General features: G+C 40.6%; 52 protein-coding genes and 8 tRNA genes (1 of these 60 cut by a window edge). 20 read left to right on the top strand and 40 right to left on the bottom strand.

Translation table 11 applies throughout. The features are described 5' to 3' along the window. A protein-coding gene (locus ACNS8M_RS04075) for a dioxygenase (protein WP_419225180.1) crosses the window boundary here: on the top strand, positions 1-144 show its 3' end. It extends 633 nt beyond the left edge of the window; the window shows 144 of its 777 coding nt (coding positions 634-777); its start codon lies beyond the left edge, outside the window; its stop codon occupies positions 142-144. Positions 145-304: 160 nt separating this feature from the next. Here ACNS8M_RS04075 and gdhA read toward each other — a convergent pair whose 3' ends face one another. Continuing rightward, positions 305-1648: an NADP-specific glutamate dehydrogenase gene (gdhA, locus tag ACNS8M_RS04070; protein ID WP_168417822.1), complete on the bottom strand. Its 1344-nt coding sequence runs from the start codon at positions 1646-1648 to the stop codon at positions 305-307. A gap of 356 nt (positions 1649-2004) precedes the next feature. Between gdhA and ACNS8M_RS04065 the strand changes: the two genes are divergently transcribed. Together ACNS8M_RS04065 and nth are read left to right on the top strand one after the other, a co-directional pair. Continuing rightward, positions 2005-2799 carry an RnfABCDGE type electron transport complex subunit B gene (locus tag ACNS8M_RS04065; protein WP_168525442.1) on the top strand — a complete coding sequence of 265 codons (795 nt, stop codon included), beginning with the start codon at positions 2005-2007 and terminating at the stop codon, positions 2797-2799. A 92-nt stretch (positions 2800-2891) separates the two neighbouring features. Beyond that, on the top strand, positions 2892-3560 hold the full coding sequence (nth, locus tag ACNS8M_RS04060; protein WP_168525458.1) for an endonuclease III: 669 nt from the start codon (positions 2892-2894) through the stop codon (positions 3558-3560). A gap of 104 nt (positions 3561-3664) precedes the next feature. Here the strand turns inward: nth and ACNS8M_RS04055 are convergent, their stop codons facing one another. From ACNS8M_RS04055 to ACNS8M_RS04040, 4 genes are all read right to left on the bottom strand, one after another. Beyond that, the gene (locus ACNS8M_RS04055; protein WP_168525456.1) at positions 3665-3871 is read right to left on the bottom strand and encodes a hypothetical protein; all 207 of its coding nucleotides are present in this window, start codon (positions 3869-3871) and stop codon (positions 3665-3667) included. Between the two features lie 114 nt (positions 3872-3985). Beyond that, positions 3986-4645 carry an adenylate kinase gene (gene adk / locus ACNS8M_RS04050; RefSeq protein WP_168525440.1) on the bottom strand — a complete coding sequence of 220 codons (660 nt, stop codon included), beginning with the start codon at positions 4643-4645 and terminating at the stop codon, positions 3986-3988. An 80-nt stretch (positions 4646-4725) separates the two neighbouring features. Beyond that, positions 4726-6042, bottom strand: a complete 1317-nt coding sequence (locus ACNS8M_RS04045; RefSeq protein WP_419225179.1) for a hypothetical protein — start codon at positions 6040-6042, stop codon at positions 4726-4728. 63 nt (positions 6043-6105) lie between these two features. Further along, entirely contained in the window at positions 6106-6624 is a 519-nt protein-coding gene (locus tag ACNS8M_RS04040; protein WP_004970721.1) for a hypothetical protein, read from the bottom strand. Between the two features lie 254 nt (positions 6625-6878). Between ACNS8M_RS04040 and mrdA the strand changes: the two genes are divergently transcribed. The 4 genes from mrdA (at position 6879) to ykgO (ending at position 10584) form a co-directional block, all read left to right on the top strand. After that, a complete protein-coding gene (gene mrdA, locus ACNS8M_RS04035) occupies positions 6879-8969 on the top strand; it encodes a penicillin-binding protein 2 (RefSeq protein ID WP_419225177.1) in 2091 nt (696 codons plus the stop codon). 3 nt (positions 8970-8972) lie between these two features. Further along, positions 8973-9530, top strand: coding sequence for a 16S rRNA (guanine(966)-N(2))-methyltransferase RsmD (gene rsmD, locus ACNS8M_RS04030; RefSeq protein ID WP_419225175.1), 558 nt, complete (start codon positions 8973-8975; stop codon positions 9528-9530). Between the two features lie 110 nt (positions 9531-9640). After that, the gene (locus tag ACNS8M_RS04025; protein ID WP_168417827.1) at positions 9641-10369 is read left to right on the top strand and encodes a sulfite exporter TauE/SafE family protein; all 729 of its coding nucleotides are present in this window, start codon (positions 9641-9643) and stop codon (positions 10367-10369) included. Between the two features lie 92 nt (positions 10370-10461). Next, positions 10462-10584 carry a type B 50S ribosomal protein L36 gene (ykgO, locus tag ACNS8M_RS04020; RefSeq protein ID WP_194557640.1) on the top strand — a complete coding sequence of 41 codons (123 nt, stop codon included), beginning with the start codon at positions 10462-10464 and terminating at the stop codon, positions 10582-10584. 50 nt (positions 10585-10634) lie between these two features. Here ykgO and ACNS8M_RS04015 read toward each other — a convergent pair whose 3' ends face one another. Continuing rightward, a complete protein-coding gene (locus ACNS8M_RS04015) occupies positions 10635-11219 on the bottom strand; it encodes a 1-acyl-sn-glycerol-3-phosphate acyltransferase (RefSeq protein ID WP_419225174.1) in 585 nt (194 codons plus the stop codon). Positions 11220-11603: 384 nt separating this feature from the next. Between ACNS8M_RS04015 and ACNS8M_RS04010 the strand changes: the two genes are divergently transcribed. Then, a complete protein-coding gene (locus ACNS8M_RS04010; RefSeq protein WP_419225173.1) occupies positions 11604-12434 on the top strand; it encodes a hypothetical protein in 831 nt (276 codons plus the stop codon). A gap of 107 nt (positions 12435-12541) precedes the next feature. Here ACNS8M_RS04010 and ACNS8M_RS04005 read toward each other — a convergent pair whose 3' ends face one another. Then, positions 12542-14143, bottom strand: coding sequence for an isocitrate lyase (locus ACNS8M_RS04005; protein ID WP_168417830.1), 1602 nt, complete (start codon positions 14141-14143; stop codon positions 12542-12544). A gap of 648 nt (positions 14144-14791) precedes the next feature. Here ACNS8M_RS04005 and ACNS8M_RS04000 point away from each other — a divergent pair. Continuing rightward, the gene (locus ACNS8M_RS04000) at positions 14792-15781 is read left to right on the top strand and encodes a LysR family transcriptional regulator (RefSeq protein ID WP_168417831.1); all 990 of its coding nucleotides are present in this window, start codon (positions 14792-14794) and stop codon (positions 15779-15781) included. Positions 15782-15909: 128 nt separating this feature from the next. Continuing rightward, positions 15910-17238: a hemolysin family protein gene (locus tag ACNS8M_RS03995; RefSeq protein ID WP_168460606.1), complete on the top strand. Its 1329-nt coding sequence runs from the start codon at positions 15910-15912 to the stop codon at positions 17236-17238. A 78-nt stretch (positions 17239-17316) separates the two neighbouring features. On the opposite strand, the gene ACNS8M_RS03990 is transcribed toward ACNS8M_RS03995, so the two are convergent. From ACNS8M_RS03990 to ACNS8M_RS03975, 4 genes are all read right to left on the bottom strand, one after another. Then, positions 17317-17823: a hypothetical protein gene (locus ACNS8M_RS03990; protein WP_168417833.1), complete on the bottom strand. Its 507-nt coding sequence runs from the start codon at positions 17821-17823 to the stop codon at positions 17317-17319. Positions 17824-17994: 171 nt separating this feature from the next. After that, positions 17995-18891 (bottom strand): helix-turn-helix transcriptional regulator, encoded by an 897-nt coding sequence (locus tag ACNS8M_RS03985; RefSeq protein WP_419225172.1) that lies wholly within the window; start codon positions 18889-18891, stop codon positions 17995-17997. A 166-nt stretch (positions 18892-19057) separates the two neighbouring features. After that, positions 19058-19240, bottom strand: coding sequence for a hypothetical protein (locus ACNS8M_RS03980; RefSeq protein WP_168417835.1), 183 nt, complete (start codon positions 19238-19240; stop codon positions 19058-19060). 258 nt (positions 19241-19498) lie between these two features. Further along, on the bottom strand, positions 19499-20491 hold the full coding sequence (locus tag ACNS8M_RS03975; protein ID WP_419225171.1) for an NAD(P)H-quinone oxidoreductase: 993 nt from the start codon (positions 20489-20491) through the stop codon (positions 19499-19501). Positions 20492-20626: 135 nt separating this feature from the next. Here ACNS8M_RS03975 and ACNS8M_RS03970 point away from each other — a divergent pair, with 135 nt between their 5' ends. Next, positions 20627-20953, top strand: coding sequence for a thioredoxin family protein (locus ACNS8M_RS03970; protein WP_419225322.1), 327 nt, complete (start codon positions 20627-20629; stop codon positions 20951-20953). A gap of 42 nt (positions 20954-20995) precedes the next feature. Here the strand turns inward: ACNS8M_RS03970 and ACNS8M_RS03965 are convergent, their stop codons facing one another. The 4 genes from ACNS8M_RS03965 to ACNS8M_RS03950 form a co-directional block, all read right to left on the bottom strand. Beyond that, entirely contained in the window at positions 20996-22837 is a 1842-nt protein-coding gene (locus tag ACNS8M_RS03965) for a GGDEF domain-containing protein (protein WP_168417879.1), read from the bottom strand. A gap of 161 nt (positions 22838-22998) precedes the next feature. Beyond that, a complete protein-coding gene (locus tag ACNS8M_RS03960) occupies positions 22999-23340 on the bottom strand; it encodes an FKBP-type peptidyl-prolyl cis-trans isomerase (RefSeq protein WP_168417837.1) in 342 nt (113 codons plus the stop codon). A 114-nt stretch (positions 23341-23454) separates the two neighbouring features. Further along, on the bottom strand, positions 23455-23985 hold the full coding sequence (locus ACNS8M_RS03955; RefSeq protein WP_168417838.1) for a YaeQ family protein: 531 nt from the start codon (positions 23983-23985) through the stop codon (positions 23455-23457). A gap of 94 nt (positions 23986-24079) precedes the next feature. Further along, positions 24080-25102: a CobW family GTP-binding protein gene (locus ACNS8M_RS03950; protein ID WP_168417839.1), complete on the bottom strand. Its 1023-nt coding sequence runs from the start codon at positions 25100-25102 to the stop codon at positions 24080-24082. A 490-nt stretch (positions 25103-25592) separates the two neighbouring features. Between ACNS8M_RS03950 and ACNS8M_RS03945 the strand changes: the two genes are divergently transcribed. After that, positions 25593-25805: a hypothetical protein gene (locus tag ACNS8M_RS03945; RefSeq protein ID WP_168417840.1), complete on the top strand. Its 213-nt coding sequence runs from the start codon at positions 25593-25595 to the stop codon at positions 25803-25805. A gap of 225 nt (positions 25806-26030) precedes the next feature. Here ACNS8M_RS03945 and ACNS8M_RS03940 read toward each other — a convergent pair whose 3' ends face one another. The 5 genes from ACNS8M_RS03940 to ACNS8M_RS03920 form a co-directional block, all read right to left on the bottom strand. Then, positions 26031-27266, bottom strand: a complete 1236-nt coding sequence (locus tag ACNS8M_RS03940) for an MFS transporter (RefSeq protein ID WP_168417841.1) — start codon at positions 27264-27266, stop codon at positions 26031-26033. A gap of 11 nt (positions 27267-27277) precedes the next feature. Beyond that, positions 27278-27856 carry a TetR/AcrR family transcriptional regulator gene (locus tag ACNS8M_RS03935; protein WP_168417842.1) on the bottom strand — a complete coding sequence of 193 codons (579 nt, stop codon included), beginning with the start codon at positions 27854-27856 and terminating at the stop codon, positions 27278-27280. Between the two features lie 237 nt (positions 27857-28093). Then, positions 28094-28615, bottom strand: coding sequence for an acyl-CoA thioesterase (locus ACNS8M_RS03930; protein ID WP_168417843.1), 522 nt, complete (start codon positions 28613-28615; stop codon positions 28094-28096). Between the two features lie 353 nt (positions 28616-28968). Beyond that, complete coding sequence (locus ACNS8M_RS03925; protein WP_419225170.1) at positions 28969-29145, bottom strand: hypothetical protein; 177 nt, start codon at positions 29143-29145, stop codon at positions 28969-28971. A gap of 366 nt (positions 29146-29511) precedes the next feature. Continuing rightward, a complete protein-coding gene (locus tag ACNS8M_RS03920) occupies positions 29512-30519 on the bottom strand; it encodes a patatin-like phospholipase family protein (RefSeq protein ID WP_419225169.1) in 1008 nt (335 codons plus the stop codon). 248 nt (positions 30520-30767) lie between these two features. On the opposite strand from ACNS8M_RS03920, the gene chrA reads away from it, so the two are divergent. Next, the gene (gene chrA / locus ACNS8M_RS03915; RefSeq protein WP_419225168.1) at positions 30768-31982 is read left to right on the top strand and encodes a chromate efflux transporter; all 1215 of its coding nucleotides are present in this window, start codon (positions 30768-30770) and stop codon (positions 31980-31982) included. 144 nt (positions 31983-32126) lie between these two features. Here the strand turns inward: chrA and gltS are convergent, their stop codons facing one another. From gltS to ACNS8M_RS03900, 3 genes are all read right to left on the bottom strand, one after another. Beyond that, entirely contained in the window at positions 32127-33368 is a 1242-nt protein-coding gene (gltS, locus tag ACNS8M_RS03910; RefSeq protein ID WP_419225167.1) for a sodium/glutamate symporter, read from the bottom strand. A 614-nt stretch (positions 33369-33982) separates the two neighbouring features. Then, entirely contained in the window at positions 33983-35293 is a 1311-nt protein-coding gene (locus ACNS8M_RS03905; protein WP_419225166.1) for a DcaP family trimeric outer membrane transporter, read from the bottom strand. Positions 35294-35706: 413 nt separating this feature from the next. Next, positions 35707-36939 (bottom strand): multidrug effflux MFS transporter, encoded by a 1233-nt coding sequence (locus ACNS8M_RS03900; protein WP_419225165.1) that lies wholly within the window; start codon positions 36937-36939, stop codon positions 35707-35709. Between the two features lie 144 nt (positions 36940-37083). On the opposite strand from ACNS8M_RS03900, the gene yccS reads away from it, so the two are divergent. The 4 genes from yccS to ACNS8M_RS03880 all read left to right on the top strand — a co-directional run bounded on the left by yccS (position 37084) and on the right by ACNS8M_RS03880 (position 43680). Next, a complete protein-coding gene (gene yccS, locus ACNS8M_RS03895) occupies positions 37084-39258 on the top strand; it encodes a YccS family putative transporter (protein ID WP_419225164.1) in 2175 nt (724 codons plus the stop codon). A 146-nt stretch (positions 39259-39404) separates the two neighbouring features. Continuing rightward, positions 39405-39965: a YcxB family protein gene (locus ACNS8M_RS03890; RefSeq protein WP_168417851.1), complete on the top strand. Its 561-nt coding sequence runs from the start codon at positions 39405-39407 to the stop codon at positions 39963-39965. Between the two features lie 157 nt (positions 39966-40122). Beyond that, positions 40123-42732 (top strand): PepSY domain-containing protein, encoded by a 2610-nt coding sequence (locus ACNS8M_RS03885; protein ID WP_419225163.1) that lies wholly within the window; start codon positions 40123-40125, stop codon positions 42730-42732. A gap of 129 nt (positions 42733-42861) precedes the next feature. After that, positions 42862-43680: a YdcF family protein gene (locus tag ACNS8M_RS03880; protein WP_419225162.1), complete on the top strand. Its 819-nt coding sequence runs from the start codon at positions 42862-42864 to the stop codon at positions 43678-43680. 21 nt (positions 43681-43701) lie between these two features. Here ACNS8M_RS03880 and ACNS8M_RS03875 read toward each other — a convergent pair whose 3' ends face one another. The 11 genes from ACNS8M_RS03875 to ACNS8M_RS03825 all read right to left on the bottom strand — a co-directional run bounded on the left by ACNS8M_RS03875 (position 43702) and on the right by ACNS8M_RS03825 (position 46417). Then, positions 43702-44163 carry a DUF2750 domain-containing protein gene (locus tag ACNS8M_RS03875; protein WP_168417854.1) on the bottom strand — a complete coding sequence of 154 codons (462 nt, stop codon included), beginning with the start codon at positions 44161-44163 and terminating at the stop codon, positions 43702-43704. 94 nt (positions 44164-44257) lie between these two features. Continuing rightward, positions 44258-44333: transfer RNA gene (locus ACNS8M_RS03870), tRNA-Val, on the bottom strand. Between the two features lie 98 nt (positions 44334-44431). Beyond that, positions 44432-44508, bottom strand: a tRNA-Asp gene (locus ACNS8M_RS03865). A 65-nt stretch (positions 44509-44573) separates the two neighbouring features. Next, positions 44574-44649 (bottom strand) — tRNA-Val (locus ACNS8M_RS03860). A 102-nt stretch (positions 44650-44751) separates the two neighbouring features. Beyond that, positions 44752-44828, bottom strand: a tRNA-Asp gene (locus ACNS8M_RS03855). A gap of 14 nt (positions 44829-44842) precedes the next feature. Next, positions 44843-44918: transfer RNA gene (locus ACNS8M_RS03850), tRNA-Val, on the bottom strand. A 20-nt stretch (positions 44919-44938) separates the two neighbouring features. Continuing rightward, positions 44939-45015 (bottom strand) — tRNA-Asp (locus tag ACNS8M_RS03845). A gap of 50 nt (positions 45016-45065) precedes the next feature. Beyond that, a tRNA-Asp gene (locus ACNS8M_RS03840) sits at positions 45066-45142 on the bottom strand. A 26-nt stretch (positions 45143-45168) separates the two neighbouring features. Further along, positions 45169-45244, bottom strand: a tRNA-Val gene (locus tag ACNS8M_RS03835). 273 nt (positions 45245-45517) lie between these two features. Then, positions 45518-46027: a cell wall-recycling L,D-carboxypeptidase ElsL gene (gene elsL / locus ACNS8M_RS03830; RefSeq protein ID WP_168417855.1), complete on the bottom strand. Its 510-nt coding sequence runs from the start codon at positions 46025-46027 to the stop codon at positions 45518-45520. A gap of 15 nt (positions 46028-46042) precedes the next feature. Beyond that, the gene (locus ACNS8M_RS03825; protein ID WP_168417856.1) at positions 46043-46417 is read right to left on the bottom strand and encodes a YbaN family protein; all 375 of its coding nucleotides are present in this window, start codon (positions 46415-46417) and stop codon (positions 46043-46045) included. 87 nt (positions 46418-46504) lie between these two features. Here ACNS8M_RS03825 and ACNS8M_RS03820 point away from each other — a divergent pair, with 87 nt between their 5' ends. The 3 genes from ACNS8M_RS03820 (at position 46505) to dapE (ending at position 48939) form a co-directional block, all read left to right on the top strand. Beyond that, positions 46505-47389 (top strand): DUF1853 family protein, encoded by an 885-nt coding sequence (locus tag ACNS8M_RS03820; protein WP_419225161.1) that lies wholly within the window; start codon positions 46505-46507, stop codon positions 47387-47389. 118 nt (positions 47390-47507) lie between these two features. Then, positions 47508-47654, top strand: a complete 147-nt coding sequence (locus ACNS8M_RS03815; protein ID WP_168417858.1) for an entericidin A/B family lipoprotein — start codon at positions 47508-47510, stop codon at positions 47652-47654. A 151-nt stretch (positions 47655-47805) separates the two neighbouring features. Next, positions 47806-48939 (top strand): succinyl-diaminopimelate desuccinylase, encoded by a 1134-nt coding sequence (gene dapE / locus ACNS8M_RS03810; RefSeq protein WP_194557669.1) that lies wholly within the window; start codon positions 47806-47808, stop codon positions 48937-48939. A 71-nt stretch (positions 48940-49010) separates the two neighbouring features. On the opposite strand, the gene ACNS8M_RS03805 is transcribed toward dapE, so the two are convergent. The 6 genes from ACNS8M_RS03805 to pilG all read right to left on the bottom strand — a co-directional run bounded on the left by ACNS8M_RS03805 (position 49011) and on the right by pilG (position 57660). Continuing rightward, entirely contained in the window at positions 49011-49469 is a 459-nt protein-coding gene (locus ACNS8M_RS03805; RefSeq protein ID WP_194557671.1) for a hypothetical protein, read from the bottom strand. A gap of 3 nt (positions 49470-49472) precedes the next feature. Continuing rightward, positions 49473-54044 (bottom strand): Hpt domain-containing protein, encoded by a 4572-nt coding sequence (locus ACNS8M_RS03800; RefSeq protein WP_419225160.1) that lies wholly within the window; start codon positions 54042-54044, stop codon positions 49473-49475. Between the two features lie 169 nt (positions 54045-54213). Beyond that, positions 54214-56289 carry a methyl-accepting chemotaxis protein gene (locus tag ACNS8M_RS03795; protein ID WP_168417862.1) on the bottom strand — a complete coding sequence of 692 codons (2076 nt, stop codon included), beginning with the start codon at positions 56287-56289 and terminating at the stop codon, positions 54214-54216. 46 nt (positions 56290-56335) lie between these two features. After that, positions 56336-56872, bottom strand: coding sequence for a chemotaxis protein CheW (locus tag ACNS8M_RS03790; RefSeq protein WP_104852339.1), 537 nt, complete (start codon positions 56870-56872; stop codon positions 56336-56338). Positions 56873-56875: 3 nt separating this feature from the next. Continuing rightward, on the bottom strand, positions 56876-57244 hold the full coding sequence (locus tag ACNS8M_RS03785) for a response regulator (RefSeq protein ID WP_004975526.1): 369 nt from the start codon (positions 57242-57244) through the stop codon (positions 56876-56878). Positions 57245-57276: 32 nt separating this feature from the next. Then, a complete protein-coding gene (gene pilG / locus ACNS8M_RS03780) occupies positions 57277-57660 on the bottom strand; it encodes a twitching motility response regulator PilG (RefSeq protein WP_004975524.1) in 384 nt (127 codons plus the stop codon). Positions 57661-57671: the final 11 nt, after the last annotated feature.

The raw sequence follows: 57671 nt of genomic DNA, 5'->3' as shown, positions 1-57671 counted from the left end.
TTACCTTATGTTGCGCGTAATCACCCAACCCTTGAGCATTTTGCCCCTTTATTTTTTGCGATGGGTACGGGAGATCGTTTTAGTATTGTGCACAGCAGTTTTAGTATGGGCTCACTTGGCATGGACATTTACCGTTTTGATTAAGCCCTAACCTAAACAGGTGAAAAAGTATTATTTTAAATGAGCTATGTTTTGGATTTTGACGACAACTTATAGCGAGTTTTAGCAATTTGAAAATCTGAGTCCCATAAAAAACCGATGCAATCTTGCATCGGTTTTTTGAAAGTCTATTTAAGCGAATAGCTTAGAATACACCTTGAGACAGCATTGCATCGGCAACTTTTACGAAACCAGCAATGTTCGCACCGTCTACATAGTTAATAGTACCATCTTCTTGAGTACCGTATTTCACGCAGTTACGGTGAATTTCTTTCATGATTGCATGTAAGCGCTCATCAACTTCTTCAAACGTCCAACCTAAACGGATTGCGTTTTGAGACATTTCAAGACCAGAAGTTGCCACACCACCCGCATTCGATGCTTTACCTGGTGCGTATAAGATTTTCGCTTCTACGAATTTCTCAACAGCTTCTAAAGTTGAAGGCATGTTCGCACCTTCAGCCACACAGATTGTGCCATTCGCAAGTAAAGTTGCTGCATCATCACCATTCAACTCATTTTGAGTTGCACATGGTAATGCGATGTCACACTTGATCCCCCAAGGACGTTGACCTTCAAGATATTCAAAACCGTGTTTAGACGCAAATTCAGAAATACGACCACGTTTTACGTTTTTAAGTTCCATTACTTCACAAAGTAATTCTGGTGTGAAACCTTCTTTTACGTACACAGTACCGTTTGAGTCAGAAAGTGAAACGACTTTCGCGCCCAAGTACATCGCTTTGTCTGCAGCGAATTGTGCTACGTTGCCTGAACCTGAAATTGCAACGACTTTATCTTTGAAGCTATCGCCACGTGTTTTGAGCATTTCCTCAGCGAAATACACAGTACCGTAACCCGTTGCTTCTGGACGCGCCAAAGAACCACCGAAAGACAAACCTTTACCTGTGAATACACATGAAGTGTCATTGCTGAGCTTCTTCATCATACCCGCCATGTAACCTACTTCACGGCCACCCACACCAATATCACCCGCAGGGATATCTGTGTTAGAACCTAAATGACGGTATAACTCGATCATCAACGCTTGGCAGAAACGCATGATTTCGCCTTCAGACTTACCTTTAGGGTCAAAGTCTGAACCGCCTTTACCACCGCCCATTGGCAATGTAGTCAAAGCGTTTTTAAAGGTTTGTTCAAAACCTAAGAATTTTAAAATAGATAAGTTCACTGAAGGGTGGAAACGCATTCCCCCTTTAAATGGACCAATTGCTGAGTTGTACTGTACACGGAATGCACGGTTTACATGAGTTTGACCTTGGTCATCTACCCATGAAACGCGGAATTGAATCGCACGCTCAGGCTCAACCAAACGCTCAAGCAAACCATGTGCTGCATATTGAGGGTTCTTTTCAATGAATGGCCAAAGGCTAGTCATTACTTCTTCTACAGCTTGTAGAAACTCTGGTTGATGTGCATCACGTGTTTTAACGTAATCTAGGAATTCGTTAAGGCTGTTGTATTTCAACGCTTAATCCTCAGCAGAAAATGGATCAAAATTGGTCAAAATTTCAATCAATGATATATTTTGGCGCAAAATATTAAATATCTTTTGTTAACAATCTACAATAGTTTTTTTCAAAAAACTTTAAAACATTTGTATTTTCATAAATTTAACTTATTTTTTAGCGTGTTAAGCCTATAAGTTAATGTAACAAATTAATTCATAGTTTTGAGCATTTTCGCCCAAAAAGCTAGCAGCAATTGTACTGAATTTGCGCACAAGCCTAAAAGCAGAAATCGTGCTAAAATCATCGACCTAGAATTTTGACCTCGTTTTATCTTCCGTTTTTCTACTGCTGTTTAGGCGGTATTGGTTTGTCCATGAATTCGCAAATTGCCCTGATCCAAAATATTGATGCGCTGCTTCCACAAACCCAATGCGGTTTATGCGGGCATCGTGATGGTTGTTTACCTTATGCCAAAGCGATCGCTGAAGGTGAAGCGGCCAATAAATGCGTACCTGGTGGACAACCTGTTGCGGATGCCTTGGCAGCTTTATTACAACGGCCTGTATTGACCGCAGAAGCCAGTGTTTGGCCTGTGCAGGCAGATGGACGTCCACAACGTATGAAAGCGCTTATACGTGAAGATGAATGCATTGGTTGCACCAAATGTATTAATGCCTGTCCTGTAGATGCAATTTTAGGTTCAGGCAAACTTATGCATAGTATTTTGACCGACTTATGTACAGGTTGTGAACTCTGTATTCCACCTTGTCCAGTCGATTGCATCGATTTAGTTGAAGATACTCAACCCTTGCTGTCCGAAAGCGCACGTGTGGCAGAACAGCATGATTTACGTCAACGCTATTACGCACACATTCAACGTGAAGAACAACGTCGTTTGCACCGTAAAGGCCCTGTGGTACGTGCAGAAATTGATACAGAACTGTTTGCTCAATTTACAGCACAGGCAAATGTGGCTGTACCTGTGATTGAATTACCTGTGCAAAAAACAGAGCAAATTTCCACAAACGATGCGCAAACCACCATTGAACTTGCAAAATTACGCACTCAAATTAAAAAGTTAGAAAAACAACTGAGCGTGCGTGAAGATGAGAAAAAACGTGTCATGCTTGCCAATTTACAACAACAATTACGTGAATTAGGAGCATAAATATGTCCTTAAAAAGCACGACCTTAAAAACCAAGCCCGTTAAAGAAGCGTCAAAAAAAGCGGTTACGGTCAAAGAAAAATCTTCAAAAAACATGACCAAAAAACAGATTCAGACTTTTTTTGAACGCTTGCGTGAGCAGCGCCCTAACCCAACCACTGAGCTGAATTTTTCCAATCCTTTTGAATTATTGATTGCCGTGACTTTATCGGCTCAAGCTACGGACGTCAGTGTCAATAAAGCCACTGACAAATTGTTTCCCGTTGCCAACACGCCTGAGGAAATTTATGCCTTAGGTGTAGATGGCCTAAAGGAATATATTAAAACCATTGGACTCTATAACTCCAAAGCAGAAAATGTCATTAAAACCTGTAAAATTCTGATCGAAAAACATGGCAGTATCGTGCCGAATAATCGAGCCGATTTAGAAGCCTTGCCCGGCGTGGGTCGTAAAACAGCCAATGTGGTGCTAAATACCGCTTTTGGACAACCGACTATGGCCGTAGATACGCATATTTTCCGCTTAGGTAACCGTACAGGTTTGGCTGTGGGTAAAAATGTTTTAGAAGTTGAACACCGTCTGATTAAAGTTATTCCTAAAGAATTTTTAATTGACTCGCATCATTGGCTGATTTTGCATGGCCGTTATTGTTGTATCGCCCGCAAACCTAAATGTGGGGAATGTGTGGTGTCTGATGTTTGTAATTGGCCTGATCGTTTTGCATTTGGTGCACATCGCAGTATTACAATGCACGAAATCTAGCTTGAGCAATCTCTAACTAAGCGTTTCAATAAACAGACTGTGCCAAACAACGAAGACAATGTGGATAACTGTGCAATCTATACACAATCACAGCATGAATAAATCTATTTATCTTCAGGGTCTGATGTATGAGATGACTGCTCGCTTTGTTGTTGCTTCAATTTCGGATGCAGTTGATAGTGATTGCCAGTTTTCTTCTCTGCTAAATCTTGCGCTTGCGTATTGCGCAACAATTTATAGCTCACAAAAATAAGAAAGCCTAAAACAGCAATACTTGCCAATAGCATGATAATTACAGCAGCATGTTGCAAAGCACTCTCCAAAGTAAACACAAATAAAAAGAGCCCTAATATGAATCAGGACTCTTTTAAAGTCAAAATAAGCTCGGTGTTTTCACACGATTTTATTTGAAGGCCAAATAAAGCTTATTTTGATTGATCTAAAATTGCAAACAAATCTGCTTGAACTTCTTCAATTGGACGAAGACCATTCAATTTGTTGTAGCTTGGTGCATTTTCGCCAGAAGCAGCACGACCTTGATAGAAGCCAACCAATTGCTCAGTTTCTGAGTGATAGGCTTTTAAACGCTTACGAATGGTTTCTTCTTGGTCATCAGGACGTTGTACTAAGTCTTCACCTGTTTCATCGTCTTTACCTTCCACTTTTGGTGGATTGTAAACAAGGTGATAGATACGACCAGATGCAGGGTGCTGACGACGGCCAGACAAGCGCTGTACGATTTCTTCGTCTGCAACATCAATTTCAATCACGTGATCGATATTAATGCCTTCGCTTTCCAATGCTTCAGCTTGTGGAATGGTACGTGGGAAACCATCAAAGATACAACCGTTCACACAGTCAGGCTGCGCAATACGTTCTTTGACTAGACCAATGATCAGCTCATCTGAAACCAAACCGCCACCATCCATGACGCTTTTAGCTTGTAGACCTAATTCAGTACCTTCACGAATTGCAGCACGGAGCATATCACCGGTTGAAATTTGTGGGATATTGTAGCGCTTACAGATCAACTGAGCTTGTGTACCTTTACCTGCTCCAGGTGGTCCGAGTAAGATAATGCGCATAAAAAAACATCCTCATTTTAACAATGTATTTGACACTCGTTGCATGTCAGAACAGTCGCTCTTCACGCAGCCAGCATCTATTATAAGAAAGCGACAAACAAATGTATTAAACCAGCAAAAAAGCCAGTTACACCACCCAAAACAATTAGAATCCACTCATCTTCCTGAAAGGCAGGTCGTAATAGATTCTGGAATTCTTTTGGTGTCAGTTCACGAATACGATCTCTGAACATTTGATAGATTTTCTGTGCACGGCTCGCATTAAAGGCAGGGTCGCATACAGGCACCATCGTAATTTCAATCGAACGATCAATCAAGTCAGTCTTGAGTTTGGCATACTCTTTTGGCCCCAAAGACAACTGTAAAGAGGTACGAACCAATGGTGTTTCCATAATTTCGTTGATGTGGCGTTTGACAATACGGCGGGTTTTGTCTTTTTTACTGCCATACATCATTTCAGTCATAATCGATTTTAACGTAATCAGATCTTCTGTGACTACCGTTGCAAACACATCCGAGACTTCTTCTTGGCGTTTCATGAACGCACCCTGAATATTATAAGTCCCAATGCGTGGAATCACTGGCTTAATCCATGGAAATTGACGATTTTCAGTCAATTTAAAGAACTGCGGATATTTCACGTAATGTGGTTCGACTGGGTTAAATACCATCCAAATCGCAATCCAGTTGGTCAAGAAGCCCCAAATAGCCGCCCAGAACGGTACAGTCCAGTGCCACGGCACAATAAACCATACAATCATCTGGAAAATACCAAACACCATGCCAATTAATGCGCTGATATGCCAAATAAAGTTAATTTCTTTTTGACCAACTTTCAGGAACATGCGCACCATTAAACGGCGGTCACCTTCCATTTGACTAACCACCATTTCACGCATATCTACCAAGGATTCTACATTTAGGGTCAGTTCAGTAACCAACTCTCTGAGCACACCCGGTAATTGCTTATGCGCCTGTGCATAAATACGGCGTTTAATCGAATACGGTAGGTTTTCCCAAAGCACAGCATTGCGGTCTAACATGACCTCATCAATTAAGTGCTCAAGTTCAAAACCCACTTGCTCACCAATAATACGCGCCATATCTTCAGGGTCCATAGCATTGAGAAACTCACGCAATGAACCTAATTTTGACAATGTGTTATCGGTAATGATGCCTGAAATACGCCCTGCTTTACGCGGTACAATCCCCTGCCATCCCACAGGAATAGGCCCAAGGTGAAAGCCCCAAAAGCTAATTGGATAGAACACCATTTTTAGTGCCATCCACACGTGCGCCCAAGTCACAAAAGCAGTCACAGGAATAATACTGAGCACGGCCCAAAAATCTGGACGATTCAAAAAGGTTTGCCACAACTGATTGACGTACTCAAGCATGCATTTTTTCCATATTTAGTTCTAATTACAAGATTCTAAAGTAGTTAAAAGTCACTATTCTGACTACAAACCCATACTGAGCGTATAGGAAAATTGTAGTCTAGGCTCAGTTTCCGCAATCACTCGCCCTTGTCGATCTTCCAATTTTTCACCTGCGCCAATGCCAACACTAAAGCTACTGATGCGTTCAGGGCTCAGTAATACATAAGCCAGATCAATGCCTGCACCTAAACGCGCTTTTTCTTCACCATCCACCCATTTAGATTCTAGGTGTCCTGCGTAAGCGCCAATATAATAACCATTTTTGTCTTTACCTGTGAGGTGATATGGGTAACGAAAACCTGTTTGCCCACCGACTTCATGGTCACCATTTAAAAAAGCCCCCGCTTTTAGATAGGCAATGCCATAAGGATTGACCCATTCACCATTCAAATGCAGTAATTTTTGGGTAATACCCGCCCCTACATTCCAGGTTTTTGCGCTATCTGCGCTAATTTTTGCTTCAGGTAAAAAAGTAGTGTTCCCAGCAAAGCTAAAACTTGAAAAGGCAAGTAATGCCACGAAAGAATAGACTTTTGTCATTATTGTCACCAGTGTCCATTTGTTTTAATTTTAAAAACAGTCCTGTTTTCGTGTTTTGACTCTAGCAGAATTGTCAGGATTCTTATATACAGCAAATTACAATTTTGATGTCGCTAAAGTCAAAAATTAAGATTGCGCCCATCTTCTAGGTTAAATCGGGCAATTCAGTCAAACATGGTTACTCAAAATTGCCAATAGATGCGTTAGAATAGTCCAAATTCGTTCTCCCTCATTTTTGTTAAGCCAATTTTTGTATGAAACAACACTATCCGTTAAAAAATGCTCAGCAAGAGAAGCGTATTTTTCGCAATCGCATCTTTTTTTCGGTGGGTGTTGTGGTTTTTTTCTTGCTGCTGTTGGTGGCTCGTTATGCCTTTTTACAAATTAGCGGCTACGATGAATTTGCGACTGCATCAGATAAAAACCGAATTCGGCTACAACCACTCGCACCTGCACGTGGTTATATTTATGACCGCAATGGTGTGTTATTGGCAGATAACTACCCTGTGTTCTCAGCCACTTTAAGCCGTGCAGATGTTGAAGATATTGACGATACCATTGCGCGACTGACACCTGTTTTACAACTGACAGAAGAAGATATAGATCGCTTTAAAAGTCGGATTAAAACTTCACGTAAAACTGAACGTGTATCGATCAAGCTGAATTTAAATGAATCCGATATTGCCCGCTTTAGTGAAGTGAAGTTTCAATTCCCAGGGGTCAATATTGAAACTCAAATGACGCGTTACTACCCACATGGCGAGCTATTTGCGCATGTGATTGGTTATGTCGGGCGTATTAATGATAAAGAACTGAAAGAAATTGATAAGGATGCTTATGCAGGCACCAACCTGATTGGCAAAATTGGGGTGGAAAAATCTTATGAGCATTTGCTGCACGGAGTTCCAGGCAATGAATCTGTAGAAGCCGATGCACACGGGAATGTACTGCGCAATTTAGGACGCAAAGACCCTGTACGTGGCAATGATTTGTTTTTGTCATTGGATTATGGCTTGCAAGTGGTCGCCTCTGAACAACTGGCAGAACGCCGTGGTGCAATTGTGGCACTTGACCCACGTACAGGTGAAATTTTAGCTTTAGTCTCTAGCCCAAGTTTTAACCCCAATTTATTTGTCACAGGCATCAGTCATACTGACTACTCTGCCCTGCGTGATAATTTAGATCAGCCACTGTATAACCGTGCAGTACAAGGGGTTTATCCACCTGGTTCGACCATTAAGCCCATGTTTGGCCTTGGTGGTATTCACTATGGTTATGTCGACTGGAAAACTGCCATTCAAGATTATGGCTATTTTACTTTACCGGGTGACAGCCACCGTTTCCGTGACCATAAAAAATCTGGACATGGCATTGTCGATATGCATAAAGCCCAAGTCGTGTCCTGCGATACATATTTCTATGTACTGTCCTATCGTATGGGCATTGAAAAAATGAACGATTGGATGCGTCAGTTTGGCTTTAGTGAAAAAACTGGAGTAGACCTACCAAGTGAAAGCACAGGCTTGTATCCAAACCCTGATTGGAAAATGCGTACTCGTAAAGCCAAGTGGATGAAAGGTGAAACCATTTCCGTCAGCATTGGACAAGGCGCCTTCACTTCTACCCCTTTACAATTGGCGATGGCCACCGCCATCACCGCCAACAAAGGCTTTAAAGTTACACCACACGTACTACGTGAAAGCCGTGGTGCAAAACCTTTTAAAGTTCACAATGGCACCAACGGTAAAATTGACTTTAATGGTACTGAAGAAGACTGGATTAAAATGCGTGAAGCTATGGTTGATGTGATTCAATCAGGCACAGGTAAAGGAATCAAAAGTGGTTTGCAATATTCTGTTGCAGGCAAAACAGGAACAGCACAGGTTAAAAGTATTGCACAGGGCAAACGCTATAATGAAGCATTGCTGACAGATCGTCAGCTTGACCATGGTTTGTTTGTCGGCTTTGCCCCTGCGGAAAACCCTGAGATTGCTATTGCAATTATTCTTGAAAATGGCCGTGGTGGTTCTGCAGCAACAGCCTTGGCGCGCCCAATTTTAGATTACTGGTTACTCAATAAAGATAAAAAGCCTATTCGCCCTTCTGCTGCACAAGTCAGCGGTGGTTTAATGACCGCAGGTTTAAAACCGAGTGAATTGCCAAGTGGTGAAGTGACATCAACAGTTGTGCCATCTGCAAACACAGCCAATACAGCAACAGCACCTGCTGCAACAACTCACTCATCTACAAATCCGAGTTCAACTATAGTTCAGCCTCAGCCAGTGGTGCCAAATCCAGCAGCTACAACTTCAACATCTCCAGCAACCCCCGTAGAGAGTGATTAAATTATGAAAAATCAACTGCGTATCATTGGTGGAGAATGGAAACGTCGCCAATTGGCATTTGCCTCGATTGAAGGACTACGCCCGACCCCTGACCGTGTGCGAGAAACCTTATTTAACTGGCTGATGTGGGATGTGCAAAATAGTAAAGTTTTAGACCTTTGCGCAGGTTCAGGTGCTTTAGCCTTTGAAGCACTTTCACGTGGTGCAGCACAAGTAGTGATGATTGAGCCAAATCGTACGCAGGCTGAATTTCTACAACAGAATTTAGAGTTGTTACGTGTGACTAAAGCTCAAGCTCAACTCAAAGTCAGTACAGCACAACAAGCCTTAAACTCACTTAAAGGTCAGTTTGATTTGGTCTTTTTAGACCCTCCGTATAGTCTAGATTTATGGGAGGAGTTGTCGCATTTAAGTGATCCGCTCACTGCAGAAAATGCTTTGATTTATGTTGAAGCAGATTGTGATTTAAACACATTAAAACTGCCAAATAGCTGGCAAAAAATAAAAGATACCAAAGCAGGTACAGTTCGTGCAGGCTTATATAGAAAGACTACGGCTTAAATTGGCGCTAAATTTATCGTTTATACGTTTCTTTCACCATATACATTCAATAGTATTTTTAAGCGTATGCGTACCACTAACGAGCCTTTAACACTTAGATGAGTATCCTTATGACTTGGTTACTGTTTATCTTAGGCGCAATCATTGCTGGTTTTATTCAAGGCTTGACTGGCTTTGCATTTGCCTTGGTGGCAATGTCATTTTGGGTTTGGGTACTCGCACCACAATTGGCTGCGCCCTTGGTGGTGTTTGCCTCCGTGTGGAGCCATTTAATTTCACTGTATAATGAACAACCACATCAACTCAGCAAACAGCTGATTTTGCCTTATCTCATTGCAGGTTTTATTGGTGTCCCTTTGGGGACTTATTTGCTGAATGTACTCAATGCCGAAACCTTTAAAATAATTTTAGGCTTATTTTTAGTATTGTGGTGCCCGATTATGCTGCTTAACCCTCAAATTCCAGCCATTCAACGCTCAGGAAAAATTGCCGATAGCACTATTGGTTTTATTGGCGGTATTTTAGGCGGTTTAGGTGGATTTTGCGGTTCGGTACCTTCTGCATGGGTCATGCTAAAAAATCTTAGCAAAGAACAACAACGCTATATTCTGCGGCACTTTAACTTTGCCATTCAGCTTTTTACACTGTTGGCTTATGCCATACAGGGTCACTTAGACACAACACAATTGCCCTACATGGCAGTAATTATCATCAGTGTGAGCCTGCCAGCAATTTTAGGTGCAAAATTATTTTATAAAATTTCTGAGAAGCAATTTAAACAAATTGTGCTGAGCTTGTTATTTGCTTCAGGCTGTTTTCTTTTACTCACCACTGTATAGATACAAATACCACAATCGCAACAATTTCTGCTTTTCAAATCCGCTTAAATATGTAATATTATAACATTGCAATAAGGGGTGTTTTAAAACGTATGAAAGTTCGTTCTTCATTAAAAAGTGCAAAGTCACGCGGTGATTGCCAAATTGTAAAACGTCGTGGCAAATTATTTGTGATCTGCAAATCCAACCCACGCTTTAAAGCAAGACAGGGCTAATGCCCTGTCTTTTCAATTGAGACATTCAATTTGAATGTTGATACCATCGCTTACTCTGAATAGTAACGTGTATCCACACTAAAGTTCTCAGGAAATTTAGCTTCAATTTGTGCATAAAATGCCATAATTTCAGCCATATCCTTTTCATAATCACCCGTAGGAAAAACAATTTTACCTATACCTGTTTTCTTTTTTGCATAGTCCATATATGCCAAGGCAATAGGTACACCTGCATTTACAGCCACGTGATAAAACCCTGTTTTCCATTGTTCCTGACGCGCACGCGTTGCCTCTGGCGTGACCAACATGACCAATTTCGGATGGGTCTTAAATAAATCCGTCATTAACTGCACCATACTTGGACGTGCTTCACCAGGTGCTTTAGGACGACGATCTATACCAATTCCACCCATGGCACGAACAAAAGGGCCAAATGGTAATTTCATATAGCTGTCTTTAATGGTAAGACGAACATTAACACCTAAAGCCTTAAGCCCCAAACGTGCATAGAGGGCATCCCAATTACTGGTATGCGGTGCGGCAATCATGACATATTGGTCTAATTCCAACGGACAATGATTATCAATTTCCCAACCCATTAAATTTAGGCTTCGCTCAGCTAATTTTTCAAACACAACCACATACCCCAAATAAAGTGGACGAATTTTAGCAACTGCTGACCAAGATAAAAGTAGCAATTGAATAATAAATAGACAATTACTATATAAATGTACAAAAAAATGATGCATTTGAGATGAACGACCAGTTCTTCGCAAAGTTATTCAATTTATTGACTTGTTCCCTGCAAAATTAAACTTCAGGTCACAATATGCAGTATGATCATCAGCACCATAAAACCTAGACATTTTGAGGGATATAACAAGGTGTATAAAGTCACTGCGGCATCTAACTTGTTATAAGTTGCAACAAATCTGCTGAAAAAATGTCGTGAATCGGCTTTTCAGACTAGACATGAACGTTTAAGGTGACAACAAGACAGCTCTGAATCTCTAGCTTGTATGCTAAATCGTTATCATCTCACATTGACCACCCTCACCCTGCTGCTATCTGCCTGTGGTCAAACAGAAAAACATCAGGAAAATCAGGCAGCATTTTCACCTGAAAACCAAATTTTACCTAAAGCTCAAGTCCTAACTAAAACTGAAACTGCTGCATCTAGCACTGAAACGATTGGGCAATGGGCGGGTGATTTTAAAGCCCTGCTACCTTGTGAACGCTGCGAGCAACATGTGATTCATTTACGCTTGAATGAAGATCAAAGCTTTCAACTCAATGAAGTACAACGTTTTAAGCAGCGCAGTCGTGAAAACAATGTGACAGGACACATTCAGGCCGTCACACCCAAAATAACATCATCAAATCAAGAACCATCCGCTAGTACCGCAGATCAATGGTTACTACAAACGCAGAATGGTCGCACGTATGCGACTATACAATTGACTGCTTATGGCTTGGAGCTGCACTTACAGCAGCAACAATCACAACACGCTGCAAAAAAAGTTCTTCTACACCCTGTAGAAAATATGCAAGTTAGCAATGCCCTGAAGCATGTAGATATTCAAGCTGAGCAGGTGCAAAGCGTTGCCATTAAAGAATTGAATGATCCTGTGATTACACATGATTATTTTCTAACAATTCACAACCAATCCGATCAGACGCTTAAGCTCAATGCCAGTGATTTGATTTTAGTAGATCAACAGTACCATGAATACGCAGCAGTGATTGAACCTGAATTTTTATTGCCTATTCCTGCACAACAAAAACAGTGGATTAAAGTATCTTTTCATTACCCTGCTTCTGTACAGGCAGATGTGATCAAAATTAAATAAGCAAAACTTTGATTCATTAAAATTTTATTCAAAAATAGCTTCATCACTTTTTAACAGCCATAAAAAAACCCTGCTTACGCAGGGTTTTCTTTTAAACCATTCAGCGATTACGCGTTGAATTGGTTCATAGTGTTTTTAGCTTCGTCCGCAGCTTTAAGTGCGTTGTCACCAGAGAAGATTTCTTTGTGATCGTCACCGATGTCAGAACCAGCCATTGCTTGGTGTTTAACGCAAGAGATACCACCACGGATTTCTTTACGTTGTACGCCAGCAACATAAGCCAACATACCTTCAGAACCGAAGTAACCTTCTGCAAGCTCATGAGTAGAAAGCGCAGCAGTGTGGTAAGTCGGAAGTGTGATCAAGTGGTGGAACACACCTGCTTCACGAGAAGCATCTGCTTGGAATGTACGAACTTTTTCATCAGCATCAGCTGCTAATTCAGTGTTGTCGTACTCAGCGCTCATTAATTTAGCACGGTCGTAAGCAGAAACGTCTTTACCTTCAGCAACCCAACGGTCGTAAGCTTGTTGACGGAAGTTTAAAGTCCAGTTGAACGATGGAGAGTTGTTATAAACAAGCTTCGCATTTGGAACAACTTCTTTCACACGGTTAACCATGTGTGCAATTTCTTCTACGTTTGGAGTCGCAGTTTCGATCCAAAGAAGGTCAGCACCGTTTTGTAAGCTAGTTACACAGTCAAGTACAACGCGGTCAATTTGAGTGCCTTCACGGAATTGATACAAGCCAGAAGCTAAACGCTTAGGACGGTGTAATTTACCATCACGCTTGATCAGAATTTCGTCTTCTTTCGCTTCAGAGATGTCAATTTCTTGAGTGTCTAAGTAGCTGATGTATTGAGAAGCGATGTCGCCTGGCTCTTTAACCACTGGGATTTTTTGAGTCAAGTCAGCGCCTTCAGAGTCAGTACGTGCAACGATAATACCGTCGTCAAGACCCATTTCTAAGAACGCATAACGTAAAGCGTGGATTTTAGCGATGAAGTCTTCGTGTGGAACAGTTACTTTACCAGCTTGGTGACCACATTGTTTAGCGTCAGAAACTTGGTTTTCGATTTGTAGAGCACAAGCACCCGCTTCGATCATTTTCTTAGCAAGTAAGTAAGTTGCTTCTTCGTTACCGAAACCAGCGTCGATGTCCGCAATGATTGGCACAACGTGAGTTTCAAAGTTGTCAATTTGTGCTGTGATTTCAGCAGCTTTAGCAGTGTCACCAGCGTCTTGTGCTTTTTTAAGTGCACGGAACAAATCGTTTAATTCTTTTGCGTCAGCTTGACGTAAGAAAGTGTAGATTTCTTCGATCAATGCAGGAACAGAAGTTTTTTCGTGCATAGATTGGTCAGGAAGAGGACCGAATTCTGAACGAAGTGCAGCAACCATCCAACCAGAAAGGTAGATATAACGGCGCTCAGTAGTACCGAAGTATTTTTTGTTCGCAATCATTTTTTGTTGCGCAACAAAACCGTGCCAGCAACCTAAAGATTGAGTGTATTTGCTTGAATCAGCATCATAAGCAGCCATATCACGACGCATAATCGCAGCTGTATATTTAGCAATGTCTAAACCAGTTTTGAAACGGTTTTGCATTTGCATACGCGCAGCATCTTCAGGACTGATGTCTGCCCAAGTGTTGCCGAATTTTGCTTTTAATTCGCGGATTGCATCAATCGCTGTTTGGTATGTAGACATGATATTTTACCCTGTAATATTATTTAGGATTTATCAATCGAAGGCTAAATCGCGCTTATGCTTGATTGCTCAGATTTAGAGCACTTCGTTACGATGAATACAGAGTAGATTGACTGAATGAATTAATCCAATATTCTCGTGTAATTCTCGGTATTTTTTAAAAAAATGTATAGATCAAAGTCTTACTCTGACAAGCTCACAAAAAACTAAACCATTGTTTTAAATTGTATTAATTTTAAAAAACCATAAATATCTTTGCTTACAAATTCATCTTTTTGAAGATAATTTATTCATTAGACTTAAGTCTTGCGTTTCTAAAAAAATACTTGCATTGGCCATTTCTGCCATTTTTTAGATAAAATTTGATGATATTCAATTCAATACAACTGCATAGATTTCACTCAAAAGCTTTGTTTTATTATCAGTTTTGCCAATGCTTATTGGCATACACGCTTTTAAAATACTGCAATTAGAAAAGTAATGCGCTTGTACACATATTTCATTCAGAAATAGTCAGGACTTTGGCTGTTTTTATTGCCATTTTTTGCTGTTTATCTCGTCGTTTTTTTCATCATAATTTCTACACAAGCCATACAGCTTATGGCATAATCCCTATAATTTATTGATTTTATTTTCGGTATTTATTTTATGAATCTGGAGCGGGTTGATCTTAATCTATTAATTTATCTTGATGTCTTACTTCGTGAAAAAAATGTAACACGTGCTGCAGAACAATTAGGGGTCACCCAACCTGCCATGAGTAATATTTTACGTCGTTTACGCAATTTATTTAATGATCCCCTGCTAATTCGTTCTTCTGAAGGTATGACCCCTACCGAACGCGCGCTAGAACTACAACCGCGTATTCGTGATGCCTTGTCTGACCTTTCCATGATTCTGGAACCCCGTACCGAATTCCGCCCTTATACCTCTAATCGTGTTTTTCGGATTATGACATCCGACTATGCCGAAGCAACACTAGTACCGCGTTTGGTTAAAGCGTTACGTTCTGAAGCACCCAATGTTGTACTCGACTTTCTAACGCCTAGTGATGTGTCATACCGTGACATGGAACAAGGCAAAGTTGATTTGGCGATTAACCGTTTTAATGAAATTCCGCAAAGTTTTCATCAGGTTTTAGTCTGGCGTGACAGCTTCTCTTGCTTACTCAATCACAAACACCCTGCTGCCAATAATCTCAATTTAAAAAGTTATTTAGATGCTCAGCATATTTGGGTCTCTAAAACTGGTATGGGCGTTGGCTTTGGCGTAAATCCTGAAAAACAGGCTGGTTTAGGTTGGATTGACCAAGCATTAGAGCGTATTGGCCAAAAACGTAAAATTTCGGTATTTACCCGTCATTATCAAATGCCTGCTTTACTTGCCTCTAATGTCGATTTAGTTGCTACCCTGCCAACCCGAATCGCACGCTTACAAGCCAAAAGCCAAAATTTACTCATTAAAGACCCACCATTTTATATTCCAGAATTTGAATTGAAGATGGCATGGTGTCCATTGCTACATCATCACCCTGCGCACCGCTGGTTACGTCAACTGATTTTATATGTGGCACGTCAGATGATTGAGGAAGAAAATCGTGAGTTTTTAATGAATAACTCTCAATTTTCAGCCTATTAATTAAAAATTCACTGAACTTATTATTTGTAAAAGCTTATACTCAAATGAGGAATATTTCGGTATTCCTCAGCATTTTAAAAAGATTCAAATTTGTAATAGATACAATAATATAATCCACAGGTGGATTCGTGAGCCTCTTCCAGAATATCGTTATTATCTTAATACTCATTGTCGGAGCTGGTTTTTTATCCCTGACCGAAATTGCACTGGCAGGTGCGCGTAAAGTTAAATTAAAAATTTTAGCCGAATCTGGCGATGAACGTGCCCAAAAAGTATTAGACCTACAAGAAAACTCGGCTGACTTTTTTGCGGCCTCTCAAATTGGCTTAAATGCTGTTGCAATTTTAGGTGGTATTTTAGGTGAAGGTGCATTTCGTCCTTATTTCTACAACCTAGTCATGCGCTTTTATCAAGGGCCTTGGGCAGAAACCATCAGTTTTGCGCTTTCTTTTACCTTGGTCACATCGCTGTTTATTTTATTTGCCGACCTCATGCCTAAACGCTTGGCCATGATAGCCCCTGAGAAAATTGCGGTAGCGGTTATTAACCCCATTCAGATTTTTATTCGGGTCTGTAAACCTTTGGCATGGATGATCAATGCCATTGCCAATGTGCTGTTCCGTTTATTTAAAGTCAATACCACCCGTGAAGATAACATTACTTTTGATGATATTTCTGCGGTCATGGATGCAGGTGCGCAAGCTGGTGTTTTGCAGAAGCAAGAGCATCACTTTATTGAAAACGTGTTTGAACTAGAAGAGCGTAACGTGCCTTCAAGTATGACCACACGTGAAAATGTGGTGTTTTTTACCTTAAAGGAATCAGAAGCCAGTATTCGACAAAAACTTGCAGAATATCCCTATTCCAAATTTTTGGTGTGCAGTGAAAATATTGATGACGTGATTGGTTATGTGGATGCCAAAGACATTTTGGTCAGAATTCTAAACAATCAATCTTTACTACAACTGAATGAAAGCACCATCCGTAATGTTTTGACCATTCCAGATACCCTCACGCTTTCTGAAGTACTCGATCGTTTCCGCTCCACCAAAGAAAAATTTGCGGTGGTGATTAACGAGTATGCCTTGGTTGTCGGTGTGATTACCCTGTCGGATATTATGATTACCGTAATGGGCGATTGGGTGACACCCATTGAAGAAGACCAGCAAATTATTAAACGTGACAATAACTCATGGTTGATTGATGGCAGCACCCCAATTGAAGACATTAAACATGCGCTGCAAATTGATGAAATGCCCGATGATGAAAATTATGAAACTATTGCAGGTTTTATGATGTATAAATTGCGAAAAATTCCACGACCTGCAGATTCTGTATTATTTGATGGTTATAAATTTGAAGTGGTCGATGTCGATCATTTTAAAATTGACCAACTCTTGGTAACGCGCATTGTAGAACCTTTGGACAACGCAAATGCTGTAGCAACAGAAGAATAACTATGTGCTAAACACGACAATAAAAAAGCACCACATCGTAAATGATATAGTGCTTTTTTATTGGGAACGATCTAAATATTAGTATTGCTTAATCAATTCATCCAATACTGCATGATAATGAATTGCAATATCTTCAGCTAAGATTTTATAAACATTATCAAATTGCACCATCGGCCAGCCTTCTTTCCAGAATGGGAAAATATTGTGCAAATCATGGGTAACCGTTGCATCTTCACGCACAATTGCCTGTGCGATCTGTGCCAAGACTTGTGCTGTTTCCGCACCATCAATTGCTAAATAATCTATGCCACGTACTTTCAAAATACGTACACGGTCTTTTTTATAACGAATTTTCTTAGCTTGTGCATCGTTCAGTTGTAAAGCCAAACTAACTGCTTCAACAAACTTGCTTTCAAAAGACTGATTCAGTGCCACCAACGCAGCTTTATGCGCTTCTTGACGACCAGCTTTCCCACCATTACGGATAATCTCTTTTGCCTCTGTATCCAATTCATCACTTTTCATGGATTGTAAAATGTCGAGTATTTCGATATCACTTAATGATTCAGGAGATTGGTCAATCATGTACTGTCCTTAGACAAAAGAGCAAAATGCTATTTTCGCACAATTTCGACTAAAGCTCGACAGATTCCGCTGTAATAATTTTACTGCGATAACAGTAAAGTAAAAGTACATCGAACAGATCAGCAGTAATCTTAACGCCTTACAGTCATTGCTCATCTAAAAAACCTGAGATCAACAAATATAATGGCTCAAGCCTTTGAGCAAATTCTCTTGTAAATGTGCCGGTTCAACAATTTTTAGATGTGGAATCCAATACCTCACCAAAGGATATAGCTGCATTTCATGGCGGATTTGGCATGAAATGAGCAGCTCACCACACGGTTTTTCTTGAAGAATTTGTTGTTCTGGAAACAGTCGCCGCTGTTTAAAATATAAAGCAACTTCTGCATCTACCGATAAACGGATTTCCTGTTTGTCATGCCCAAACCAAATGCCCTCTTCATCTTCCAACTGCTGCAAAATTTCAGTCTGATGCTCAAAGTCTTGGGCGATATGCGTATGATCAACCTGTTCAATACGGCTTAAACGGTAGACCCTTAAAGTGTCTTGATCAACTGCAGCCAAATACCAATTGCCGTGATGATGGATTAAACGATATGGCAACACTTCTCTTAAGCTACCTTTATAGGCAAAGGCAACCGATTTCTTTTGCTGGATAGCTTGCGTCAAAACCTTAAAAGGTTCTGCGTATTGAGTGGTGTCTTCATAATGATAACCTTTGGCTGAAAACACCAAGTTTGCCCGATGATCCATTAACTCCCTTAAAAACAGGATGTCCAAAGAAGGATATAAATCACTGATGCCCGACAACTGAGCAAAGTTCTGAATATCCTGTAATTTAAAACGGCCTAAATAAGATGAATCTAAATAATAACGCTTGCTGCGCTGGTCTTGCAGCAGAGGCAAATATGCATTCAAACGGTCAAAATCACGCTCGATGGTTCGGGTACTGACCTGAAACTCTTCTGCCAACTCCTTGACACTTAATTGATGTCCTACATTTAATTTGGTTAAAATATTGGCAAGTCGATCTGCCAAACGCTCATGTGTTGAACTCACACATTTCATAACACCCTCTTTGTGCTTTTTTCTATAGCACTGTTTTTTATCACTATAACCGTATTAAAAATAATAAAGACTTTAATTTAAAATGAAAATTCAACTAAATATATAGATTAAAACGACCTCGTATTTTTAGCACCAATGAATAAAGACTGCCAATTTCTGTGAAAATTTAATATGAATTATCACGCTTATCAGCATCTAAACGTGCGTTATAACGCTCTAAATGTAGCATTGCACTATACACGCGATGTAAATCTCCTAAATTGATTTTCTTGCGAATAATGCTTTTGTGCAACCGTTTCAAAGCAGCAAAACTATGCTGAGTACTGTAAAAAGAAGGTAGAATTTTCATGATGTTGGCCCTCTGTTGTGCAATGTTAGGATGGTATGTTTTTAATCTTTATTTGTTTGGTTGGAATTAATATACATCGCATTTTCGACAGGTTGTGTCGGATGGTTCACCATTATTTTACTTTTTGGTAAATCTTAGAAAAATAGTATTAAATTTAGAAGAATCATAATGTAATTTTTATTGAAAAATCGTATCTAAATTTGTACGCATAAAAAAACTGACCCATGGTCAGTTTTTTTGAATGATGTACGAAAAGCCTTAAAGTACTTCTACAACAACCTTACCCACATGCTCACCTGTGTCCATTTCTGCATGGGCTTGCTGAATTTGATCAAACTTAAATGTTTTGTAGATCATTGGTAAGCATTCACCTTTTTCCAATAAAGGCCATACCGTCTCTTGTAAGCCTTTGGTGATTTCTGCTTTTTCTGCCGTGTTGCGCGCACGCATGGTTGAGCCTGTAATGGTCAAACGTTTCATCATAATTTGACCCAGCTTAACCTCTTTGGCTTTTGCACCACCTAAAAATGCGATACACACCAAGCGGCCATCACGACGTAATAAGTTTAAATTACGCTCTAAATACGGCGCACCGACAATATCTAAAATAATATCAACCCCAGCATTGTCTGTAGCAGCCTGAATTTCTTGCTCAAAGTCCTGAGTTTTATAGTTAATTGCTGTAGTGAGGTGTGAAATTGCCTGTACTTTTTCATCTGAACCCACTGTCGCAAAGGTTTTTAAACCGAGAGCATTACACAGCATTAATGCTGTTGTACCAATGCCACTGGTGCCACCATGAATAAGTGCTGTTTCGCCAGCTTTGGCTTTGCCCATTTGGAATACATTTGCCCACACAGTAAAAAATGTTTCAGGAATCGCTGCAGCCTGCACAAAACTCACGCCTGCAGGAATAGTCAAAGTTTGGCTTTCTGGTACTACACAATATTCTGCATAGCCGCCACCATTGGTTAAGCCACAAACACGATCACCCACTTTAAACTGGCTGACCTCTGCCCCTACAGCAACTACTTCACCTGCAACTTCCAAACCTGGAACAGGAGTTACTCCTTTCGGCATTGGGTACAACCCCTGACGCTGTAAAATATCTGGTCGATTCAAACCAAAAGCATGAACTTTCACTAAAACTTCATTGGCTTGCGCTGCTGGAATTGCCACGGTTTCATAGGCCAGTTTTTCTGGCCCACCTGGTTCTGTAATAATAATTTGCTGCATTGTGCTTGCGGTCATGACAAATCCCTGCTTGATTAATGGTTAAATGAATTCTGACTATTTGAACATAAAACAGTAATGCATTAAAACCCAAATCAATTTAGGTATAATTCAACTCACGTGGTGTTTTCACTCATGAATAAAGGGTATGCAATGTCAGAAATTGTAGAATATAACGAAAATAATTACCGTGAATTTGAATACGAAATGGGCTTGGCGGTGATTCGTTTTTATGCACCATGGTGTTCACCCTGTGTGCAGAATGCACCGTTTTTTACACAGCTTGCTCAGCAGTTTGATGCCTCAGTAAAATTCGGCAAAGTGAATATAGATTTATCTCCCATTCTGACCCTACGCTATCAAGTCTTTGGTTTGCCTACTACGCTTATATTTCAAGATGGTCATATTGTGGAGCGATTGTCTGGCAATATTTCCAATGCACAATTACAAAAAAAAATTCAAGCTTATCTATCTGCCTAAAAAAGTGATTAGCGACAACATCACTGTAGGATCATGCTTGAATTAAGATTGAACCACCACTTGATCACGCCCTGCATGTTTGGCCTGATACAAATGCACATCTGCAGTTTTCATTAAATCATCCACATGACTGTAGCTATACTCACGCGTCATCCATGCAACGCCTATACTTAAAGTCACGTATTGTTTGTGATCTTCTCTTGCGACATGCTCAAACTGTGCATCTCTTACCGCCTGCAACACGTTTTGCATCAACTGCCCAATCACATGCTGCGGAATATCATGCAGCAAAATGGCAAATTCCTCGCCACCATAACGGGCGACATAAGCGCTTTTAGGTAAGGTCGCATGTAACACCTTGACCAAATTTTGCAAAATTTGATCACCTTTTAAGTGCCCATAATGGTCATTGTATTTTTTAAAATAATCGACATCCAACATGGCAAACACCAAAATATGCCGTTTGCCCTGTAGCGTTTCTACATACAAACGCTGGATTTCTTCATTTAATGCACGGCGGTTATAAGCGCCTGTAAGTGCATCAATTTTAACCTGCATCTCTAGCTTTTCATTTAAGTTGCTTAATTGCTGGGTACGTTCCTGCACTTTAGAGTCCAAAGAACTGTTGAGATTAATCAACTTCTGGTTAAGTCGCTCAATATGTAAATTGTGATAGGCATAGTTACGTGCCTGCTGAAACATAATCAACAACGCATACACACTGGTGGAAATAAAAGATAAGTGTATGGAATCGACAAGATTCAATACCAATAAAAAGTCATGAATAAACGTGGCACACAGTATAATGACCGCCCAAAAGTTGATTGCAGAATAGCTCTCTCCCAAACGAATAGTTTGATAAAACCCATACGCAAAATTGGCCAAGACGACGATAAAGAAAAAGGCGCTATAAAACGCAAGTTGCTGAAAAATGCTAGGCTCAGCCCATACCGTCACACCAATATTAAAACTGAGCAGCAACATTGCCGCACTATAAATCCAGCGGTTTAAATAATGCGTGCTGAGTAAAAACATATAACTCAGAAAGAATAAAATCGCAAAAAAGCTAAATAAGTATTCGAGTCTTAGCCCCCATGACCAGCTTAAATTCAGGAAAGTGGTATAAGCATAAGGGGCAGAAAATAAGTTATGGAGTGCCAGAAAAACGATAAACAGACCAAGAATAAAGATATGTTTGTTCTTTCCTCCCTGTGCTTGGCTAAAGGCTGAGAACATTAAAGTAAACACACCGATACCAAGTACTGCGCCACAAATCATGGCAATACTCATCATCAAACGCTGAAATTGCTGGTTGATGACACGACTAACACCAATTTTCATTGGGTTTTTTAAGCCACCTTGTAAGCCCTGAAAACTGGAGGCTTGGATGGTTAACGTAAAATATTCACTTTCAGGCACAAAATAAGCAATTCGTGGTGCATTTTCTGTTTGGTGGGTGGCAGCATCTGCCCCCACCGTGCCAACCCGCACCAAACCATCACCATTTAAAAATACTCGATACGCGCCATATTGGTTAGGAATCCAAATTGCAATCCGTTTACCTAAAAATTCTTTAGGAATTTGAAAATGCCCAATGAAAGTGCCATAGGTATTGCTATTGCCCGTCAAATCTTCAAATGATGCTGGCAATTCCACCGTCTGTGCAGACAAGACTGCGCTAGGTTCTTGAAGGAGTTGTTGTGGATAGAACAGCCATTTACCTTCTAAAAAGCTGGGATGGTCTTCTGTGAACTGAATATGATTGAGTAGTTTTTGATGTAAATAGTAAGATTCAGGTGCGGATTCATACTGCGCCCAAACATGATGTGTTGTAAGCGTACTACATAGCAACAGCAAACATATAAACGCACAAGTGCGCCACATCTGAATTAAGGCCAAAAAATATAGATCCTAAATATACCTGTTTTTTAATCTAATCGGTCTTGAGCTAAATTTGAAGTAAAAAATAAGTCATTCATACAATACTTTACATGCATCAGATGAATGACTTATGACCAACGATGTTCAACCAAGATCAAATAAAATTATTGATCGCGTGTTTTCACATCGTAAAGTTCAATTTCAAAAATTAAATTCGAGTTAGCTGGAATAATATTGCCCATTTTGCGCTCACCATAAGCCAAATGTGCAGGTACGATTAACTTACGTTTACCGCCAACTTTCATGCCCATAATGCCTTGATCCCAGCCTTTGATGACACGACCTGTGCCAATCACCGTTTCAAAAAAATTTCCACGGTCAAGTGATGAGTCAAACTTGGTTCCGTCTTCCAACCAACCCGTATAATGTGTGGTAATTAAAGCACCTTTAACCGCTTCTTTACCTTCACCCACCACTAAATCAATAATTTCTAATTCTGCACTCATGCGGATCTCCAAATATAAATGGTCATGTAATTAACATAGACCACAAAGGATTAAATTTTAAAATCAAATGTCTGACTGATTTCCAACCAAATTACAGCAGACTATTGCAAAAGATTATTGCAACTGTGTCCACTCAATCTGAGCCTGCGCCTGATCACCTATCAACGTCCATTCACCATCCATTACATTCAGCTGTAATTGCATGGTGCGTTCGCACAGCGCTTGAATGGCTTCAGTGCTCGCTGCAGACAATTGCCAAACTTCTACATTATTTAAACTTTTGATTTTACTGTTGCGTTTGTACCACTCATCTACCGATGAGCCATAAGCAATAATAGCCACCTGCTTACAACGTGCACTGGCTTTTTTGACTTTGTCTTCGTCTGGGCAGCCTACTTCAATCCATTTTATCAATTGACCTGTTAAGTCTTTTTCCCACAAGGCAGGCTCATCGGTTTCAAACAAATCTTTGGTAAATTCCAAAACTTCGTCTGCATAACGGGCAAAAGCCAAAATGCGCACCATCAGGCGTTCAATGGTTTCAGAAGGATGCAATGCCATTGTTAGTTGATAGTCACCATATTGATGCACATCCATATTGGCAATGTTCAAATCTGCTTTATAAATTGTCGCTTTTAGCGCCATTGTGCTGTTCCCAAAACCAAGTCAAATTTGCCGCTAAGCATAATAGATTTTAGTTTTTTTTGCTGCATTGATTGCAGTTCAATCTGCACCTTAATCATTCATTTAATGTGTCATTTGCAAGCTGACAGGCCAATAATTCTGCTTCAAATGCCTGCCAGTCACGTGCTGTTTGATAAATAATTTCGATGCGGTTATCAATTCCCTCTTCGGTAGATTGATAGTTGAATTGCTCAGGATTGAAGTTAAAACTTTGCCAACCTTGATTGGTGTTAAAAATTCCTTTAATGCGTAACCAGTCTTGTTGCTCACACAGCAAATCTAACAGTGGATAAAAGTCGAATTGCCAACGTTTTGGAAATTTCCAGCCCGCCACCGAATAGCCCTGAGCACTTTCTACATAATGATATGGCAACTGTTTAATTTCTGCTTCAGATGTATTTGCAGCTGGGATCAGCGTTTTTTGTAATTTTAATAAGGGCTGAATTTTGCGTTGTGTGCCTACATACAGTTGATCAATTTCTGCCAAAGTAATATTGCCTTGTGCTGCTTTCAGCCACCTTTGAGCATAGGCTTGATACTCGTGTTGCAATTGCACCAGCGCCTGTTCGTCTACAGCCTGCATTTGATCTGCATGTGACACCACTATAATTTGCGCAGCTTTCAGTTGATCTGCATATAGGTTTTGCTGTGACCATGCATGATCGTGCAAACGTGATCCATCGACCACAGTCACCAAAGCACGCATAGATAAATGTGTATGCCAATGCGGTTCAGTTAGTTGTTCCAACAATTGTGCAGGATGGCCCAAGCCTGTTGGCTCTATAAATAAACGGTCAGGTTGGGTTTCAGACAATAAACGCGATAAAGCAATTTGCATAGGTAGTTGACTGCTACAACATAAACAACCACCCAGTAATTCTTTCACTTGATAGCCTTGCTGTTGCGGCAACAATTGCTGATCTACTCCAATTTGACCAAATTCATTCATCAGCACAGCCCAGACCTCATGTTCTGGCTTTTGACTGAGCAATTGTTTTAATAAGGTGGTTTTGCCTGCACCCAAAAATCCAGAAATAATATGGGTCGGAACTGCTTTTTGTGGTGCAATTAATTTCAAAACAAACTCACTGTATTAAAGTACAAACAACAGCAAGCATGCTAAGCAAGTTTAGTTTTAAGTTCAATCTGAATCTGAATACGTGAAAATTTGGGCTATAAAATAAGTTTATTGAAAGATTCTCTTACATTTAGCCAGCCTGAATTACGCAATAAATTGCACGAAATTTCCAGCTTTCCACTGATCGATGTAATGTTTTATTGCTGCACCAGCAATTTCCTTTGGGAAAAGACGCTTACTTTGACGAAATTTAGCTGCAATTTTAAAACAAAATTTACCAAATTCTTACCTGCTCATCATCATTGTGATGTTCAAGTAACCGCATCTGTTTTGCTTTGTTGCAAGCATTGATCCTACATTCTGCACTGCTTAGCATGAGTCCCTGTTCAGCATGTTCAAGTCAGGTGATGACTAATTTGAATATTTGAGAAGCAAGATTCGCTTCTGCTGAATATTTAGGTTTATAAATTTTAAATAAGGATGCCAAACTATGAAATTAACTCATATTCTATTCGCTTCTGCCTTCGCATTTGCTACAGCCAACAGCTTTGCTGCCAAGGCTGAGACCAGCAATACCGAACGAGAAAAAGTGATTGTTTCAACTCAGGAAGCTGTGGCTGAACATGCTTCAGAACAAACTGCTGCACAACCAGCTTCTGAAACTGCAACTGAGCAACCTGCTGCTGCAACGCCACAACCTTAAGTCCTTCACACAGTGACACAACGCTAAGTTGTAAATACCACAACCGTTGCGTTTGACTCCACTCTCTGGGCGAACACAGCGGTTGTCTTGTAACTCAAAGCCTAAATCCACCATAGAAAATAATGATGATTAACTCGGAAACAATCTCTTTAGATCGCAGCCAATCCTAATAGCGTAATCAACAGCACTATCCCTTTCTCCACACTACTCAACTGCATTATAAAATTACGCTTTTTTCTTCACCAATGTAGGTACCACCATCAATTTATAGAGCACTAAAGTCAACAAGGTGATCAGCGCACACAACATATAAGTCAGCGAGTAGCCATACCATGCAATGAGAACACCCATCAACACTGAACCAATTGCCATGCCTAAATCAAACAAAGTGAAAAAAGTAGAAATTGCATGCCCCATCCGCTGTTTAGACACAGACTGAATCGCTACGGTTTGTAAACATGGGAACACAGAACCATAACCAATACCAATGAACACAGCAGAGAGCCATAAGACCCATTGATTAGATAAAAAGCTGACGATGGCCAAGCCAATCGCAAAAAATAACAGTGAGGGATAAATCACAGAACTTGGCCCACGCCGATCATATAAGCGTCCAACCCACGGACGTACCGCAATCATCGACACTGCAAACACCACAAAAAACACACTGGTATAAGCCAGTAAGTTTTTGGATTCGCTATACGCCGTGATAAAACTCATGATGCTTGAATAAGCCAGTGCCGTGAGTAATGCCACTAAACTGACAGGAATAACTTTTGTTTCAATCAGGTCATGCCAACTTAAGCCTAAACTTTTGGATGTACTTCGATTCGCTTGCTCTATCGATGCAAGTGGTTGTTCTGTTGCTGTGCTATCTTTCACATCTAACAGCCAACAAAAGACAAAGCCTATGCACATAATGATGCATAAAATGCCGAATAACACCTGAAAGCTACTGAATTGCACTACAGTTAAAGCTAACAATGGCCCGAATACCACACCCAAATTGGTGGACATGACAAAGTAGCCCATGCCCTCACCTTTACGCTGTTCTGGAATAAAATCATTGGCCACAGGTACTGCAACCGTAGTCAAAATACTGAACCAAATACCATGTAAAAAGCGCACCAACAGCAAACTCCACATGCTGTCTATCCACAAATAGCTAAAAGCAAACAGTACAAAAAATAATTCTGAACCACGAAAAGAGAATTTCTTGCCCAGTCTTTCTACAATCAAACCTGAAAATGGTCGAATAGCGATGGAAGAAATTAAAAATAATGTCAGTGCCAAACCTGCTTCTTTTACCGTACCATCCAAATCTTTCATAATGTATATGGGTAAAATCGTCAGCAAAGCAAAATAATAAATAAATAAAAACAGGTTATTGCATACGCACAAAATAAAGGAACGATTCCATAATCGTTGTGAACCGTCTGCAATAGAAGATGAAGAAGACATAAAATTTTACTTTACGATTGTGCTGTAGGCATCAATGCAGGTTGAATCACCAACTGCACTAAATCGTGGATATACTGTGCATCAGGCATACGGTTGAAAAAAATAATTTGATAATGAATAGGCCCATATAACGTGTCGAGCATCATCTCAAAAGGATAATCCTCACGAATTTCACCACGCTGAATTGCGACTTGTATTAGCTTTCGTGTTTGCTCACGACGCGGCAATAAATAATCTTTAAAAAACTGCCCCGCAGTTTCACGCTGCTCTGCCATAACCACCAATAAAGCCCGCCCCACGCCATGATTTAAAGCCAGACTCAGTCTTGAAAGTTGCTGCATCAAATTGAATTGTAAGGACTGTTCAAAATCCAACTCAAACACTGACTCAGTTTGTTGTTTAAACGCCTCAAATACCAAATCAGACTTATGCTTCCACCAACGGTAAATTGTGGACTTCCCTACCCCTGCACGTGCAGCAATATCTTCAATGGTCAATTGACGATAGTCCTGCTCTGCAAGCGCAGCCACCACTGCATTTAAAATGCACTGTTTACGCTTGGAACTTTTTTCTGGTGTATGCTCTGTCATGTGCTATCCCAAATTTGTGGATGTGATTTGCTCCACAAAACGATACGATACGTTTCGTTTTAATATAATAAAGTAAGATTACAGTAGATACTAGTGCTAAGACGTTTCAATTGATGATCCATCTGGCTTTACAAGCGAAGTACCTGAGCAATCATTAATTTTTACGGAATAAAATGCAGGCATAAAAAAAACCTGCTTATTTTAAAAGCAGGTTCCGATCAGCGAGTCAACATCAACTTAGCTGTGTTCAGTTTTCTTGTAAATGCTGCAAGATGGATGATGATTTTCCTGCAAACGCGCCACTTTACGCTGTTCTGCAGCTTCAAAACGACAACGTTTCCAGTCATTATCTAACTTCAGTGCTGGAATTTGTTTTGGTTTACCGTGTTCATCTACAGCCACCATCGTGAAATAACAGCTGTTAGTATGGCGTACAGTACGTTTTTGAATGTTTTGTGCTTCTACACGAATCCCAATTTCCATTGAGGTACGGCCAACATGGTTGACACTGGCAAGGAAAGTCACCAATTCACCCACATGAATTGGCTCTTTAAAATTCACTTTATCTACCGAAAGGGTCACGACGTAACTACCCGAATAGCGACTCGCACATGCATATGCCACTTGGTCTAATAGTTTTAAAATTGTTCCACCATGTACATTCCCCGAGAAATTTGCCATATCGGGTGTCATTAGCACGGTCATGGTTAATTCTGACTGGTCATCTAACACTGGGGCAATTTGATCTAATGGTGACATCGCGTTCTCTAGACTCTTTTCAAGACAGTAAGATAAGAACCATTATTATATCGTGTTTAGAAAAGTTTGAATGTTCATTTCGGCAACAACTGCATCATTATTATTTATATTGTTTATGACAACATTTATTTAAAATTATAAGACTAAAGGCCAATGCTCCCAAGCTGTTATTTTTTAATCCATTTCTGTTTTTTAAAACACTTGTTCAAATTTGATATTCGGTTAATCTCATTGATTCAAGTGTTCAAAAAACCATCATATTTTTTATTTTTTATAGATAATTCAAGTGATTTACCACCCAATTTTAACGCTAGATGACAAAAAAAAGGCTTAAAAATTGACTTACAGATACACTAATTAGCAGCCAGACGCAGCATTTCCTGCGACACATTGCTATAAGTTAAAGTCTGATCTTGGCTTAATACAGCTTCAATAACATAAGTCCCATCTGGATTAATCATGGTAATGGTAAAAACAACTTCTGCCATGGTCGCCAGTTTTACCTGCTGCCCCACTTGAAAATACAACATAACGCTGCCCCCTTCAATTTTGTGCTGTGTTCTAAAGTATTTATCTTAAAGTGAATGAATTTTCTTTATTTTTTCTGACAAGCATCATCAAAACAAAAAAGTAATTTGCTACATAGCATAAATTGAAATATGCCAAATGAGAATTTATTTTTAATCTGTTTTAAATCTAAATATCCAAGTCATCTTAAAGAGATACTTTTTAAGTATTCTATTTTTTAATTATAGATATAAATGAATTACAATAATTAAAAGTGAATTTTTCCATGAATAATCATTTTTATTCGCTCGCACTCATACATAAGTTCAATTAGACTCACCCTTTAAATCATCTTATTTGAGTCATATAAAGTTTATAGGCAGTTTTATTCACTGCCCATAGAAAGCCTGTGTGTTACTGGCGTTATACTCGACAATCCGATGCCCATGACTAAAATGATGACGGTGATAAACCTGATCAATTTTATATAATTGTTGTGTAGTCGCATCTGCGCCTGCCTGCATGGTCGTTTCACGGCCTTTCACATCAAAAATATGCGCCTTTTCACGTAAATCAGGCTCAATCACGACATCCGCCTGCTTCAACTCTTCATTGGCCAAATGCTTTTGCATGATATTAATGTTCTGGTTAAACAGTCCCCAAACATTACTGGTTTCGGTATGGATTGGCTGAGCTAAAATATTCACGGCAATCACAATATCTGCACCTAATTCACGCGCGACTTTCACGGGTACAGGGCTAACTAAACCGCCATCTACATATTCATGTTCTGCAATTTTTGTAGGGACAAACATACTTGGAATAGACACGGAAGCGCGTACTGCCTGCCCCGTATTGCCATAATTAAAGACGACTTTTTTTCCTTCTTTCAATTCAGTCGCCACTACATACATAGGTATTTTAAATTGCTCTAAACGTAATTGATCGACTTGTGTATTGACATAGTTTTCAACTTTTTTACCATCAAAAAAGCCTTTTAAATCGAAAGTGACATCGCGCACATCATTGGCTTTCATGTTTAAGGCAATGTCACGTAATTGCTGCGCATTTTTTCCACTGGCATAAATTGAACCAACAATGCTGCCCGCACTACTGCCCACAATAAAATCAGGCTGAATACCGTATTGCTCTAATACTTCAATTACTCCAATGTGTGCATAGCCACGTGCACCACCGCTGCCTAATACCAAAGCCACCACAGGTTGCTTGTTTTTTTGCTTAAGTTGCTGAAAGTCAATTTGATTCAGGCGTGACTCAGCTTCAGCCACAGCAGGCTGCGTAGCCACAAGATTTTGTGTCAAATTTTGTGGCTGTTGTGGGACAGTTTGACAACCCAACATCCATAATGCAGTTAGCGATACACACCAAATTTTCATATAGACCTTCTTGAATCCATAGCTTTCAGTCGATACTTGTTTGCAATTTAAAAATAGCAGGCTCATGCTTCCATTACATTTGAAACATAGTGACTATTTCAGTATGCACAGGCCATGGGCACTTCAGCAAATCACTCATATAAGTGCACATAGTCTATCTATTATTTTAACTGATCCTTGTAGTAATTCGTTAAACTGTCACGTCTAGCCACTACATTGGCGCACAAGTTGAATCTGTCTACACATATATGCACACGCTCACTTCTTCTTCGCTATTTTGGGTCTTTCTACAATTGGGCTGCTTGTCTTTTGGGGGGCCTGCAGCACACTTGGTATTTTTCCATCAACGCTTTGTGCAACAGCTCAAATGGTTAGATGAAGCACAATATGCCCAAGTTGTGGCACTGGCTCAACTTTTACCAGGCCCAACCAGTAGTCAGGTGGGTTTAGCGATTGGTTATTTACAAAAAGGCTATTGGGGGGCAGTACTTGCATGGCTTGGTTTTACTTTACCTTCTGCTGTGTTCATGGCTTTAGTTGCAGTACTCGGACATCAATATTTAGAAGTGCTTTCTTCAGATAGTTTCCACACGATTCAACTGATTGTTTTAGCCGTCGTGGCTTGGGCATTTTGGCAAATGTTAGGCAGTTTTTGTAAAACTATTTGGCAATACGCCTTAATGCTGGCTGCAGCTGTTTTTATTTATTTTGTGCCTTTTAGTTTGAATCAAGTCTTGGTGATTTTGCTTGCAGCAGTATTGGGTATATGGATGGCAAAACAGACGCCAACAAATGTTCAAAATACAGATACAACTCAAACGAGCTTTACTGCAAGCCACATTGTACAGCATCGTAAATACGCCATATTTTGGGGTGGGCTGTTTGTTGCACCGTTTATCATATTAACAGGACTCAACTGGTTCACGCCAAATTTGCTTTATGCCGCCAACTTAAGTTTCTATCAAGCAGCCTCTTTGGTGTTTGGTGGTGGCCACGTTATTTTACCCTTGTTACATCAAGATTTTGTCAGTACTGGTTTAGTAAGCGCAGAACAATTTGATTTGGGTTATGCCATGGCACAATTAGTTCCAGGCCCATTATTTAGTTTTGCTACTTATTTGGGCAGTTTAGTTCCCATGACGGACATGATGTGGCTCAATGCTGTTTTAGCGACTTTGGCCATTTTCCTGCCTTCTTTCTTTTTGGTTTTTGCTACCTTGCCGTATTGGTCTTGGTTAATGCAGCAAGTTTATATTCGTCATGCCGTTACAGGTATTAATGCCGCGGTGGTTGGGCTATTGCTCTACATGGTGGTGGAAATGGCACAACGCTATGTACTGAGTCTCTATGACCTTATTTTTATTGCCCTCGTGATTGTGCTGTTAAAGTCAAAATTACCCGTTTGGCTGAGTCTGATTGGAAGCTTCCTGCTCTATACTGTGTTATTAAGTTTTATTGCTTAGGCTATTTTTAAGACTCACTTGCATCAGGGCCTACCACATAGCGTTCGAGTATAGAGGCTCACTCACCATTCAACATCCCACATAAAAAATGCCAGCTCATGTGAACTGGCATTTTATTTTGCAATCTATCTACATCTGAACAGCTTAACCTGCAAAGAATTTCAAAATAGACTGAATCACCGCGACGTTAATCAAGTCGACAAAGAAAGCGCCACATAACGGCACAATCAAAAATGCTTTATAAGATGGGCCATACATATTGGTGATGGCTTGCATGTTAGCAACTGCTGTTGGTGTTGCTCCCATCCCAAAACCACAGTGTCCTGCTGCCAACACGGCTGCATCGTAGTTTTTCCCCATAAGACGGAAGGTCACAAAAGCTGCATATAACGCCATTGTGAGTGCTTGCGCACCTAAAATCACCATCAACGGACCTGCCAAATCGGCCAATTGCCATAGTTTGAGTGACAACAACGCCATCGCCAAATATAACGATAAAGATGCATTCCCAAACACATCAATCGCACGGTCAAAAATATTAACTTTAAAAATACTTTCTAAGACATTACGCAGAACCACACCGCCCGCCAATGCCCAAACGAAAGTTGGTAATTCAAACATCGTGCCTTTGGCAGCGCCTGTCATAAATTCGGCAAATGCCAAACACGCTGCAAATAAACCCAAAGTAGTAATTGCATTATCTGCTGTAATTAAACGCACCTGATGCGGATATTCAAATGGAATAAACTCATTAGAGTCTTGATCTGCAGGCGTATTATCGCGTTTTTCAATTTGTTCGTCGGTACGTGGTACAGCCAATTGATGACGATTGATTAAGGTTTTGGCTAAAGGGCCACCAATCAAACCACCAATGATCAAACCAAAGGTTGCACTGGCCATACCTAATGCCAACGCCCCTTGAATACCATACTGGGTTTCAAAAATTTCGCCCCACGCACCCGCAGTACCATGACCACCCGTTAAGGTAACTGAACCTGCAATTAAGCCAATCAACGGATCAATGCCCAATAACGTTGCAAGGCTAATACCCACGAAGTTTTGCAGCACAATAAATGTGGAAATTGCAATCAAGAAAATAATTAAACCGATTCCGCCCTGACGCAATTTTGTGAAGTTCGCGCTTAAACCAATCGAGGCGAAGAAAATAAGCATAAAGCTAGTTTGCAATGCGCTACTGGTGGTAATGCTATAACCCCAAAATTGATTCACCAACAATGAAACAATAGCGGCAACCAAACCACCTGCAACAGGTTCAGGAATATTATAGCGTTTTAAAAAATCAATTTTATTGACTAAAAGTCGCCCTAAGAGCAGGACGATGACCGCAGCAATCAGCGTATAAAACGCATTAAAAGTAAATTCCATGGCAATATCCATATAGTGATTGCAGATTATTTTTAATATGATGAAGAGCTGTCAATGCAAACCAAAGCATTTGCATCATTATGACTCTAAATCAACTAAAAAATGCCGCAATACAAAGTATGTAAGCAATATCGTATTTGACCGAAGTTTAAGAGGTATGCATTTCGCTCAGCCAACCCATCCTTTGGTTTCACTCAAGCGTTATCATCTGCGTTTGCCTAGAACAGAAGAAAAGAAAGACAAAAGACAGCATTTTCACTTTCGGGGTGACTTCGAGTGCAAACAACTGAATCGGCTTAACACTGAGAGGTAATCTCATATAAGCTCCCAAATATCTGAGGTAGATAAATACCTTCCGATAAAGATATTCAACCACTTGACAAAAAACAGCAAGATTAAAGGTCGATCATTATGCATTTTTTTTGACAAAAAGCTGCTATTTTCTGCGGTTTTTTCTAAAAATTTTAATGATTGTGTTCAGCTATAAGAGAAAGTTACAACATTCCTTTAAACTGGATAAAATTTAAGTTATTGAGTGAATAACATAAATTTTCAACAAAAAAAACAGAGCTTAAAATTAAGCTCTGTTTTGGATTGTGCTTAAAAGGAGTGACTTAGAAGCTATAACGCGCCATAAAACCTACTCGGTCGTCACTGAATTTATCGCCAGCAAATGTTTCACGCTCACCGTTGATATACTCAATACCTAAATCGACTGGTTTTACAGGTGAATAGATAAAGTTAATCCACGCTTGTTGTACTTTCTCATTAGCACCAGAATTATTTGCTGCACGCGCATAGTCTGTACCATCATCGGCAAATAAAGCACCGTAGGCTAAAGTTGAACGTAGTTGTGGAGAGAACTTATAGGTTGCACCCACTTGTACACCAATCGTTTCATTTTGCTCAATTTCACCATTAACTGTATTTACGTAAAATGCAGAGTTACTACCATATAAGTAGTTGCTGTTACCTTTTACATAAGATACGTCTGCAGATACTTTTAAAGGTTCCGCAACTTGATAATTCGTACCTAGAGCTGCACCCCAACCAGTTTTATCATCATTTACTGCTTCTGATTTGTAATGTTCAACCAATGCACGTGCAGAAGCTGTTCCTTTACCTTCTGCAAAGCCTTGAACTACTTTAGCAGTCAATACAGGAGCTCGGTAAGTTACGTCAGAGCTAACATTTTTCTTCTCTTTAGTATCATATATTTGTGAAGAACTATTCCCTTCTTCAGCAGAAACAAATAATTCAGTTGCAGGTGCTAATTTGTAGTTGTAACGAACTTGCGGTATACGTGTTGTACCACCACCAATATTTGTCGCAAAGTCAATCATTTCTGGTGCATGATTTGACAAGAAGTTCGATGTGGTTTGACCGAATAACCAGTTGTTTAAAGTCAAATAAGCGTGGCGAATACGTAAGTTTTCTGACTTAGAATTGTCCGAACTTGCAAAATCAACTTCAACTTTACCGCCCACTTTGTTATCACCAACAGGTGTATTAAAGTCTAAACCTAAGCGGGTGACTTTTGCGGTAGCACGTAATTTGTCACTTGCTTCTTCTTTACTTGTATGTGCTGAGTTAAAGTCATTATCCGCACCTTTAATAATATAGTTTGCATCACCACGGATCGAACCATAAATAGAAATATCTGCACCAGATTTAGACTTTAAACTGCTTAATGCACTTGCAGGTGCAGCAGGTTTCGCCTGTTGTACTTGGGCAATTTGAGTTTGCTGCTGTTGTTGTACTTGCTGTTGTTGCTGAATTAACGATTTCAACGCTTCAACTTCTTGACGAAGTTCTTGAATTTGTTGTTGCTCAGTTTTTGCTGCGTGAGCAGTACCCACCATTAATGTTGTAACGGCAATCGCCAAACCTTTGATCATAAACTGACCGTTGAATAATTGACTCATTCATTTCTCCAAAATAAAACAACGCTGCATCCGTGCATGATGATTTTTTGAGTCATCTATCGATTTCACATCGAATTATAAAAATGGCTTAAAAATCACCACACTTTTGCCCCAATAGACAAAGACACATCAATATTAAAAATATTACAATTTGTGTCATATATTACAGCCATCAATCTATCAAGTTATTGTCTTTATTAAAATCAGTTTTCCCGCACAAATATAAATAAACGATCAAAATTTCAGATCAAAAAACAAAATAAATATATTTTTCAATTGGTTGAATAGGTTGATTATTCAACTATTTGATCATTCATTAGACTATTGTATATATTTAGGTGTAGTTAAAAGTGTAATATTCCAGCTTAAAAATCAGCGTTACAGAACAAAAAATATAATTTTTTGTTCAATTCTTAATCTAGGTCGGGCTTAATTTTAAACGTGGCTAACAGACCTGCTCCTATAAACAGCAGCATCAGCAGCGCCATATTCAGCAAGGCACTCCACAACATAAAATTCAGTAATACACCACCGATCAGACCACAAAAGAATTGCACACTGCCCATTACCGCACTGGCTGTTCCTGCTCGTGCACCTTGACCCGCCATAGCCAGTGCCATCGCATTCGGGCCTGTAAAACCAATACCCGATACTGCTAAAAATAGCCCAAGCATAACCCATGTTAAATTGGCTTGTGGCAAACACCCCGTAATCACCAATAATAATGCGCCTGTTACTTGAATAGTGCTGCCCAGTTTTAAGCGTTGTAAAACGCCCAATTTCCCACTGATTTTTTTATTGATGGTCGAAAACAGCATAATGCCAACGGCATTTGCACCAAATAGGTAGGCAAATGCCGTTTCGCTCAGTCCGTATTGATCCATCATGACTGCACTCGAACCGCTGATATAACAAAATAAAGCTCCACCGGTTAAGCAGCCTGCCAACATCGGCATGCGGAAATTTGAATCTTTTAGAATAGAACCATACAAAGTCAGCACCTGCTGAAAATTCAGGTTTAAACGCTGTTGCTTAGCTAAAGTTTCCTGAAAAAAGAAATGCACGCATATCAAACAAATCATGCCCACACAGGCCAGCACCGCAAAAATGGCTTGCCAATTCATCCATTGCAAAACCCACGCCCCTAAAGTTGGCGCAATAATCGGGGCAATGGTCATCACAATCATCATGCTTGAAAAAGCCTGTGCTGAAGTTTGTAAATCCAAACGATCACGAATTGCAGCACGGGCGATCACCACGCCTACACAACCGCCAAGTGCCTGTAAAATACGTGCCGCAATTAAATTCCATTCATTTTGAGCAAAAACGCACAATACACTGGCAACAGAAAACAACGCCAAGCCAAAATACAATGGGGGTTTACGTCCTATACGGTCACTGAGTGGGCCATAAATTAATTGCCCCAATGCCAAACCTAAAAAATAGGCAGGCAAACTATTGGCTACCATTTGGGTAGGTACACCAAACGCATTTGCCATGACAGGCAAAGCGGGCAAATACATATCAATCGATAATGGCCCAAGCGAGGTCAATAACGCCAGCAACAAGATCCACGCTGTTGAATATTGCTGTGAAGATGGTTGTGGCGTACCGTTAGAACTTGGTATCGTTTTTGCTATGGTCATATTTTATGATGAAATGGCATACTTGCAGACAAGCTTACACGCTCCATAGTATGATTTGTTGGCATCAAAGATGAATTTTCACATAATTTACCTGACTCCCATAAAACCTCAGTCTAAACAGAGCATTTGCTTAAAGGAATACAGTTGAAATCTTGGCTGACACGGCTGAAACAAGCGACTTATAACACCACGTTTATGTATAACATCCGCATGCTCATTGCATTTGCGGGAACGGCATTTGTCCCCTATTTTATGGGCATGCAACTGGCCACAATTCCACTCACACTAGGTGTTGTGGCAGCAGGCTTAAGTGATATTGATGACCGCTTTTCAGTGCGGATTGTCAATCAGCTATATACCTATATCGGCTTTTTTATTACCGCCACCTCTATTCAGTTTTTATTTCCACATCCGGTTTTATTTGCCACAGGTTTAATTCTTTCCTGCATTGTTTTAATTCTGCTGGGTTCACTCGGTCGACGCTACGCCACTATTTCTTATGGCTGTTTAGTGGTGTCGGTCTATTCCATGCTTGGGGTAGATTTATTTGAAGAATGGTATATGCAACCACTGCTCTTGGTTGCAGGTGCTATTTGGTATGGTTTAATTTCAACCATTAGCTTTTTACTGTTCCCTGTGCGTGCAGTACAAGACAAACTGTCGCATAGCTATGCATCTTTAGGCGACTTTTTATTTGCCAAATCCAATTTATTTGATGTCGATATGACAGCAGCGAGTTATCAGCAAAGCATCATCGACCTATCGCTCGAAAATGGTAAATTAATTGGAATTTTTAACGATCTAAAAACCGCATTGCTAACCCGCTTAAAGGGAGACCGCGGGCAAAAAGACACCCGTCGCAGTTTGCAATATTATTTTGTTGCACAGGATATTCACGAACGTGCCGACTCTGCGCATATTGACTATCAAAAACTGGCTAAAATCTTTCAGCACAGCGACATTCTGTTCCGTTTTCAGCGCATTTTGTCTATTCAAGGCAAAGCCTGTAAAGACTTAAGCGAAAGTATTTTGCATCGTCAGCCATATCTGCATAACAAACGCTTTAAACATGCTTTTGAAAACCTAAAACAGTCTTTGGAAAAACTGCGTAGCGAACAGCAATACGATCAAGTCTGGATCAATGCTCTGTTTGCCTTATATCAGAACCTAAAATCAATTGATGCACAGTTACGTAACCTTGAAACCGAACGTAATATCAAACTGGATAAAGCCAAATATATCGAACAGCAACTCAAAGATGATGATTTGAAAAACTGGGATGATATTGTCATCCGAATCAAACAGCATTTAACGCCCGAATCGGTGCTGTTTCGTCATGCTATTCGTTTATCCATTGTCTTATTAATTGGCTATGTATTTGTGCAAGTGACCAATATTGAATATGGCTATTGGATTTTACTGACTGCTCTATTCGTGATGCAGCCAAACTTTAACACCACTAAACGGCGTTTACGTTTGCGTATTATTGGAACATTGGCAGGCATTGTGGTCGGCTATGCGATTTTATATTTTGTGCCTTCTGTAGAAGGTCAATTATTGATTCTGATCATTAGCGGCATGCTGTTCTTTGAACTACGCAGTAAACAATATGCACAAGCCACAGCCTTTATGACCATTTTGGCACTCATGAATTTTAACTTGGAAGGTTTGGGTTATGCTGCCGCCATTCCACGTATGCTAGATACTTTAATTGGCTGTGCATTGGCATGGTTTGGCGTGAGCTTTATTTTCCCTGACTGGAAATTCCGCCGCCTGCCCCGTACCATTCGTCGCTCACTGACAGCTCAATGTGACTATTTGGCAGAAGTCATTGAACAATACAAACATGGACGTAACAACGGGTTAAATTATCGTGTGGTGCGTCGTGCAGCGCACAACACCGATGCCGAAGTTGCATCACTTATTTCCACCTTAGCCACCGAGCCTGACTTTGACCCCACACAAAAAGCGCAAGCCTTTGAGTTTTTGTGTCTGAATCATACCTTTATCAGCTATATTGCTGCCCTAGGGGCACATCGTGACAAAGTTGAAGATCCGGAAGTCCTGCAATTGCTCGACCAAACACTTGATAATATTCGGGGTGCATTACTCAACGATGAAATGCCAGATTTAAGTGCGCATAACATGATACAAACTATTCGGCAGCGTTTAAGCCAAAACAAGGAAGAAGATCAAAAATCCTTGATTATTTTGCAGCAATTATCCTTGATGATGAGTATTTTGCAGCAAATGAGCCGCTTAAAACAAAGTTTGAGCCATGAACACGATCAGGACGCAACAGAGCTAGCCTCTTTGTAAAGCTTGTTGCAAGTAGAGTGTGCGACATAACTTTTGCCGCATAAATGATTATTCACCGACCTTAGCATGATTTTGCGACAATATACTCACTGAATTGCTGTAATTAATGCTAAACTTTTTGCAGTTTTAAATTTGTTAGTTTCACTATGACCGCGAAAAATTTATACGCCTATACCTTACAGCCTGTGACCTATGAAGTTTCTGAAGAAGAACAGCGTCATGCGCAATTGGTCATTTGGCGCAGCACCAATAAAATTGGCATGAAAGCATGGATCATTATGGGTGTCATTGTTGCCCTTTCTGTTTTAGGCATTCTGCTGTTAAAAAATTATTCTACTATTTTCTGTTGGGTAGCCATTGTCTGTGTGGTGCTTTACTTGTTAGTACGCAAATACGGCTTGGAATGGTACGTCAAACGTAAAATGAATGAATTTCCTGTACAAGAAATTAAAGGCATTCGTTTAGGCGTACAACCGCATGGCATCGTCATGCGTCAGCAAATGGGTGCTCAAGAAGGTGTAGGTGCGATTGGCTGGAAAGATGTGTACGAATGGTACAACACCCCTGAATTTATTTTAATGAACTTTAAAGTAAAAGGTCAGCAAGGTGCTTATATTTTACCAAAGCGTATGGATAGCCGAAACTTCTCCTTTAATACCATTCGTAAGCACTTAACTGAATCTGCTGGCGAAGCAAAGCAAATCTAAATATCCCCTACTCAACAGCAAACCTCTGTCCCTCGTGATGGAGGTTTTTTTTGATTAAAATTAAAACAATAAACGATAATGAGAATAAATATTATTTGCAATACGTATTACACCTGTATTATTCTTCATCACAATTCATTCTCAACGCCCACGCCTTATGTTGAAAAAAACATTCTTCCAAATTCACTGGTTCCTTGGTATTACCGCTGGGCTTATTTTGTCACTCATGGGCGTGACAGGTGCAATTTATTCTTATGAACAAGAAATTCTAAAATGGATGAATCCTGAAAGTTATCAGGTACAAGTTGAGCAAACAACCAAATTGACACCTGCTGAAATCTATACGCATTTTCAGCAAGTACAACCCGATTATAAAATCAATAGCATTAGCATTGCCAAAGACCCTGCGGCCTCCTCAAGCATTAATATTGCTAAAGAAGGTTCAAAACGCGGGCAAAATATTCTCATCAATCCCTATTCGGCAGAAGAACTTCCAAAAGTTAAAGGACGCGAATTTTTTCAGTTTATTCAGCAATTACACCGCAATTTAACCGTTGGGCCAGTCGGTAAACAAATCACAGGCGCATGTACGCTTATTCTGATTTTCTTTGTGTTAAGTGGCATTTATTTACGCTGGCCAAAACGTCATTCATTCAAACAATGGTTCGCAATTAAACCCCAACTTAAAGGGCGCAATTTTATTTGGGACTTACATGCTGTTGTAGGCACATGGGTCATCATTTTTTATCTGATTTTAGCCTGTACCGGACTGTTTTGGTCTTATGATTGGTGGCGTGGTGGCATGTACAAAGTACTTGGAGTGGAACGACCACAGCCTCAGCAACAAGCTCAGCCTCGCGCGAATGCCACTAATCCAACTCAGCTTAATGCAGCATCGAGCGCTCCTTCTGCAGAGCAGAAACCATCAGAAAACAAAAAAACGAAAAATAATATAGATGCTGCTCAAATCCAACTTGCCTTAAATCAGGCGTGGCATCACTTCCCGCAACAATTAGGACGTGATTATTCCAACATTACCTTCAATGTGCCCAAACAAGCCAATGCGGAAATTGACATCAATTTTGTGGATGCCATTCCTCAGCATGAACGTGCACGCAACACGGCTACCTTTAATTATCAAAATACCGAGATCACTGCATTACAGCTCTATGCAGACAAGAAACTCAATGAAAAAATCATGAGCAGCATGTTGCCTGTGCATCGTGGTAGTTTCTTTGGCCCGATTTATCAGTTTATGGTCATGCTGGCTTCATTAATGATGCCATTATTCTTCATTACAGGCTGGATGCTATATCTGAAACGTCGTAAACAAAAACGCTTAACTGTAGCAGCACGTCAATCGCAGCAGCAATTCAGCATTGACCCAAATGCTGAGCAATGGTTAATTGTTTATGCCACGCAAACAGGTGTAGCGGAGCAACTGGCATGGCGCACAGCAACAAGTTTGCAAGAAGCGCATCAACCTGTCACTGTCAAAGCTATTCAAGAATTGCTGCCATCTGACCTCAAAGACAATACCCAAATTTTGTTTGTTGCCAGCACCTACGGCACAGGAGATGCTCCCGATTTAGCCTCTAACTTTGTGAAAAAAATCATGTCACAAAGCTTAGACCTCGCTCATTTACGTTATGCCGTTTTAGCTCTAGGCTCTAAAGAATATCCTGACAGTTATTGCGATTTTGGACATCGTCTTGCTGCATGGCTGCAACGCAATCAGGCTCACGCTTTGTTTGACACTATTGAAGTAGACAATGCCAATCCTGCCGATGTACAACGCTGGAATCAAGCGTTAGCACAGGTGACACAGCTTGAATTGCAAAGTATGCAAATTGATAAAACCTTTGATACATGGCGTTTGCAACAACGTGATTTACTCAATCCAGATAGTTTAGGTGCACCTGCATTTAATATTGAACTTGTACCGCAGCACGAAGCGCATTGGGCTGCAGGTGATATTGCCGAAATTCAACCCGGCAATAGCACGGCACGTATTCAATCCTTTTTAGCGCAACATCAACTAGATGCACAAACACTTGTGCCGAAACAGCAGCAAACGCTGCAACAATGGCTTTGGGATAAAGACTTAACTGTTCACATTCAGCCGTTTCAAAGCCTTGAAGATTTATTGGTACAACTGCCTGTACTACCAAGCCGTGAATATTCAATTGCCAGCATCCCAACTCAACAAGTTTTGCGCTTGGTGGTACGCCAACAAGCTGATGCGCAAGGAAAACTTGGCTTAGGCTCGGGGTGGCTGACTCAACATGCAGAATTGGGACAAAACATTGCCCTTCGCATTCGTAATAATCCTAGCTTTCATTTAATTGCAGATAATCGCCCGATTATTTGTATTGGTAACGGCACTGGACTCGCTGGTTTAATGAGCCTATTACACGCCCGCACGCGTCTTAATTACAGCCAAAACTGGTTAATTTTTGGTGAGCGCCAACAAGCACATGATTTCTTCTATCAACGTACCATTGAAGCTTGGGTTAATACAGGCATGTTGCAACGACTTGATTTAGCCTTCTCGCGTGATCAAGATGAAAAAATTTATGTACATCACAAATTACGTGAACACGCTGCTGAACTAAAACAGTGGATTGCAAACGGTGCTGTAATTTATGTATGTGGCAGTATTCAGGGCATGGCCAGTGATGTCGATCACGCCTTACAAGATATTTTAGGCGATGATCAACTCGAGCAATTACGTGAGCAAGGCCGCTATCGTCGCGATGTATATTAATTCGGTATGATAACTTTGATGTCATTCCACTGAGATCAAAAATACTCAGCCAAACATGATTTGGCTGAGTGACCAATTGGAATAAGATTTAGATATACTGATTTGCACCAGAATATTGAATTGAAGCTTATGCCACCTGCTCTATCAAGCCAACCCCACACTCAACTGAATTGGTTTAAACGTGTGCTGAGTAGCATGGTTGCGCTGATTTTAGTATTCGATGGTCTGTATTTAATCAGTTTAAAGAAAATTCATTTTGGCACAGTACTGCCCGTGGTCATTGGTATAATTTTATTGGGTTATGCCTTATTTTACAGTTGGATTCAACGCAAGCTCACACAGCACTCAAAACTAAAAATATACTGGAGATTAGTGTGGAGCCTATTCTGGCTGTGGTGCATCAGTTTATTCTATTTTTTTGCTTATATTCATTTGGGCACACAGTCTCAAACATCCACTCAACCCAATGCCAAAGTGGTTATTGTATTGGGTAGCGGGATTGAAAACGGACTTCCCTCACCAACATTAGCCAAACGGCTAGACACTGCAGCAACTTACGCACTACAACATCCACAAAGTTATTTGATTGTGAGTGGAGGGCCTGCCTTTGCAGAACAACTGACCGAAGCGCAGGTCATGTCAAATTATTTGCAACAGCATTATGCCATTGCCGCATCCAGAATTATTTTAGAAACGAAAAGTACCAGTACAGCGCTGAATTTACAGAATAGCCAACCACTACTCCACCGCTTAGGTACAGATAAAACTCAACCGATTATAGTAGTCACCAGTGATTTTCATACCCTACGTGCAGCTGCAATTGCCAAACGGCAGGGGTATACGCAATTCAGCATGCTCAGTGCACCTACACCACTCTATACGCGCTATAACGCATGGTTACGCGAGTATTTTGCATATATCAGTGGTTGGTTGCTCAATGAGTATTAAAATTCAAGCAATACAGCTTGCTTAATTGATACGAATCGAACGTGGCAATGGAATTTGCATATCTTTAAAAAATTCAGGTTTTTGCATATAAACCTGATACAAATAATTTTTCAAATCCAATAATAATTTTTCAGGGGCAACCAATACATTCTGCCCTTCTGGACTTAAATTCATAGAAATATTGGTGCTTTCTTGACGTAAAAAAGGAATCACTTTTTCAATAAAGTCTTTCAGTGAAATTTCTTGTACTTGGTAGTTTGCCCAATTGTCTTTTATCAGCAATTTGGCCAGACTTTTATTTTGCCAAATTGCAAAAGCACGCTGGCCTGTAGGTGTTGCACACAATGCCCAGCCATCTTCATATAAAGCAAACACATGCCCCTGAGACACCATCGTCTCAATAAATTGCTTATAAATATCTTGCGCGTTATAAGTTTGCGTTACTTGCTTAGACGCCGCTTTACGTTGATAAGGATTTCGCATAAGTCACGGATATTAATATTATTATAGATAAAAAATTCTAGGCGAATTTATAGCAATACGCAAGAAATATAAGATAAAGAAGGAGAAGAAGATATGGTGGGCGCTGACGGGATCGAACCGCCGACATTCTGCTTGTAAGGCAGACGCTCTACCAACTGAGCTAAGCGCCCTGAGAGATAAAAATAACGCTGTTATTTTTACGACGCAAGACCAACAAAGTGAATAGTCTTGGTATTTGATCTCACTTTTCACTTCAGGGCGTGAAAAATGGCGCAGCGGACGGGGCTCGAACCCGCGACCCCCGGCGTGACAGGCCGGTATTCTAACCAACTGAACTACCGCTGCAACGGTAATTGCGTTAAGCAATTAAGGTCTTTAAGTATTTATGTCAGAACATATTTACTTGAATATGGTGGGCGCTGACGGGATCGAACCGCCGACATTCTGCTTGTAAGGCAGACGCTCTACCAACTGAGCTAAGCGCCCTGATAAGATCAGAACAGTATTCTGTGCTGATTTTGCAAAACTGTCAAATTTTGCATGATGCTAGTTTAAGTCTATCAGGCAACTTAAACCTATTCTTTAGAATGGCGCAGCGGACGGGGCTCGAACCCGCGACCCCCGGCGTGACAGGCCGGTATTCTAACCAACTGAACTACCGCTGCATCGCAAAAGAATCTGGTGGGCGCTGACGGGATCGAACCGCCGACATTCTGCTTGTAAGGCAGACGCTCTACCAACTGAGCTAAGCGCCCTCAAAAGCAATTTATGTAAATGGCGCAGCGGACGGGGCTCGAACCCGCGACCCCCGGCGTGACAGGCCGGTATTCTAACCAACTGAACTACCGCTGCACTTACACAAAGTCACTATTGTGGTACAAACAATGGTTAAGAATCTTAAGTGGCGCAGCGGACGGGGCTCGAACCCGCGACCCCCGGCGTGACAGGCCGGTATTCTAACCAACTGAACTACCGCTGCACGTAAGAATCTATAACGAAAAGGCTTGGTGGGCGCTGACGGGATCGAACCGCCGACATTCTGCTTGTAAGGCAGACGCTCTACCAACTGAGCTAAGCGCCCTTAACGTCTTCATCGTTTGTGAGGTGCATTATAGAGAATCTTTACCGACTGTCAAACGCTTTTCGGCTTGTTTTCAGTTTTTTGTGACTGAGTGATTAAAAAATAGGTGATCCGCTATAAAAACAAACAAATTCTGTAAGTTATTTTAGTTTTCAAGCAAAATTAATGGGCTTTTCAACTTGTTAGCACTTGCTTAGCCTACACATTGATTTACGCATTTGGCTAGAGTTTTATAGTTCACTATAACTACCCTTTTCATGCAAAACTTGCAGATCAACCATTCAAATCAAGTTTCTGTTCAGAAATATAAACCAATGCTTTTTCAGGAATTAAGTCAAATAATTCCAAAATATCTTGATTACGCATACGAATACAGCCATGTGAAGCAGGAATGCCCATCGGCTCTGTATCTGGCGTGCCATGTAAATAGATATAACGTTGAAAAGTATCGCAGCCCTCGCCCTGATTAAATCCTTGCTCTAAACCGCTAAGCCATAAAATACGGGTTAAAATCCAGTCTCGCTCAGGAAATTGCTCTGCTAAATCTAAATTGTAAATTTCACCTGTTGGCTGACGGGCAATAAAAACTGCATTTTCTGGTTCATTTTCCCCAAACTTCAAGGCGACTTCGTGCCATCCTCGTGGGGTCTTACCACTATTTTCAGCTTCACCGATGCCATTAACACCGCTGGAAATAACATAAAATTTACGATGCTTAGGCAAATATAAAGTTTGCTCTGCCAAATCAATCAAAATATCAGCTTGGGCGTATGAATATGACATTGCTTCATCCTATTATTATTCTTTAAATGGTGGCTCAGGTTCAGGACGCAACCACAACCAAACGCCAACTACAAACATGGTGGTATTGGTAAAAATTTTGACTGCAACCGGTGCTGTGGTAAACAACATAATGATCGCACTAATACTCATCATAGTAGTTGCAAACCATTTGGCTTTACGTGGCACTGTCCCATTAGCGCGCCAGTCTCTTAAGGTACTGCCATATTTAGGATGATTCAGTAACCAGTCATCCATCTGTGGCCACCCGCGTGAAGCGGCCCATGCTGCAAGTATCAGGAAAACTGTGGTGGGCATGCCTGGCAGCAATGCACCAATAAAGCCAAGGATGACAAAGATCACCACCAAACTTCGCCAAAACAAGCTTTGCATACCACTGTCCCAAACTACGAATTGCGGTAGTATAAAGCGTTTTTTCATTTTCCGTGGTAATTCTGCATTTTTCGCATGGATTCGTACATGATTGAGTTGCAACCTCCTACGCTTGCGCCCGAAGTCTGGTTAAATTATCGTACTGCTGCAGTACGACAATTGGCATTTGCTTTGGCAAGCCCCAATATTTTGTCTAGTTTGCCGCCAGAATTACAAATTCAACATGCCTTTACACTGCATGCAGATATTTTTTGGCAACAGCATTATCTCAATTACCAACAGCGTTTGGCTTATTTAGATTTACATCCCGAAGCTTTACATAATTTTCTAAATCAACTCAAAAGTACCCGCTTGGGTTTGCGTTTTGAAATGCTGATGTGGTTTTGGTTGCTCGATCGTGACTATCATCCCTTTGAATTACTCGGACACAGTATTCAAATTATTGATGGAGCAAAAACTATAGGTGAACTAGATTTTTTACTGCGTAACCATGACACCCAGCAAATTGAACATTGGGAAGTCGCTTTAAAATATTACTTGGCCGAAGCAGATTTTTCCTTGCCACATTGGTATGGCTTAAACCGTTCCGACACTTTGGCACGCAAACTCAATCATTTCAGTCAAAAACAATTCCAGTTTGAGCAGGCTTTAAACTTTCCCATTCAGCAGCGTTTTGCAGTTCTGAAAGGTCAGTTATATTTCCCACATCCACATCGCCAAAATACTGTAAACCGCACGCCACACTGGGTTAATCGTGCACGTCGGTTAGGCACTTGGGGCAACCATATTCCAGAAAAAACGGCTGACTTTTATCGTTTACAACGACACGAATGGATTTGCCCAAATGCGCAAGCCAGTAGTTTAACCAACCAATGGTGGACTGATGGCTTATATTTCCAAGCCACAACTTCTGAATTTTATATGTATAGAGCAGCTTCTTATCTCAGCTATCCGCCCTTACACGTTGAATAACAGTTTCAACATTTCATTACGCAACCACCATGAAAGTTACCTATTTATTTTTTTGTTTATTTCTTAATCTAAAAACACAGGACAAAATGTTTCTTGCTTTAAAATACTGGAGATAATCATGAAAAAAATTTTAGCAACCTCACTACTTATGATGTTTGTTTTAACTGGTTGTAACACCATTAAAGGCGTGGGTGAAGATGTTTCATCTGCTGGTAATGCAGTCAGCAATACCGCTGAAAAAACTCAGCAAGAAATCCGTCAATAATTCTGGGTTTCTTGGTGAAAACTTTCACCTGAAACATCAGAAATTCAAAAAACCTTGTGCTCAAACAAGGTTTTTTTACACTAAAATTTCACTTTTTTAGCATTATTCCCCTATTATTAGTACTCATTATTGATAAACGTCTGAAACGCGCATGACCTCTACTGCTACTCTCGATTTAAGCCTGCAACTTTTACGTCAACCCTCGGTCACACCTGTCGATCACAACTGTCAAAACATGATGGCAGCGCGCTTAGAAAAAATTGGTTTCAACATAGAATCTATGCGTTTTGACGATGTCGATAACTTGTGGGCACGTAAAGGCACAGCATCACCTGTTTTTTGTTTTGCAGGTCATACCGATGTTGTCCCTACTGGCAGTTTGGATGCTTGGAATTCTGATCCATTCGCACCAGAAATTCGTGATGGCAAATTGTATGGTCGTGGCAGCGCCGATATGAAAACCGCCTTGGCTGCCATGGTGGTGGCTTCAGAACGCTTTGTTGCCAAGCATCCTAATCACAAAGGTTCAATTGCCTTTCTTATCACTTCAGATGAAGAAGGTCCATCTATTAACGGCACGGTGAAAGTGGTAGAAACCTTAGAAGCACGCAATGAAAAAATGACTTGGTGCTTGGTGGGTGAACCTTCTAGTACAAATCAGTTGGGCGATATTGTTAAAAATGGACGTCGTGGTTCACTCAATGGCGTATTGACCGTTAAAGGCAAACAAGGTCATGTGGCTTATCCACATTTGGCGATCAACCCAATTCATACTGCTTCTCAAGCCATTTCTGAGTTATGTGAAACTGTGTGGGATCATGGCAATGAATACTTCCCTGCGACCTCGTTTCAGATTTCAAATATTCAAGCAGGTACTGGTGCAACCAATGTAGTACCAGGCAACATGACTGTCACTTTTAATTTCCGTTACTCAACTGAAGTCACCGCAGATGAATTAAAAGCGCGTGTATTAGAAATTTTAGATCGACATCAAGTTGATTATGAGATTGATTGGACACTATCAGGCTTACCTTTTTTAACACCTGTAGGTGAACTTGTGAATGCGGCACGTCAGGCTATTCGCAATGTGACAGGTATTGAAACTGAATTATCCACCAGTGGTGGTACATCAGATGGCCGTTTTATTGCACCCACAGGCGCACAAGTACTTGAACTTGGGGTATTAAACGCAACCATCCACCAAATTAATGAGCATGTAAATGTAGCCGATTTAGAACCATTGGCAGAAATCTATGAGCAAATTTTAGAAGGTTTATTGACCTAAAATCAGAAAATACAGCGTTAAAATAGAAAAGGAACTCAATTTGAGTTCCTTTTCTATTGGCCAAACAATGCTTATTCAGCTGTCAGATTTTCTTGAATGTATTGCAAGTTTGGCACATGAAAGACTTGATCACCCATACGTACATATTGGAATACGCTAGGATCATCAGCTTGTTGGTCATCATCAACCACTTCAGAAATACGCAAACGAATGGTTTGCGGCATTTCATTACACATCAATGCAAAGCGCTGCTCCATTTCATCGCCTTCAATTACCAAGGCTACACCCATTTTTTTTTCAGGGTCATTCACTGCATAGACAGGTAATTGTGAATCGTGCCATTCCACAGTTTTAACCTGTGTGGCATTGTCCAGTGCCGATAAAACAATGTTTTGCGGTAGCAGCATGGGTTGCTTGGCATGACATTCAACAATATAGGCATCAATAAAACCCGTAGATACGGTAATTAAGTGTTGCAACTCTTGTTGGCTGATCTGGCCAAGTAAATTTGGACTATTGCTCTGACTCATGGCTTACCCCCGACTCGCTGCTAATAATTGTTCAATATTGGCAAGCAATTCTGCCTCTTGGAACGGTTTACCCATATAGTGAGTAACACCTAAACTGAACGCACGCTCACGGTGCTTCTCACCCGTACGCGAGGTAATCATAATAATTGGCAAGTTGCTGTGAATATCGTGGTGACGTACCAAGTTAGTCACTTCAAAACCATCCATTCGTGGCATTTCAATATCTAGCAGCATCAGGTCTGGTTTAACATTTTCCAGCTGCTCCATGGCATCAACACCATCTTTCGCTGTGACAATATCATAACCTTGACGCTCAAGCAGACGTGACGTTACTTTACGTACAGTTACCGAGTCATCCACAATCATAATCAAGCGGCGTGCATCACGACGTTGTGTATCACGCTGATCGCTGGCTTGCTTGGTACGTTGCGTTGCAAGAATCTGACGAGCAATATTTTGACCATCTAAAATCAGACAAACCTGACCATCACCTAAAATAGTTGCGCCTGCAATTGCACCAATGCTTGAGAACTGCTGACCAATTGGTTTCACAACAATCTGACCACGTGAGCCAATTAACTGATCCACCAATAAGGCAATGGTTTGCCCTGTACTACCTTTAATTAACAGCACCGGTAATGAGTGACCAACGTGATTTAAACGTGGTAAAGGCTGATTGCCGACAAACTCAGACAAGTAACGTAACTTGTAGCTTTGGTTGTCAATTTGGAAGAGGTCTTCATTGCTGTTGAAGTATGTTTCCAAAGTGCTTGGTGCAATACGCACAATACGATCAATTTGCGCCAATGGTACTGCAAATTGTTGATCACCAACTTTTACCATCAAGGCATCTGATACCGCAACCGTGGTCGGTACACGAATACTAAAGGTTGTGCCTTGACCCAAAGTTGAATCTACAGAAACGTGACCACCGAGCGCTTTAATTTCGCTTTGCACTACGTCCAAGCCAACCCCACGACCTGAAATTTGTGTCACCGCCTGTGCAGTGGTGAAACCAGGGTGGAAAATTAACTGTAGAATTTCATTTTTATCGAGGTCTTGATCTGACTTAATTAAACCCAAGCTCAAAGCTTTTTGTTTAATTTTCGCATCATCAATACCTTTACCATCATCCACAAACGTCACCACAACATCTGTGCCTTGGCGGCTAATGTTAAGTTCAATTTTTCCGACTTCAGGTTTATTGGCCGCTGCACGTTGTGCAGGGTCTTCTATACCATGGTCTACCGCATTACGTAGCATGTGCTCAAATGGAGTCACCAAACGTTCAAGAATGGTACGGTCCAACTCACCTTCGGTATTGTGTACCACCAATTCTGTTGGACGGTTCAAGGTAGATGAAGTCTGACGCACAATACGTTGTAAACGTGGTAACAAGCGTGAGAATGGTACCAAACGAGTACGCATCAAGCTTTCTTGAATTTCGGCCTGAATACGTGATTGTTGTAAAAGCAAACCTTCAGCATCACGGATTTTTTCAGCCAATGTGCTCTTAAAGTCCACCAAGTCCGATGCAGATTCCGCAAGAGATTTAGACAATTGATTTAATGAGGAATATTGGTCCATCTCTAATGGGTCAAAGTCTGCATAACGTGAGTTTTCAGAACCGTGTTTGGCAATAATCTGTGATTCCAACTCGCCTTCCATTCGGCGTAACTGATCTGCCAGACGTTTGATCGCCAATTCCATTTCATTCAGCGTACCGCCAAGCTGTCCCAGCTCCATTTCAATACGTGAACGGTTAATCGAGTTCTCACCAGACAAGTCAATCATCTTCTCTACCAAGTCGGCAGAGATACGAATCATCTCATTGCTATTGTCTAGTGTGGCTGTTTCACTCCACTCACCTGACATTGCAGGCGGCTCGGTGCCATCCCCTTGTACAAACTCATAACTACGACTTGGTGATAACAAGTCTGTATGCGTTAAACGCTCAGGCAATTGCGCAGAAACATCCACAAATTGCATAGCGGCCAAGCTCGATTTCAGACTTTCATAATTGCTGTAATCGGCTTTAAAGATAGCATCACGCAACCAAGCCAACGCAGTTTGTAAAAGTGCATCATAAACATTCGAGTTAAACTGATGCACAGCAAACTGTTCAAAGGTACTTTCAAGCTGATAGGCGATTTGCGCAACAGGCTCAATTTCAGCCATACGTGCGCCACCTTTTAAGCTGTGCGCAGCACGTTGTAACTGTAGCAAAATACTACGGTCACTACGTTGTTCAAACCAATGCTTCAAGCGCTGATCCGCTGAATCTAAAATTTCTTCAGCTTCTTCACGGAATGTTTCTTCTACTATAGAAAGCAGTTGTTCATCTTCAGACTCAGCCGTTGTTTCGGGAGCAGCAATTTCAGTGATTGGTTCAAATACGGCTGCAGGGGCATCTTCAAGTTCAACTGAAACATCATCTGCCAATACTTCTTCTGCAGACTGCATCTCGGCTTCTGCTTCAGTTTCGGCTTCTGTTTCAACTTGCACTGGCTGCTCTTGTTGCATTAAAGGTTGAACAGCGGTATTCGTTTCAATTGATTTACCTTGTGACAAGCTAACAATGTCAGCCAAAATCGCAATGGATTCTGGCGCTGCATAGTCCACACCTTCTTCACGAATGGTTTGAATACGGTCTGCAATGTCGTCTTGTACTAAACGAATAATTTGAATCAACGCAGGTGAAACAACAATTTGGTTGTTGATAATGCGCTCATAAATTGATTCAAGGTTATGCGCAATTAAACCAATATGCGTTGCAGCAATCATATTCGCACCACCTTTTAAAGTGTGCAAATAACGCATCAGGTTGTTTAAGGCTGATGTATCACTGGCGTCTTTAGACCACGTGTTTACATCTTCATCCATTCCCACCAAAAGTTCTTCGGCTTCTTCAAGGAAGATGTCTTGTAAATCTGGATCAAAATCCTTGTTGGCATCTGCTGCGTGGATATTTTGGCGGTCAGCGGCAATACGTTGTGACAATTGCGCCAAGTTTACCGCACCAGAACTTTCTACAGTTGCAACCTCTGATGAAGTCTCAACATTTTCTACTTCAGCAGGGGCAGTTTCAGTGACTTGATCAGCTTCTTCAATCACGCTTTCAGATGTTTCAAGCGCCGACTCTTCAATATCTTGCTGTACAAATGCAGTTAAGTCATTCAGCGTTTTCTGAATATCTTCAGTGACCGTGACACGCTGCCCAGCTGCCAAAGTATCGAATAAATGGATAAATTCTTGATGTGCCTGCGCAAATAGCTCGTAAGCATATTCTGAATTTAGCAAAACTGGTTGAGCTAAAACACGGTCATACGCTGCTTTCAGCTCTTGAGTAAATTGATGAATACCAATTGATGCACGGTTATCGGTATGATCCACCAACAATTGTGCCTGCGCACTCAATTCTTGCAAATAGTCTGGATACTGTGCTTGCGCCAATTTATCAAATTCAAATTCGGCATCAAGTAAACGGTCAATATTCAGTTCAATTAATTTAGAGACCAAACCTTGAGGATTGGCTAATTCATCAGTGTCGCTGCTGCTAAAGCCGTAGTTATCCCACGCTTTGTTAAAGGTGTCATATATGACATCTAAACCATCACAACGTCCTTGACGCAGAATATGCAAATAATCACGTACAAATTCTGCATACTGCACCAACAATGCTGTTTCTTTAGAGGTCGATTCAATTTCATCTTGCACAAAGGCTTTGAATAAGTTTTCAACTTTAGAGCTGGCTTCAAACACCTGATCAATTTGCGCCATCGATGAACTACCACGCAAAGTATGCAGGGCGCGAATCAGACCATTGTAATCTTGAGATTTAATTTGTTCTTGTGCCAAGAATTGATCAATGGTCGCTAAATGCTCTTCGGCTTCTTCAATAAAAATAGATAGGGTTTCAGCCAATAGACTTTCATCTGTGCTCGTGTCTTGCTCAACTTCAGCGTGTTCAACATCTGCAGGCAGTTCTGCTGATTCTAATTCTTCTGTCGCCGCTACTGTAGTAGTCATTTCAGACTCAACAGCATCACTCAGCTCAAGACCTGTTGGTATATCTTGTGCTGTTAATTGATCGGCTAAAACAAGTAATTCTTCTAATGCTGGTTCAGGACTTTGGTTTTGCTGTAATTGTTGTCCTAAAAGTACCAATGGGCGTAAATCAATATCAATGACACCCACATTTTTGAAAATTGGATACAGTTTATATTGATAAATATGGAAAACAGTTTTTGCAAATTTTTGAATATCAGTATTTAGGGTAACAGCACCCGAAAGCACACGGTTTAAAGTATCTTCTACCGTCCATGCCAGTTCGCCCGCAGACTTCGCACCGACCATGCGACCCGAGCCTTTTAAGGTGTGAAAGTGACGACGAATGGTCACTAAAGTTTCTTGGTCTGTCGGATTTTCGAACCAAGTTACAAATAATGGATTTAATTCTTCGAAGATTTCTTCAATTTCTTCAACAAAAATTTCAAGAATTTCCGCATCTTGATCAAGATAACTATCTTCAGGAAGCGTCGTTGTTTCAACTAAATTTTTTAATATTTCTTTCATAGCTAAGGCTTCTTACGTTTTCAGCACCGAAAGGTACTTCAACTTAATTGTAACCATCCTGAATGCCCCTAACTCAAAAGTTAAGTTCATCTTTTCGATGCTTTATCTCTGAATGATGGTGTACCTCTACCGAAGTATAGGTACACCCTTCCCCAAGCTGGAATTCCGCTTATTCAGGTAGTTTAAAGTCAGTTACAGATTCACGTAATGATTCTGCCATGTTGGCCAACTCAGATACCGAACGTGCTGTATCAAAGGTTGCCGTTGTGGTTTGCGAAGTAATTTCTTGTACAACGTTCATCGTAGTTGCAATGTGACCTGCAGACGCAGACTGTAGTTTTGCAGCATCCGAAATGTTAGAAATCAATTTCGCAAGGTTGCTCGATACTGTTTGAATCTCATCGAGTGCAACACCCGCATCCTTAGATAAGTTCGCACCACGTACAACCTCAGAAGTCGTTTGTTCCATCGAAATTACGGCTTCGTTGGTATCGGTCTGAATCGTTTTAACCAGTGTTTCAATCTGCTTAGTTGCAGATGCTGAACGTTCTGCTAGACGCTGTACCTCATCCGCAACGACCGCGAAACCACGACCTGCTTCACCCGCCATAGACGCCTGAATTGCTGCGTTCAATGCCAAGATGTTGGTTTGGTCGGCAATATCGTTAATCAAGGCAACGATGTTACCAATCTCTTGTGAAGATTCACCCAAACGCTTAATACGCTTAGAGGTTTCTTGAATCTGCTCACGAATGATATCCATACCTTCAATTGAACGGTTTACAACGTCCGCACCATTCGATGCGATATGTACCGAACGTTCTGCTACCGCAGCGGATTCTTCCGCGTTGGCAGATACTTGGTCAATCGACATTGCCATTTCGTTAATCGCCGCAGATGCACCTGCAATTTCTTGCGCCTGATGTTCAGAAGCTTCTGCTAACTGGTTGGTAATGTTCTGCGTAGTTGCCGTATATTGTGCAACTTCGTGTGATGTTTCATGAATACGCGATACAAGGTCACGTAATTGGTCAATCGCGAAGTTAATCGAGTCAGCAATTGCGCCTGTAAAGTCTTCCGATACCGTTGCGTATGAACGTAAGTCACCATCTGCAAGGTCGGCGATCTCATCGAGTAGACGTAAAATCGCGTTTTGGTTACGGTCATATTCATCTTGTAGACGAACCACACGAGTTTTATCGGCTTCACCACGTAAGCCAAGTAATTTGAATACACAGAACAAGAATGCAAGTAAGGCTGCAATTAAGCCAATTGCTGGAATTGCAATAGACCAACCTGAACTGCCAGACAATTTATTTAAATTACTTAAAAGTTTATCAGACTGGTCAAAAATAGAAGATGAAGCCTGACGTACTTTTACAATTTGAGTAGAGTTACTTAAAACGGTTGCAGCAGCAGATTTCAATACATCTTCATATTCTGCTTGAATACCTGTTAATGACTCACGTAAGTCTTCTTGTGCAATACGTTGTACACCCAACTCTGCACTACCATTTAACTGTGCAGCCAAATACGCACCGAAAGTTTCAGTATCGGCACTGAAGTCATCCGCAGATTCACGTGAACTATCTGTACCTGTTAACACCGAGCTAATTGAACGCAAGATACGTTCTGCAATGAATACCTGGTTTTTTGCAATTACAACCTGGCTACTTGGCATATCTTGACGTGCCATTTGGTCAACCATCAAGTTATATTCAGCCTGAATACCTGGAATGGTTTCACTGATTGCAATGTTAGTGTCATAAAGTTGGTTAATGATTTTTTGTTGCGAAGCAATCAAATCAATATTTTCAGAAACCGATTTCCACTGTGTTTCAACTTCACGCAACGTGTCTGTACTAGCATGAATGTCTTTAACCGTTTCTAAGTTTTCTGCAAAAGATTTTTGCGAATCGGTCAAGTTTTTGATTGATTCAGGTGTACCTGATGCAGTTGCTTCAGTCGCTTGACGTGAAATGGTTTGTGACAATAGACGTAAATCACCCAAACTACGGGTAAAATCGTTATTACGCGGCACACTATAAAAGAGGTATAGCAACAGGAAAAGCGATAAGATGATACAAAAAGCTGCGCCTAAAATAAGTGGCTTAGATTTTTCTGTTTCACCAAATACACTCGCAAACTCATCAGTTCGCGTTTGTAATTTTGCCACAAAACCTGGCCCACTTGCTTTACGAACAGTTTCTTCGCCTGAATTTTTCTTTTTAAGTTTAAAGCCCATGCAGCTTCTCCCCGATTGACGCCTTCATTTTTTAGGTGCGCGACAGTTAATTTATAAATTTTATAGATGCGTTCATGTATTTTGGGTTTTGCAATAAACGACTAAATAAGAAAACATGCCATTGTTGGTTATGCTGGTGAAAATAGCCCTGACAATATTCTTGTAAATTACTTTCTAAATCATTGTGTTTAGAGAAGAAACTTTTCTTATTAAAGTGCTGTATACCCAAAACTTGATCTACAACCAAACCGACATAATGGTCATTATGACTAATACACATTACTTTTTGAGTAGGTGAATATTGGCTGCTTTGCCCAGAAACATAATGTGCCAAATCTGAAACTGAGAGCAATCTACCCCGAATATTGGCCAAACCGACCACCCAAGGTTGGGTGTTCGGAACTGGTGTGTATTTCGGTGGGTAAATAACCTCAGAAACCTCTCCCAATGGAGCAACAAAATATTGCCCCATCATCTCAAAAGCAATGCCTGACCAGCGGTTTACCTCATTTTCGGTACTAACGTAGTTTTTGTTACCACGTTTAGATAACCGAAGTAATTCAATAAAACCATTTGCAGCCATAGCTTATCCTGCATTTAGATGTTGATTAATCACATCAATTAATTGTTTTTCGTCAACAGGTTTGGTTAAGTAATCGCTTGCACCTTGGCGTTTCCCCCAAACACGATCGGTTGCCTGATCTTTGGTACTCACAATTACAATTGGAATGTGTTTAGTGGTATCACCACGCGAAATTTGACGTGTTGCCTGAAAGCCATTCACGCCTGGCATAACCACATCCATTAATACTAAATCTGGTAATTCAGCTTGCGCCATGGTCACGCCATCTGCACCATTCGCTGCTTCAATGACTTCAAAACCATGCTTGGTCAAGATTTCTCTGAAGCGGAATGTTTCTGTAGGTGAATCATCTACAATAAGAATACGAGCCATTATTTTCCCCAATAAATCTAACTAACTAATAATTATGCTGTCACGTGGTTACGAATGGCGTTTAATAATTCATCTTTACTAAATGGTTTAGTCAGATACTCATCAGAACCTACTACACGTCCTTTGGCTTGGTCAAATAAACCATCTTTACTTGATAGCATAATGACAGGAATGTTTTGGTAGTTTTGCGAGTTTTTAATTAAGGCACACGTTTGGTAACCATCTAGGCGTGGCATCATAATATCTACGAATACGATATCTGGATTTGATTCGGCAATTTTGGATAAAGCTTCAAATCCATCAACTGCGGTAACCACTTCACAACCTTCACGCTGTAGAAGTGTTTCAGCTGTACGGCGAATGGTTTTTGAATCATCAATCACCATGACTTTTAGATTTTGGAATTTATCGTCCATTCAATGACCCT

Origin of the sequence: Acinetobacter sp. A2 (assembly GCF_048537555.1) — a bacterium.
GTDB lineage: Bacteria > Pseudomonadota > Gammaproteobacteria > Pseudomonadales > Moraxellaceae > Acinetobacter.
Note: the sequence above shows the minus strand (reverse complement) of the source record. Positions and strands in the feature narration are given on the sequence as shown.

Excerpts from the sequence above, each read along its gene's own strand:
- ACNS8M_RS04005 (WP_168417830.1), bottom strand. The coding sequence starts at position 14,143 with ATGTCTACATACCAAACAGCGATTGATGCAATCCGCGAATTAAAAGCA.
- ACNS8M_RS03930 (WP_168417843.1), bottom strand. The coding sequence starts at position 28,615 with ATGTCACCATTAGATCAAATTGCCCCAGTGTTAGATGACCAGTCAGAA.
- ACNS8M_RS03935 (WP_168417842.1), bottom strand. The coding sequence starts at position 27,856 with ATGACAGAGCATACACCAGAAAAAAGTTCCAAGCGTAAACAGTGCATT.
- ACNS8M_RS03880 (WP_419225162.1), top strand. The coding sequence starts at position 42,862 with ATGCCACCTGCTCTATCAAGCCAACCCCACACTCAACTGAATTGGTTT.
- nth (WP_168525458.1), top strand. The coding sequence starts at position 2,892 with ATGACCAAAAAACAGATTCAGACTTTTTTTGAACGCTTGCGTGAGCAG.
- dapE (WP_194557669.1), top strand. The coding sequence starts at position 47,806 with ATGACCTCTACTGCTACTCTCGATTTAAGCCTGCAACTTTTACGTCAA.
- ykgO (WP_194557640.1), top strand. The coding sequence starts at position 10,462 with ATGAAAGTTCGTTCTTCATTAAAAAGTGCAAAGTCACGCGGTGATTGC.
- ACNS8M_RS03985 (WP_419225172.1), bottom strand. The coding sequence starts at position 18,891 with ATGAAATGTGTGAGTTCAACACATGAGCGTTTGGCAGATCGACTTGCC.
- ACNS8M_RS03970 (WP_419225322.1), top strand. The coding sequence starts at position 20,627 with ATGTCAGAAATTGTAGAATATAACGAAAATAATTACCGTGAATTTGAA.
- ACNS8M_RS04040 (WP_004970721.1), bottom strand. The coding sequence starts at position 6,624 with ATGACAAAAGTCTATTCTTTCGTGGCATTACTTGCCTTTTCAAGTTTT.
- ACNS8M_RS03825 (WP_168417856.1), bottom strand. The coding sequence starts at position 46,417 with ATGCAAAGCTTGTTTTGGCGAAGTTTGGTGGTGATCTTTGTCATCCTT.
- ACNS8M_RS04045 (WP_419225179.1), bottom strand. The coding sequence starts at position 6,042 with ATGCTTGAGTACGTCAATCAGTTGTGGCAAACCTTTTTGAATCGTCCA.
- ACNS8M_RS03940 (WP_168417841.1), bottom strand. The coding sequence starts at position 27,266 with ATGTCTTCTTCATCTTCTATTGCAGACGGTTCACAACGATTATGGAAT.
- ACNS8M_RS04010 (WP_419225173.1), top strand. The coding sequence starts at position 11,604 with ATGCTAAATCGTTATCATCTCACATTGACCACCCTCACCCTGCTGCTA.
- ACNS8M_RS03990 (WP_168417833.1), bottom strand. The coding sequence starts at position 17,823 with ATGATTGACCAATCTCCTGAATCATTAAGTGATATCGAAATACTCGAC.
- rsmD (WP_419225175.1), top strand. The coding sequence starts at position 8,973 with ATGAAAAATCAACTGCGTATCATTGGTGGAGAATGGAAACGTCGCCAA.
- ACNS8M_RS03785 (WP_004975526.1), bottom strand. The coding sequence starts at position 57,244 with ATGGCTCGTATTCTTATTGTAGATGATTCACCTACAGAAACATTCCGC.
- ACNS8M_RS03920 (WP_419225169.1), bottom strand. The coding sequence starts at position 30,519 with ATGAAAATTTGGTGTGTATCGCTAACTGCATTATGGATGTTGGGTTGT.
- adk (WP_168525440.1), bottom strand. The coding sequence starts at position 4,645 with ATGCGCATTATCTTACTCGGACCACCTGGAGCAGGTAAAGGTACACAA.
- ACNS8M_RS03885 (WP_419225163.1), top strand. The coding sequence starts at position 40,123 with ATGTTGAAAAAAACATTCTTCCAAATTCACTGGTTCCTTGGTATTACC.
- ACNS8M_RS03800 (WP_419225160.1), bottom strand. The coding sequence starts at position 54,044 with ATGAAAGAAATATTAAAAAATTTAGTTGAAACAACGACGCTTCCTGAA.
- ACNS8M_RS04065 (WP_168525442.1), top strand. The coding sequence starts at position 2,005 with ATGAATTCGCAAATTGCCCTGATCCAAAATATTGATGCGCTGCTTCCA.
- ACNS8M_RS04000 (WP_168417831.1), top strand. The coding sequence starts at position 14,792 with ATGAATCTGGAGCGGGTTGATCTTAATCTATTAATTTATCTTGATGTC.
- ACNS8M_RS03805 (WP_194557671.1), bottom strand. The coding sequence starts at position 49,469 with ATGAGTCAGAGCAATAGTCCAAATTTACTTGGCCAGATCAGCCAACAA.
- ACNS8M_RS03890 (WP_168417851.1), top strand. The coding sequence starts at position 39,405 with ATGACCGCGAAAAATTTATACGCCTATACCTTACAGCCTGTGACCTAT.
- ACNS8M_RS03795 (WP_168417862.1), bottom strand. The coding sequence starts at position 56,289 with ATGGGCTTTAAACTTAAAAAGAAAAATTCAGGCGAAGAAACTGTTCGT.
- ACNS8M_RS03790 (WP_104852339.1), bottom strand. The coding sequence starts at position 56,872 with ATGGCTGCAAATGGTTTTATTGAATTACTTCGGTTATCTAAACGTGGT.
- ACNS8M_RS03975 (WP_419225171.1), bottom strand. The coding sequence starts at position 20,491 with ATGACCGCAAGCACAATGCAGCAAATTATTATTACAGAACCAGGTGGG.
- ACNS8M_RS03815 (WP_168417858.1), top strand. The coding sequence starts at position 47,508 with ATGAAAAAAATTTTAGCAACCTCACTACTTATGATGTTTGTTTTAACT.
- ACNS8M_RS03955 (WP_168417838.1), bottom strand. The coding sequence starts at position 23,985 with ATGGCGCTAAAAGCGACAATTTATAAAGCAGATTTGAACATTGCCAAT.
- mrdA (WP_419225177.1), top strand. The coding sequence starts at position 6,879 with ATGAAACAACACTATCCGTTAAAAAATGCTCAGCAAGAGAAGCGTATT.
- chrA (WP_419225168.1), top strand. The coding sequence starts at position 30,768 with ATGCACACGCTCACTTCTTCTTCGCTATTTTGGGTCTTTCTACAATTG.
- ACNS8M_RS04025 (WP_168417827.1), top strand. The coding sequence starts at position 9,641 with ATGACTTGGTTACTGTTTATCTTAGGCGCAATCATTGCTGGTTTTATT.
- ACNS8M_RS03960 (WP_168417837.1), bottom strand. The coding sequence starts at position 23,340 with ATGAGTGCAGAATTAGAAATTATTGATTTAGTGGTGGGTGAAGGTAAA.
- elsL (WP_168417855.1), bottom strand. The coding sequence starts at position 46,027 with ATGTCATATTCATACGCCCAAGCTGATATTTTGATTGATTTGGCAGAG.
- ACNS8M_RS03980 (WP_168417835.1), bottom strand. The coding sequence starts at position 19,240 with ATGAAAATTCTACCTTCTTTTTACAGTACTCAGCATAGTTTTGCTGCT.
- gltS (WP_419225167.1), bottom strand. The coding sequence starts at position 33,368 with ATGGAATTTACTTTTAATGCGTTTTATACGCTGATTGCTGCGGTCATC.
- ACNS8M_RS03945 (WP_168417840.1), top strand. The coding sequence starts at position 25,593 with ATGAAATTAACTCATATTCTATTCGCTTCTGCCTTCGCATTTGCTACA.
- ACNS8M_RS03820 (WP_419225161.1), top strand. The coding sequence starts at position 46,505 with ATGATTGAGTTGCAACCTCCTACGCTTGCGCCCGAAGTCTGGTTAAAT.
- ACNS8M_RS03875 (WP_168417854.1), bottom strand. The coding sequence starts at position 44,163 with ATGCGAAATCCTTATCAACGTAAAGCGGCGTCTAAGCAAGTAACGCAA.
- ACNS8M_RS03900 (WP_419225165.1), bottom strand. The coding sequence starts at position 36,939 with ATGACCATAGCAAAAACGATACCAAGTTCTAACGGTACGCCACAACCA.
- ACNS8M_RS03925 (WP_419225170.1), bottom strand. The coding sequence starts at position 29,145 with ATGTTGTATTTTCAAGTGGGGCAGCAGGTAAAACTGGCGACCATGGCA.
- ACNS8M_RS03905 (WP_419225166.1), bottom strand. The coding sequence starts at position 35,293 with ATGAGTCAATTATTCAACGGTCAGTTTATGATCAAAGGTTTGGCGATT.
- ACNS8M_RS03965 (WP_168417879.1), bottom strand. The coding sequence starts at position 22,837 with ATGTGGCGCACTTGTGCGTTTATATGTTTGCTGTTGCTATGTAGTACG.
- pilG (WP_004975524.1), bottom strand. The coding sequence starts at position 57,660 with ATGGACGATAAATTCCAAAATCTAAAAGTCATGGTGATTGATGATTCA.